This is a genomic window from Duganella sp. 1411, assembly GCF_017833525.1.
Taxonomy (GTDB): Bacteria; Pseudomonadota; Gammaproteobacteria; order Burkholderiales; family Burkholderiaceae_D; genus Rugamonas.
Genome location: NZ_JAFICD010000011.1, coordinates 1 through 57,671 on the forward strand (window position 1 = coordinate 1; position 57,671 = coordinate 57,671).

At 66.1% G+C, this 57,671-nt stretch carries 46 protein-coding genes and 1 rRNA gene (1 of these 47 running past the window's edge); 32 read left to right on the plus strand and 15 right to left on the minus strand.

What is annotated here, in order from left to right:
• Positions 1 to 193 precede the first annotated feature (193 nt).
• Positions 194 to 306: ribosomal RNA gene (gene rrf / locus JOD97_RS31515) — 5S ribosomal RNA — on the plus strand.
• A 266-nt stretch (positions 307 to 572) separates the two neighbouring features.
• On the opposite strand, the gene JOD97_RS31520 is transcribed toward rrf, so the two are convergent.
• Positions 573 to 1,118: an acyloxyacyl hydrolase gene (locus JOD97_RS31520; protein WP_209726767.1), complete on the minus strand. Its 546-nt coding sequence runs from the start codon at positions 1,116 to 1,118 to the stop codon at positions 573 to 575.
• A 127-nt stretch (positions 1,119 to 1,245) separates the two neighbouring features.
• Here JOD97_RS31520 and JOD97_RS31525 point away from each other — a divergent pair, with 127 nt between their 5' ends.
• A complete protein-coding gene (locus JOD97_RS31525) occupies positions 1,246 to 2,133 on the plus strand; it encodes an NAD(P)-dependent oxidoreductase (RefSeq protein ID WP_209726768.1) in 888 nt (295 codons plus the stop codon).
• 230 nt (positions 2,134 to 2,363) lie between these two features.
• On the opposite strand, the gene JOD97_RS31530 is transcribed toward JOD97_RS31525, so the two are convergent.
• Positions 2,364 to 3,557, minus strand: coding sequence for a M20 aminoacylase family protein (locus JOD97_RS31530; protein ID WP_209726769.1), 1,194 nt, complete (start codon positions 3,555 to 3,557; stop codon positions 2,364 to 2,366).
• A gap of 160 nt (positions 3,558 to 3,717) precedes the next feature.
• Between JOD97_RS31530 and JOD97_RS31535 the strand changes: the two genes are divergently transcribed.
• The 4 genes from JOD97_RS31535 (at position 3,718) to JOD97_RS31550 (ending at position 10,502) form a co-directional block, all read left to right on the plus strand.
• Complete coding sequence (locus JOD97_RS31535; RefSeq protein WP_209726770.1) at positions 3,718 to 5,796, plus strand: molybdopterin-dependent oxidoreductase; 2,079 nt, start codon at positions 3,718 to 3,720, stop codon at positions 5,794 to 5,796.
• Between the two features lie 9 nt (positions 5,797 to 5,805).
• Positions 5,806 to 6,942: an aminopeptidase gene (locus tag JOD97_RS31540; protein WP_209726771.1), complete on the plus strand. Its 1,137-nt coding sequence runs from the start codon at positions 5,806 to 5,808 to the stop codon at positions 6,940 to 6,942.
• Between the two features lie 189 nt (positions 6,943 to 7,131).
• Positions 7,132 to 8,823, plus strand: a complete 1,692-nt coding sequence (locus JOD97_RS31545; protein WP_209726772.1) for a long-chain-fatty-acid--CoA ligase — start codon at positions 7,132 to 7,134, stop codon at positions 8,821 to 8,823.
• Positions 8,824 to 8,825: 2 nt separating this feature from the next.
• On the plus strand, positions 8,826 to 10,502 hold the full coding sequence (locus tag JOD97_RS31550) for a long-chain fatty acid--CoA ligase (RefSeq protein WP_209726773.1): 1,677 nt from the start codon (positions 8,826 to 8,828) through the stop codon (positions 10,500 to 10,502).
• 101 nt (positions 10,503 to 10,603) lie between these two features.
• Here the strand turns inward: JOD97_RS31550 and JOD97_RS31555 are convergent, their stop codons facing one another.
• A complete protein-coding gene (locus tag JOD97_RS31555; protein WP_229264870.1) occupies positions 10,604 to 12,085 on the minus strand; it encodes an alkaline phosphatase in 1,482 nt (493 codons plus the stop codon).
• A 149-nt stretch (positions 12,086 to 12,234) separates the two neighbouring features.
• Positions 12,235 to 12,684: an acyl-CoA thioesterase gene (locus tag JOD97_RS31560; RefSeq protein WP_209726775.1), complete on the minus strand. Its 450-nt coding sequence runs from the start codon at positions 12,682 to 12,684 to the stop codon at positions 12,235 to 12,237.
• Positions 12,685 to 12,745: 61 nt separating this feature from the next.
• Between JOD97_RS31560 and JOD97_RS31565 the strand changes: the two genes are divergently transcribed.
• Both JOD97_RS31565 and JOD97_RS31570 read left to right on the plus strand, forming a co-directional pair.
• A complete protein-coding gene (locus JOD97_RS31565; RefSeq protein ID WP_209726776.1) occupies positions 12,746 to 14,608 on the plus strand; it encodes an ABC transporter ATP-binding protein/permease in 1,863 nt (620 codons plus the stop codon).
• A 38-nt stretch (positions 14,609 to 14,646) separates the two neighbouring features.
• Complete coding sequence (locus JOD97_RS31570; RefSeq protein ID WP_209726777.1) at positions 14,647 to 16,062, plus strand: M20/M25/M40 family metallo-hydrolase; 1,416 nt, start codon at positions 14,647 to 14,649, stop codon at positions 16,060 to 16,062.
• Between the two features lie 141 nt (positions 16,063 to 16,203).
• Here JOD97_RS31570 and JOD97_RS31575 read toward each other — a convergent pair whose 3' ends face one another.
• On the minus strand, positions 16,204 to 17,463 hold the full coding sequence (locus JOD97_RS31575) for a dicarboxylate/amino acid:cation symporter (protein ID WP_209726778.1): 1,260 nt from the start codon (positions 17,461 to 17,463) through the stop codon (positions 16,204 to 16,206).
• Between the two features lie 248 nt (positions 17,464 to 17,711).
• On the opposite strand from JOD97_RS31575, the gene JOD97_RS31580 reads away from it, so the two are divergent.
• The 4 genes from JOD97_RS31580 to JOD97_RS31595 all read left to right on the plus strand — a co-directional run bounded on the left by JOD97_RS31580 (position 17,712) and on the right by JOD97_RS31595 (position 20,922).
• Positions 17,712 to 18,437: an amino acid ABC transporter ATP-binding protein gene (locus tag JOD97_RS31580; RefSeq protein WP_209726779.1), complete on the plus strand. Its 726-nt coding sequence runs from the start codon at positions 17,712 to 17,714 to the stop codon at positions 18,435 to 18,437.
• A gap of 73 nt (positions 18,438 to 18,510) precedes the next feature.
• Positions 18,511 to 19,482, plus strand: a complete 972-nt coding sequence (locus JOD97_RS31585) for an amino acid ABC transporter substrate-binding protein (RefSeq protein ID WP_209726780.1) — start codon at positions 18,511 to 18,513, stop codon at positions 19,480 to 19,482.
• A gap of 16 nt (positions 19,483 to 19,498) precedes the next feature.
• A complete protein-coding gene (locus tag JOD97_RS31590) occupies positions 19,499 to 20,230 on the plus strand; it encodes an amino acid ABC transporter permease (RefSeq protein ID WP_209726781.1) in 732 nt (243 codons plus the stop codon).
• Positions 20,230 to 20,922, plus strand: coding sequence for an amino acid ABC transporter permease (locus tag JOD97_RS31595; RefSeq protein WP_209726782.1), 693 nt, complete (start codon positions 20,230 to 20,232; stop codon positions 20,920 to 20,922). The genes JOD97_RS31590 and JOD97_RS31595 overlap by 1 nt, the downstream gene beginning before the upstream one ends.
• Here JOD97_RS31595 and JOD97_RS31600 read toward each other — a convergent pair.
• Positions 20,893 to 21,810, minus strand: a complete 918-nt coding sequence (locus tag JOD97_RS31600; RefSeq protein WP_209726783.1) for a LysR family transcriptional regulator — start codon at positions 21,808 to 21,810, stop codon at positions 20,893 to 20,895. The two genes, JOD97_RS31595 and JOD97_RS31600, sit on opposite strands and share 30 nt — an antisense overlap.
• Positions 21,811 to 21,915: 105 nt before the next feature.
• Here JOD97_RS31600 and JOD97_RS33175 point away from each other — a divergent pair, with 105 nt between their 5' ends.
• The 5 genes from JOD97_RS33175 (at position 21,916) to JOD97_RS31625 (ending at position 28,310) form a co-directional block, all read left to right on the plus strand.
• On the plus strand, positions 21,916 to 23,901 hold the full coding sequence (locus JOD97_RS33175) for a zinc-binding dehydrogenase (RefSeq protein ID WP_209726784.1): 1,986 nt from the start codon (positions 21,916 to 21,918) through the stop codon (positions 23,899 to 23,901).
• Between the two features lie 206 nt (positions 23,902 to 24,107).
• Positions 24,108 to 25,160 (plus strand): dihydroorotase, encoded by a 1,053-nt coding sequence (gene pyrC, locus JOD97_RS31610; RefSeq protein ID WP_209726785.1) that lies wholly within the window; start codon positions 24,108 to 24,110, stop codon positions 25,158 to 25,160.
• Between the two features lie 3 nt (positions 25,161 to 25,163).
• A complete protein-coding gene (locus JOD97_RS31615) occupies positions 25,164 to 25,961 on the plus strand; it encodes a DUF3025 domain-containing protein (RefSeq protein WP_209726786.1) in 798 nt (265 codons plus the stop codon).
• Between the two features lie 54 nt (positions 25,962 to 26,015).
• Complete coding sequence (locus tag JOD97_RS31620; protein ID WP_209726787.1) at positions 26,016 to 27,011, plus strand: Gfo/Idh/MocA family protein; 996 nt, start codon at positions 26,016 to 26,018, stop codon at positions 27,009 to 27,011.
• Positions 27,012 to 27,092: 81 nt separating this feature from the next.
• Positions 27,093 to 28,310, plus strand: a complete 1,218-nt coding sequence (locus tag JOD97_RS31625) for an MFS transporter (protein ID WP_209726788.1) — start codon at positions 27,093 to 27,095, stop codon at positions 28,308 to 28,310.
• A gap of 280 nt (positions 28,311 to 28,590) precedes the next feature.
• Here the strand turns inward: JOD97_RS31625 and recG are convergent, their stop codons facing one another.
• Positions 28,591 to 30,669, minus strand: coding sequence for an ATP-dependent DNA helicase RecG (recG, locus tag JOD97_RS31630; RefSeq protein WP_209726789.1), 2,079 nt, complete (start codon positions 30,667 to 30,669; stop codon positions 28,591 to 28,593).
• A gap of 139 nt (positions 30,670 to 30,808) precedes the next feature.
• On the opposite strand from recG, the gene queA reads away from it, so the two are divergent.
• The 5 genes from queA (at position 30,809) to secF (ending at position 36,502) form a co-directional block, all read left to right on the plus strand.
• The gene (gene queA, locus JOD97_RS31635; protein ID WP_209726790.1) at positions 30,809 to 31,834 is read left to right on the plus strand and encodes a tRNA preQ1(34) S-adenosylmethionine ribosyltransferase-isomerase QueA; all 1,026 of its coding nucleotides are present in this window, start codon (positions 30,809 to 30,811) and stop codon (positions 31,832 to 31,834) included.
• Positions 31,835 to 31,847: 13 nt separating this feature from the next.
• Entirely contained in the window at positions 31,848 to 32,987 is a 1,140-nt protein-coding gene (gene tgt / locus JOD97_RS31640) for a tRNA guanosine(34) transglycosylase Tgt (protein WP_209726791.1), read from the plus strand.
• 192 nt (positions 32,988 to 33,179) lie between these two features.
• Positions 33,180 to 33,515: a preprotein translocase subunit YajC gene (gene yajC / locus JOD97_RS31645; RefSeq protein ID WP_209726792.1), complete on the plus strand. Its 336-nt coding sequence runs from the start codon at positions 33,180 to 33,182 to the stop codon at positions 33,513 to 33,515.
• Positions 33,516 to 33,600: 85 nt separating this feature from the next.
• Positions 33,601 to 35,466: a protein translocase subunit SecD gene (gene secD, locus JOD97_RS31650; RefSeq protein ID WP_209726793.1), complete on the plus strand. Its 1,866-nt coding sequence runs from the start codon at positions 33,601 to 33,603 to the stop codon at positions 35,464 to 35,466.
• Positions 35,467 to 35,479: 13 nt separating this feature from the next.
• On the plus strand, positions 35,480 to 36,502 hold the full coding sequence (gene secF, locus JOD97_RS31655) for a protein translocase subunit SecF (protein ID WP_209726794.1): 1,023 nt from the start codon (positions 35,480 to 35,482) through the stop codon (positions 36,500 to 36,502).
• A gap of 275 nt (positions 36,503 to 36,777) precedes the next feature.
• On the opposite strand, the gene JOD97_RS31660 is transcribed toward secF, so the two are convergent.
• Positions 36,778 to 37,665, minus strand: coding sequence for a LysR family transcriptional regulator (locus JOD97_RS31660; RefSeq protein WP_209726795.1), 888 nt, complete (start codon positions 37,663 to 37,665; stop codon positions 36,778 to 36,780).
• A 105-nt stretch (positions 37,666 to 37,770) separates the two neighbouring features.
• On the opposite strand from JOD97_RS31660, the gene JOD97_RS31665 reads away from it, so the two are divergent.
• Together JOD97_RS31665 and JOD97_RS31670 are read left to right on the plus strand one after the other, a co-directional pair.
• The gene (locus JOD97_RS31665; protein WP_229264871.1) at positions 37,771 to 38,370 is read left to right on the plus strand and encodes a chromate transporter; all 600 of its coding nucleotides are present in this window, start codon (positions 37,771 to 37,773) and stop codon (positions 38,368 to 38,370) included.
• Entirely contained in the window at positions 38,363 to 38,896 is a 534-nt protein-coding gene (locus JOD97_RS31670; RefSeq protein WP_209726796.1) for a chromate transporter, read from the plus strand. The genes JOD97_RS31665 and JOD97_RS31670 overlap by 8 nt, the downstream gene beginning before the upstream one ends.
• Before the next feature lie 115 nt (positions 38,897 to 39,011).
• Here the strand turns inward: JOD97_RS31670 and JOD97_RS31675 are convergent, their stop codons facing one another.
• Positions 39,012 to 39,989, minus strand: a complete 978-nt coding sequence (locus JOD97_RS31675) for a helix-turn-helix domain-containing protein (protein ID WP_209726797.1) — start codon at positions 39,987 to 39,989, stop codon at positions 39,012 to 39,014.
• Between the two features lie 177 nt (positions 39,990 to 40,166).
• Here JOD97_RS31675 and eat point away from each other — a divergent pair, with 177 nt between their 5' ends.
• The 6 genes from eat (at position 40,167) to JOD97_RS31705 (ending at position 46,292) form a co-directional block, all read left to right on the plus strand.
• Positions 40,167 to 41,546 (plus strand): ethanolamine permease, encoded by a 1,380-nt coding sequence (gene eat, locus JOD97_RS31680; RefSeq protein ID WP_209726798.1) that lies wholly within the window; start codon positions 40,167 to 40,169, stop codon positions 41,544 to 41,546.
• Between the two features lie 127 nt (positions 41,547 to 41,673).
• On the plus strand, positions 41,674 to 42,486 hold the full coding sequence (locus JOD97_RS31685) for a TorF family putative porin (protein WP_209726799.1): 813 nt from the start codon (positions 41,674 to 41,676) through the stop codon (positions 42,484 to 42,486).
• A 143-nt stretch (positions 42,487 to 42,629) separates the two neighbouring features.
• Entirely contained in the window at positions 42,630 to 44,021 is a 1,392-nt protein-coding gene (locus JOD97_RS31690; protein ID WP_209726800.1) for an ethanolamine ammonia-lyase subunit EutB, read from the plus strand.
• A gap of 34 nt (positions 44,022 to 44,055) precedes the next feature.
• Positions 44,056 to 44,913: an ethanolamine ammonia-lyase subunit EutC gene (gene eutC / locus JOD97_RS31695; RefSeq protein WP_209726801.1), complete on the plus strand. Its 858-nt coding sequence runs from the start codon at positions 44,056 to 44,058 to the stop codon at positions 44,911 to 44,913.
• Between the two features lie 6 nt (positions 44,914 to 44,919).
• Positions 44,920 to 45,615, plus strand: coding sequence for a YafY family protein (locus JOD97_RS31700; RefSeq protein ID WP_209726802.1), 696 nt, complete (start codon positions 44,920 to 44,922; stop codon positions 45,613 to 45,615).
• A gap of 59 nt (positions 45,616 to 45,674) precedes the next feature.
• Complete coding sequence (locus JOD97_RS31705; RefSeq protein ID WP_209726803.1) at positions 45,675 to 46,292, plus strand: glutathione S-transferase family protein; 618 nt, start codon at positions 45,675 to 45,677, stop codon at positions 46,290 to 46,292.
• Between the two features lie 400 nt (positions 46,293 to 46,692).
• On the opposite strand, the gene JOD97_RS31710 is transcribed toward JOD97_RS31705, so the two are convergent.
• From JOD97_RS31710 to JOD97_RS31720, 3 genes are all read right to left on the minus strand, one after another.
• Positions 46,693 to 47,529, minus strand: a complete 837-nt coding sequence (locus JOD97_RS31710) for an HDOD domain-containing protein (protein ID WP_209726804.1) — start codon at positions 47,527 to 47,529, stop codon at positions 46,693 to 46,695.
• Positions 47,530 to 47,619: 90 nt separating this feature from the next.
• The gene (locus tag JOD97_RS31715; RefSeq protein WP_209726805.1) at positions 47,620 to 47,901 is read right to left on the minus strand and encodes a hypothetical protein; all 282 of its coding nucleotides are present in this window, start codon (positions 47,899 to 47,901) and stop codon (positions 47,620 to 47,622) included.
• Entirely contained in the window at positions 47,898 to 48,371 is a 474-nt protein-coding gene (locus JOD97_RS31720; protein WP_209726806.1) for a MarR family winged helix-turn-helix transcriptional regulator, read from the minus strand. The genes JOD97_RS31715 and JOD97_RS31720 overlap by 4 nt, the downstream gene beginning before the upstream one ends.
• A 92-nt stretch (positions 48,372 to 48,463) precedes the next feature.
• Here JOD97_RS31720 and JOD97_RS31725 point away from each other — a divergent pair, with 92 nt between their 5' ends.
• Complete coding sequence (locus JOD97_RS31725) at positions 48,464 to 49,378, plus strand: DMT family transporter (protein ID WP_209726807.1); 915 nt, start codon at positions 48,464 to 48,466, stop codon at positions 49,376 to 49,378.
• 25 nt (positions 49,379 to 49,403) lie between these two features.
• Entirely contained in the window at positions 49,404 to 50,354 is a 951-nt protein-coding gene (locus tag JOD97_RS31730) for a GlxA family transcriptional regulator (protein ID WP_209726808.1), read from the plus strand.
• 12 nt (positions 50,355 to 50,366) lie between these two features.
• Here the strand turns inward: JOD97_RS31730 and JOD97_RS31735 are convergent, their stop codons facing one another.
• The 3 genes in view from JOD97_RS31735 to JOD97_RS31745 are tightly spaced (at most 54 nt apart) and all read right to left on the minus strand, a layout consistent with a single transcriptional unit that may run on beyond the window.
• A complete protein-coding gene (locus tag JOD97_RS31735; protein ID WP_209726809.1) occupies positions 50,367 to 51,059 on the minus strand; it encodes a DUF1349 domain-containing protein in 693 nt (230 codons plus the stop codon).
• 54 nt (positions 51,060 to 51,113) lie between these two features.
• The gene (locus JOD97_RS31740; RefSeq protein WP_209726810.1) at positions 51,114 to 52,193 is read right to left on the minus strand and encodes a glycosyltransferase family 2 protein; all 1,080 of its coding nucleotides are present in this window, start codon (positions 52,191 to 52,193) and stop codon (positions 51,114 to 51,116) included.
• An 11-nt stretch (positions 52,194 to 52,204) separates the two neighbouring features.
• Positions 52,205 to 57,671: the 3' portion of a non-ribosomal peptide synthetase gene (locus JOD97_RS31745; RefSeq protein ID WP_209726811.1), read on the minus strand. Its footprint extends 428 nt past the window's final position; 5,467 of the gene's 5,895 nt are visible here — the last part of the coding sequence; the start codon falls outside the window, past its right edge; it ends in the stop codon at positions 52,205 to 52,207.

The window sequence follows — 57,671 nt, forward strand, 5'->3', positions numbered from 1 at the left end:
AGGTGTGGAAGTGCAGTAATGCATTAAGCTAACTGATACTAATTGCCCGTACGGCTTGTCCCTATAACCTTAGCAGGTTGTGGTGAATGAGAAGTACGTTGTGCGAGCGTTGATACAACTTCATTACCCATATTACTTACCGATTCCAGATTCAGGACGGCGTTCAAGAGAACGACGTCCTTACAAGTCAATGCCTGATGACCATAGCAAGTTGGTCCCACCCCTTCCCATCCCGAACAGGACCGTGAAACAACTCTGCGCCGATGATAGTGCTGCAACCAGTGTGAAAGTAGGTTATCGTCAGGCTAGTTATAAGAAGAAGCCCACCAGGTAATCCTGGTGGGCTTTTTTGTGTTCAAGCCCCTTCCGTTCGACGCGAGGCATTGCCTCTCGCCTCACCTGGTCGGGGCTTTTTTGCGTCTGTGCGCGGCGGCGCGAGATACTTCTAAAACACGTAGGGCGGATTAGGCGGAACGCCGTAATCCGCCATTGCGTGAGCCGCCGACGGCTCACAGATGGCGGATTACGCTTCGCTAATCCGCCCTACGTGTTTCCGTGTGATGTCGCCAAGATCAGAAGTGGTACGCGGCCTTGAGCTCGACGAAGTTCACGCCCGAGTTCGGCTTCTTGATGCCGCCGTTCGAGAAGTGCTGCAGCTTGAGCCCGATTTCCCAGTTATTCTGGAGCACGTAGCCCATGCCGATGTGGTCGCCGAACTGGAAGGCGGTCGACAGGCGGTTGTCGTCGTTGTTGTACAGCTCGGAAAACAGGTGCACGCCGATGCCCGCCTCGTAGTACATGCCCTTCTTGTTATCGTTCTGGAAGCGGAACACCGGCGTGAAGCCGACGTCGAACAGGTTTTCCTTGTTGCCGGGGATGTTGCGATACTGTTTCTCTTTCCAGTAACCGGCGCTGGCCTCCCAGTAACCGCTCAAGTTGGTGCCGTTCGACTGGAACCATTTCACATCCCAATCCTTGGCCGCGTTCACGCGCACCATGCGGTTTTTCGACGACGAACCGTAGTCCACCGACACGGAATCGATCAATTTGTCTTGGGCCATTGCCGTCTGGCTGAGCGTCAGGGCGGCCACGGCTGCCATCATTGTTTTCGCGAACATAGTATCCTTTTGTATTAGTACTTGTTTGTGCTGTATGTCTGTTTATACGGCTGCCAAGATTGTACCGGGGTTCCGGAATTTCTTCCGACGCAGCGGTGTTTTGATAAGTTCAAGAGCGGAATTGTCTATGCGAATCGTATTTCTCGGTATTGGCTTGATGGGAGAGCCGATGGTGCGCCGCCTGCTGGCGGCTGGCCACGCGGTGACGGTCTGGAACCGGACCTACGCCAAGGCCGAAGCGCTGGCGCCGGCCGGCGCGCTGCCGGTGGCGCGACTGCACGAGGCCGTGCGCGACGCCGGCATCGTCATCTCGATGCTGGAGGCCGGCCCGATCGTCGAGCAGGTCATGCGCGACGCCCTGCCGGTGCTGGCGCCGAACGCGTTGTGGGTGGACATGAGCTCGACGCGGCAGTCGGAGGCGCAAGCGTTCCACGCGCTGCTGCGCTCGCAGGGACGGCGCTTTGTCGACGCCCCGGTGTCGGGCGGCGTGGCCGGCGCGGCGGCGGGCACGCTGGCGATCATGGCCGGCGGCGACGCGGCGGACTTCGCCGAGGTGGAGCCGGTCCTGGCGGCGATGGGGCGGGCGACGCTGGTCGGGCCGGCCGGCAGCGGCCAGGTGGCCAAGCTGTGCAACCAGTTGATCGTCGGCGCGACCATCAACATCGTGGCCGAGGCGATGTTGCTGGCGCAGGCGGCCGGCGCCGACCCGGCGGCGATGCGGGCGGCGATCCGTGGCGGTTTTGCCGAGAGCAAGATATTGGAGGTGCATGGGCAGCGCATGCTGGAGCGAAATTTCGTCGCCGGCGGCAAGGTGGCGACGCAGTTGAAGGACCAGCGCAATATTTTGGCGGCGGCCGAGGCGGCCGGCGTGACGTTGCCGGTGACGGAACTGGTGACGGAGCGCTATCGGGTGTTGGCGCAGACGCTGCCGCAGGCCGACCATTCGGCGGCGCTGGTGGGGTTGGAGCGGCTCAACCCGGGGCAGCGTGTGGGTGATGCCCCGGACCAGGTCTAACGCCGCCCGCAAGCCACGAAGACGTAGGGCGGATTAGCGGGCGAGGCCCGCCAATCCGCCCCGGGGGCCCATCGAACGAGCGTCCTCCTGCCGGAGGACTTGAGAGGCGGAACGCCGTAATCCGCCATCTAAGAGCCGCCGACGGCGCAAGCATGGCGGATTACGCTACGCTAATCCGCCCTACGTGTCTCCACGTTAAATTATGAGCCGCGTTAGAACAACGCGTCGCCTTAATTTAGCGGCAAACTCTTCTCCGCCAGCCGCACCCAGAAACTCGCCCCGACCGGCAGCAAATTGTCGTTGAAATCATAACTGCCGTTGTGCAGCACGCAAGGCCCCAAGCCATGACCGCCGTCGCGATGATCGCCCTCGCCATTGCCGATGAAGATATAGCACCCCGGCTTAGCCTGCAGGAAGAACGCGAAATCCTCCGCGCCCATGGTCGGCTCGACATTGTCATCGACCTTGTCGGCGCCCACCACCTCCTTCATCACCTCGACGGCAAAGCGCGTCTCGGCCGCATGATTGACCAGTGGCGGATAATTTCGTCGGAACTTGTAGTCGACCTCGGCGCCGAACGCCGCCGCCGTGTGTCGTGCGATCTCGCCCATGCGCGCCTCGATCATATCCAGCACCGGCGTGGTAAAGGTGCGCACCGTACCCACCATCTGCGCCTCGTCGGGAATGACATTGGTGGCGCTGCCGGCGTGGATCTGCGTGATCGACAACACCGCCGTGTCCAGCGGACTTTTCTGCCGCGAGATGATGGTCTGCCAGCTCTGCGCGATCTGCACCGCCACCATCACCGGGTCGATGCTGTTGTGCGGCTGGGCGGCGTGCGCGCCCTTGCCCTTGATGGTGAGGAAAAACTCGTTACTGGAGGCCATCATCGGCCCCTCGACCACGCTCAGATGGCCGGACGGAATGCCGGGCCAGTTGTGCATGCCGTAGATGGCGTCCATCGGGCATTGCTCGAACAGGCCGTCCTCGATCATGCGGCGGGCGCCGGCGCCGCCTTCCTCGGCCGGCTGGAACACCACGTACACGGTGCCGTCGAAGTTGCGGTGCTCGGCCAGGTGCTTGGCCGCGCCCAGCAGCATGGCGGTGTGGCCATCGTGGCCGCAGGCGTGCATCTTGCCCGGATGGCGGGACGCGTGCGCGAAGGTGTTGACCTCCTGCATGGGCAGCGCGTCCATGTCGGCGCGCAGGCCGATCGCGCGCGGCGAGCTGCCGTTCTTGATGATCCCGACCACGCCGGTGAGGCCGAGGCCGCGAATCACGGGGATGCCCCACTCCGTCAACTTGTCGGCCACCACGTCGGAGGTGCGCCGCTCTTCGTAGCAGAGCTCCGGATGGGCGTGCAGGTCGCGCCGGATGTGCTGCAATTCGGACTGAAAGGCAATGATGGGATCAACTAGTTTCATTTGCTTCTCCAATATGGGGTCGCGCACCTTGTGGGCGGCGAGAATAGCCATTGTAGCCCTTGTCGCGCGACTTGATCCAGAGCGGCCCCAAGCTTGGTAGCGACCGCGCCGGAATGGTTTACGATACTGCTTTCAGTGTACGCTTTTTGGATATTTGATAATGACAACCACACAAGTCCGCGCGGTCTGCCCGCACGACTGCCCCGACACCTGCGCGCTGCTGGTGACCGTCGAGGACGGCGTCGCCACCGCCGTCAAGGGCGACCCCGACCACCCGACCACGGCCGGCGTGCTGTGCACCAAGGTGGCGCGCTACACCGAGCGCACCTATCACGCCGAGCGCCTGCTGCACCCGCTGCGCCGCATCGGCAAGAAGGGCGAGGGCAAGTTCGAGCGCATCAGCTGGGACGAGGCGCTGGCCACCATCGCCGCCCGGCTCAAGCCGATCGCCGCGCGCGCGCCGGAAGCGATCCTGCCGTACAGCTATTGCGGCACGATGGGACTGCTGCAGGGCGAGTCGATGTCGTCGCGCTTCTTCAACAAGATCGGCGCCTCGCTGCTGGACCGCACCGTTTGCGCCACCGCCGGCGCGACCGGCTACAAGTACACGGTGGGGGCCTCGGTCGGCACCGACATGGAGCAGTTCCAGAACGCCAAGCTGATCATCATCTGGGGCGGCAATCCGATCGCCTCCAATCTGCACTTCTGGACGCGCGCGCAGGAAGCCAAGCGCAACGGCGCCAAGCTGATCGCCATTGACCCGTACCGCTCGCTGACGGCCGAGAAATGCCACCAGCACATCGCGCCGCTGCCGGGCACCGACGCCGCGCTGGCGCTGGGCCTGATGCACGTGCTGATCGCCGAGGATTTACTCGATCATGACTACATCGCGCAGCATACGCTCGGCTTCGAGCAGCTAAAAGAGCGCGTCGCCGAATGGACGCCACAGCGCGTCGCGCAGACCTGCGGCATCACCGTGGCCGAGGTGGTCGACCTGGCGCGCCTGTACGGCGGCACGGCCAAGGCCGGCGAGCCGGCGGCGATCCGCGTCAACTACGGCGTGCAGCGCGTGCGCGGCGGCGGCACGGCGGTGCGCAACATCGCCTGCCTGCCGGCGCTGGTGGGCGCCTGGCGCCACGCGGCCGGCGGCATCCAGCTGTCGTCGAGCGGCTCGTTCCCGTCCAACAAGACCGCGCTGCAGCGGCCCGACCTGCTCAAGTCGCTGCCGCGCACCATCAACATGACCACCATCGGCAACGACCTGCTGCGCCCGGCCTCGCCGGCGTTCGGCCCGGCGGTGGAGGCGCTCATCGTCTACAACTCCAACCCGGTGGCGATCGCGCCGGACTCGTCGAAGGTGGCGGCCGGCTTCGCGCGCGAGGATTTGTTCACCGTCGTGCTCGAGCATTTCCAGACCGACACCGTCGACTACGCCGACATCGTGCTGCCGGCCACCACGCAGCTCGAGCACGTCGACGCGCACACCTCGTTCGGCCACCTGTACATGATGGCCAACAACGCCGCCATCGCGCCGCTGGGCGAGGCCAAGCCCAACACCGAGATCTTCCGCCTGCTGGCGGCGGCCATGGGCTTCGACGACCCGTGCTTCCGCGACAGCGACGACCAGTTGGCCTCGATCGCCTTCAACACCAGCGACGCGCGCGCCGTGCACTTCGATTGGGAGTCGTTGAAAGCGAAGGGCTGGCAAAAGCTCAACATGCCGGAGGCCCCGTTCGCGCAGGGCGGCTTCATGACGCCGTCGGGCAAGTGCGAGTTCTATTCCGCCGCGATGGCCGCCGACGGACTCGACCCGTTGCCGACTTATCTACCTCCGTACGAATCTGTTGCTAGCAACCCTCAACTTGCAGAAAAATATCCGCTGGCGATGATTTCTCCGCCAGCGCGAAATTTTTTAAATTCGTCATTTGTAAACGTCAAGAGTTTGCGCTCGGCGGAGGGCGAACCGCACCTCGACATCCACCCCGACGACGCCGAAAAACGCGGCATTTCCGACGCCGACATGGTGCGCATCCACAATGACAGAGGCAGTTTTATCGCCAAGGCGCGCGTCACGGACAAGGCCCGCGCGGGGCTGGTTGTCGGTTTATCAGTATGGTGGAAGAAGCTAGCCACGGATGGCAAAAACGCCAACGAGGTCACCAGCCAGCAGTTGACGGATATGGGCCGCGCGCCGACTTTTTACGATACACTGGTTCAAGTCGAAAGAGTCGTTGCTTGAAGGTAGCATATGCGCAATTTTTTCCGCCGTGTCATGCGGGCCAAATACTGGCTGGCGACGGCATGCTCGGTACTTCTGCTGGCCGGTTGCGCCCAGTTGCGGTACTACGTGCAGGCCGCGCAAGGCCAGTACGCGCTGTGGTCGGACGCCCGTCCGATCGATGACTGGCTGGGGGATCCGGGCACCGATCCCCGCCTCAAGGCCCGCCTCGAAAAAGCCCTGCTGATCCGCCGCTTCGCGGTGCAGGAACTGGGCCTTCCCAACAACGCCAGCTACAAGAACTACGCCGCGCTGTCGCGTCCATTCGTGCTGTGGAACGTGGTGGCCACGCCGGAGCTGTCGCTGCGGCCGATCCAGTGGTGCTTCCCGATCGCCGGCTGCGTCAGCTACCGCGGCTACTACAGCAAGGCCGACGCCACCGCCTACGCCGACGAGCTGCGCGAGGAGGGCAACGACGTCCAGGTCGGCGGCGTGCCGGCCTACTCCACGCTCGGCTGGTTCAGCGATCCGCTGCTGTCGACCTTCATCAATTATTCCGACGCCGAACTGGCGCGCATGGTGTTCCACGAGCTGTCGCACCAGGTCGTCTATGTGCAGGGCGACACCCAGTTCAACGAGAGCTTCGCCACCGCCGTGGAAGAGGCCGGCGTGCAGCGCTGGCTGGAGCTGTACGGCACCGACGAGATGCGCCAGAGCTACGTGCGCAACAACGCGCGCCGCCAGGATTTCCTGGCGCTGCTGGTCGAGCACCGCAAGATGTTGGCCGATAACTACGCCAGCAAAACCAGCACCCGCCACCGCCGCGCCGAAAAGGCCCGCATCTTCGCCCACCTGAAATCGGACTACCAAAAGCTCAAGGAACGCTGGGGCGGCTACGCCGGCTACGACCGCTGGTTCGCCGAGCCGCTGACCAACGCGCACCTGAGTTCGGTGGGAACTTACCACGATTTCCTGCCCGCCTTTCGCGAGCTGATGAAGCAGGAGCGAACGTTCGTGCGATTTTATGCTGCAGCGCAAAAATTGGCTTTGCTTGATTTCGCTCAACGTCAACAGCAGCTCGACCACCTCACCCGCCTTGCGACGCTGGAGACGGAGCGCGCCGCCCACGCCGACCAGCAGGCTGCCGCCGCCCAACTCGCGCCCTGATGCTGCTGTGCAGCATAAAAAGCCGTTAGAAGCGATGTTCTAATTATGCTTAAATGCGCTTGCGTCCGGGCTGGCCGCCCGATAGCATCGCATCATAAGCAGGCTCGGGCAGTTCGCGCAGACGACACTCCCGCCTCAAACGGCACTGTGCGCCGGCGACGACAACGATAATGAGACGAGAGGCACAGGATGGAGAAAATCTGGTTGAAGTCCTATCCGCCCGGCATGCCGACGGAGGTCGACACGTCCCAATACCGTTCGCTGGTGCAAATGCTGGAGGAGTCCTTCCACAAGTTCGCGGACCGCAACGCCTACGTCTGCATGGACAAGTTCCTCACCTACGCCGAGCTTGACGCCTATTCCAAACGCCTGGGCGCCTGGCTGCAAAGCCGCGCCATGAAGCAGGGCGCGCGCGTCGGCATCATGCTGCCCAACGTGCTGCAATATCCGATCGCCATCGCCGCCATCCTGCGCGCCGGCTACACCGTGGTCAACATCAATCCGCTGTACACGCCGCGCGAGCTGGAGCACCAGCTCACCGATTCCGGCTGCGAAGCCATCATCGTCCTGGAGAACTTCGGCGCCACGCTCGAGCAGGTGCTGGGCCGCACCCAGGTGCGCCACATCCTGGTGGCCAGCATCGGCGAGATGCTGGGCGGACCGAAAGGCATGTTGGTCAACTTCGTGGTGCGCAACGTCAAGCGCATGGTGCCGCCGTTTTCGCTGCCCAACGCGGTGCGCTTCAAGGACGCGCTGTCGCACGGCATCGGCATGAAGCTGACCCCGGTCGAAGTGAACCAGGACGACCCCGCCTTCCTGCAGTACACGGGCGGCACCACCGGCGTGGCCAAGGGCGCCGTGCTGACGCACAAGAACCTGATCGCCAACGTGCTGCAGACCGAGGCGTGGGGCAAGCCGGCCATGGGCGCGCTCGACGAGCAGATCGTCATCGTCGCGGCGCTGCCGCTGTACCACGTGTTCGCGCTGAAGGCCTGCGCGATGTGGGGTGCGCGGGTGGGCGCGCTCAACATCCTGATCACCAATCCGCGCGACATCGGCGGCTTCGTCAAGGAGCTGGCCAAGTACCGCTTCCACATGCTGCCGGCAGTCAACACGCTGTACAACGCGCTGCTGAACCATCCTGATTTCGTCCACCTGGACTTCTCCGCGCTCAAGATGTGCAACGGCGGCGGCATGGCCGTGCAGCAATCCGTCAACGACCGCTGGCGCAAGGTGACGGGCGTGGCCATCATCGAAGGCTATGGCCTGTCCGAGACCTCGCCGGTGGCCACCTGCAACCGCACCGACAACACCGAGTTCACCGGCACCATCGGCTTGCCGCTGCCGTCGACCGAGATCGCCATCCTCGACGACGACGGCAACCCGGTGCCGCTGGGGCAGCCGGGGGAGATCGCCATCCGCGGCCCGCAGGTGATGGCCGGCTACTGGAACCGTCCGGACGAGACGGCCAAGGTGATGACCGCCGACGGCTATTTCAAATCCGGCGACGTCGGCGTGATGGACGACAACGGCTACGTGAAAATCGTCGACCGCAAGAAGGATATGATCCTGGTCTCGGGCTTCAACGTCTACCCGAACGAACTGGAGGGCGTGATCTCGGCCCATCCGGGCGTGCTCGAATGCGCGTGCATCGGCGTGCCGGACGAACACTCGGGCGAGGCCGTCAAACTGTTCGTGGTGCGCAAGGACCCCGGCCTGACCGCCGAGCAGCTGATGGCCTACTGCAAAGAACAACTGACCGGCTATAAAAAACCGAAATACATAGAGTTCCGCGAGGAACTGCCAAAAACCAATGTCGGTAAAATCCTGCGGCGCGTGCTGCGGGACGAACACACCAACGAAAAGAAAAAGGCTGCATAAAGATGGAAAAAATCTGGCTCAAGTCCTACCCCGAAAACATGCCGGCGGAGATAGATCCCACGCAGTACCGCTCGATCACGCACCTGCTGGAGGAATCGTTCAGCAAGTTCGCCGACCGCAACGCCTATGTGTGCATGGATAAATTCCTCACCTACGGCGAGCTCGACAAACTGTCGCGGCAGATGGCCGCCTGGCTGCAAAGCAAGGGCCTGAAGCCGGGCGCGCGCGTCGCGATCATGATGCCCAACGTGCTGCAATATCCGGTGGCGATGGCCGCCATCCTGCGCGCCGGCTACGTGGTGGTCAACGTCAATCCGCTGTACACGCCGCGCGAGCTGCAACACCAGCTGGTGGACTCGGGCTCGGAAGCGATCATCGTGCTGGAGAACTTCGCCACCACCGTCGAGCAGGTCATCGCGCACACCCAGGTCAAGCACGTGGTCGTCGCCAGCATGGGCGACATGCTGGGCACGCTGAAGGGCGCCATCGTCAACTTCGTCGTGCGCACGGTCAAGAAGCTGGTGCCGGCGTTCTCGCTGCCCGGTTCGGTCACGTACAAGAAGATGCTGTCCGAGGCAGCCGGCATGACCTTGCAGCCGGTCAAGCAGGGACACGACGACGTCGCCTTCCTGCAGTACACGGGCGGCACCACCGGCGTGTCCAAGGGCGCCGTGTTGCTGCACCGGAACATCATCGCCAACGTGCTGCAGAACGAGGCCTGGCTGCAGTTCAAGCAGCAGCCGGAGCAGATCGTCTTCGTGGCCGCCTTGCCGCTGTACCACATCTACTCGCTCACCATCAGCGCCTTCATGGGCATGCGCATGGGCGGGCTCAACCTGCTGATCCCGAATCCGCGCGACATCCCCGGCTTCGTCAAGGAGCTGGCCAAGTACCGGGTCGCGGTGTTCCCGGCGGTCAACACCTTGTACAACGCGCTGCTGAACAATCCGGAGTTCGCCAAGCTCGACTTCTCCAGCTACTCGGTGTGCAACGGCGGCGGCATGGCCGTGCAGAAGGCCGTGGCCGACAAGTGGCTCAAGGTGACCGGCACGCCGATCATCGAAGGCTACGGTTTGTCGGAAACGTCGCCGGTGGCCACCGCCAACCGCGTCGACATCAAGGAATTCACCGGCACCATCGGCCTGCCGATCCCGTCGACCGAGGTGGAGATCCTGGACGACGACGGCAACGTGCTGCCGCTGGGCCAGACCGGCGAGATCGCTATCCGCGGCCCGCAGGTGATGGCCGGCTACTGGAACCGTCCTGACGAAACCGCCAAGACGATGACCGCCGACGGCTTCTTCAAGACCGGCGACGTCGGCATCATGGACGAGCGCGGCTACACCCGCATCGTCGACCGCAAGAAGGACATGATCATCGTCTCGGGCTTCAACGTGTATCCGAACGAGGTCGAGGGCGTGGTGGCGGCGCATCCGGGCGTGCTGGAAGTGGCCTGCATCGGCGTGCCGGACCAGAACTCGGGCGAGGCGGTCAAGCTGTTCGTGGTGCGCAAGGACCCGAACCTGACGGCGGAGCAGATTCTGGAGTATTGCAAGCATGAGTTGACGGCGTACAAGAAGCCGAAGTTCATCGAGTTCCGCGACGAGCTGCCGAAGACCAATGTCGGCAAGATACTGCGGCGCCAGCTGCGCGACGAGAAGCCCAAGGCCGCCGCGTGATTTTCTAACCCGCACGGCCAACCGGGGTCGTACCCGTCCGGGTACGACCCCTAAGTGGTACCGCTCGCGTATCGCTCAACGCACGCGGGTTGGCTTTTGATCTACCTGTTCAATCCCGGCCGGCCGTTTTGCACCACGAACGTGGCGGCGGTGGCGATGCCGCTGGCCGCGTCCTGCACATCGTTCAAACCGACGAAATGCGTGGTGGCCGCCGCCGGCGTGATGTCGAGCAGCATAAAGCCGCGCTTGTCGCTGCGGCCGTACTTGATGCTGGGATTCATCGCCACATACTGCTCGGTGCGCGCCTGCGGCCTCGATGGCGACGTCACCGAGGTGCCGCAAAACTCGGTCGCCAGCACCGCGTTGGCGCCCGAACGGGGACGCGCCGGATCGCGGCTGATCTCGGCGGCGAAGAAGCTATGCACGTCGCCCGACAGGATCAGCGGATTGTCCGCCTTGCTGGCGGCCAGCCCGTCGAGCAAACGCCGGCGCGCCATCGGATAGCCATCCCAGCCATCGGTCCAGACGCGGGTGTCGGCTTCGCTCTTGAACGGCACTTGGCTGTTCTGCGCCATCAGCGTTTGCTGCGTCAGGATGTTCCAGCGCGCCCGGGAGGATGTCAGGCCGTCGTCCAGCCAGCGCTGCTGCGCCTCGCCCAGCATCGTGCGCCGCGGATCGCCGAGCGCCGCGCACTGGCGCCGCACCACCGACGACGAGCCGCCGCGCTCCGCCGGCGGGCAAGCCTGCCAGGCACGGTACTGGCGGTCGTCGAGCACGTGGAAGCGCGCCAGCCGCCCCCAATCGTAGCGCTGGTAGATGCGCATGTTGGCGAAGTCGCCCGGCGCCGGCAGCACCAGCCGTACCGGCATATGCTCGTAGAACGCCTGATACGCGGCCGCGCGCCGCTCCAGGAACCTCGGATTCAAACGCTCGTCGCGGTCGTTGGAGTAGTCATTGGCCACCTCGTGATCGTCCCAGGTGACGATCCACGGCGCGGCGTGATGCGCGGCCTGCAGATCGGGGTCGCTCTTGTACTGGGCGTAGCGGTTGCGGTAATCGGCCAGGGTGAAGCTCTCGTGGGACCGCACGGCGCTTTTCGGATGGCGTAGCTGGTACGGCCCCCACTCGTAGATGTAATCGCCCAGGAAGGCCACCAGATCGGGCGTGGCGGCGGCGATATGGCGGTGCGCGGCATAGGTGCCGAACTCCCAGTGCTGGCACGAGGCCACCGCCAGCTTGAGGCGGTCGGGCATGGCGTCGGCCGCCGGCGCGGTGCGGGTGCGGCCGACCGGGCTGACGGCGTCGCCCAGCATGAAGCGGTACCAGTACCAGCGCGCCGGCGCCAGGCCGGTGACGTCGACATGGACGCTGTGCGCAAGTTGCGGCGCGGCGCTGGCCGTGCCCTTGGCGACGATGCGGCGGAAGCGTTCATCCTCGGCCACCTCCCAGCGCACGGCGAAGGCCAGCGGCGGCATGGCCGCGCCGGCGAGCGGATCGTGCAGGATGCGGGTCCAGATGACGACCGCGTTGGACAAGGGGGAGCCGGAGGCGACGCCAAGGCTGAAGGGGTAGGCGTCACCCAACCCCAAGCCGGAGCCGGGGTCGTACCCCGTGCGGGGACTCGGCGTCCCCGTACGAGCCCCTGTCCTTGGCTGTGCGGGTTGAGCGCCTCCGCTCACCGAAGCGGCCAGCGCGGCGAGCAGTAGGCGGCGCTGCGCGTCCACGCGGGCGGTCAGGAATGCATCAGCGTTTCGATCGGCGGCACCTTGCGCGGCTTGCGGTTGGAGTCGGTGGCCACATAGGTCAGCACGGCCTCGGTGACCTTGACCGTATCGGCCTGCAGCCGGTTGCGCTCCGCGTAGACCTCGACGTTGACGGTAATGGACGTATTGCCAATCTTGACAATATCAGCATAAAACGACAGCAGGTCGCCCACGAACACGGGATTCTTGAACAGGAAGGAGTTCACGGCGATGGTCGCCACGCGGCCGTTGGCGCGGCGGGTGGCCGGCAGCGAGCCGGCGATATCGACCTGCGACATGATCCAGCCGCCGAATACATCGCCGTAGACGTTGGCGTCGGACGGCGACGGCATCATGCGCAGCTCGGGCATTTTGCCGGCGGGCAGGCCGCGGTTGACGGCGGTAACGGCGATGGGGTTGGGATTTTCGGGCGTGGTCATCGTGAATTCTCTTCAGGGGCTACAATTACCGGGATTGAACCATAAAAAGCCGACATCCGCCATGCGCCGTTACCCGAACTCCCCGCCAGACTCCGCCAGCCCCTCCGCCGCCCCCGCCGCGCCCACCCGCAGCGACGCCGCCACCCTGAAGACCCTGCTTCCTTACTTGTGGGTCTACAAATGGCGCGTGCTGCTGGCGCTGTGCTGCCTGGTCGGCGCCAAGCTGGCCAACGTCGGCGTGCCGGTGGTGATGAAAAAGCTGATCGACTCGCTGACGATCACGCCGTCGCACCCGCAGGCGATGCTGGTGCTGCCGGTCGCCGCGCTGGTGGCCTACGGCGTGCTGCGCGTGTCGACCACCTTGTTCACCGAGCTGCGCGAATTCCTGTTCGCGCGCGTCACGCAGCGCGCCGTGCGCACCATCGCGCTGCAGGTGTTCCGCCACCTGCACGCGCTGTCGCTGCGCTTCCACCTGAACCGCCAGACCGGCGGCATGACGCGCGACATCGAACGCGGCACGCGCGCCGTCGGCTCGCTGATCTCCTACACGCTGTTCAACATCCTGCCCACGCTGGTGGAGATCACGCTGGTGCTGGGCTACCTGGTGCTGCACTACGACATTTGGTTCTCCATCATCACGTTTATCGCGCTGGTGTCGTACATCACCTTCACCGTCGTCGTCACCAACTGGCGCACGCACTTCCGCCGCACGATGAACGAGTTGGACTCGAAAGCCAACACCAAGGCCATCGACTCGCTGATCAACTACGAGACCGTCAAATACTTCGGCAACGAGGACTACGAAGCCAAGCGCTATGACGAAGGCCTGCAGCGCTACGAATCGGCCGCCGTCAAATCGCAGACATCGCTGTCGCTGCTGAACACCGGGCAGTCGATGATCATCGCCGTCGCCGTCACCTTGATCCTGTGGCGCGCCACGGTGGGCGTCATCGACGGCACGATGACCTTGGGCGATCTGGTGCTGGTCAACTCGTTCATGATCCAGCTTTATATTCCGCTCAACTTCCTCGGCGTGATCTACCGCGAGATCAAGCAAAGCCTGGCCGACATGGAAAAGCTGTTCGCGCTGCTGGACCAGAACCGCGAGATCGCCGACACGCCCGACGCGCAGCCGCTGGTCACGCACGGCGCCCAGGTGCGCTTCAACCACGTCGACTTCAGCTACGAATCCAAGCGCCAGATCCTGTTCGACGTCGACTTCACCATCGCGCCGGGCACCACGACGGCGGTGGTGGGACACAGCGGCTCGGGCAAATCGACGTTGTCGCGATTGCTGTTCCGCTTCTACGAGGTCAACGCCGGCGGCATCACCATCGACGGCCAGGACCTGCGCTCGCTGACGCAGGACTCGGTACGCCACGCGATCGGCATCGTGCCGCAGGATACGGTGCTGTTCAACGACACCATCGAATACAACATCGCCTACGGCCAGCCCGGCGCCAGCAAGGAGCGCATCGTCGCGGCGGCGCGCGCGGCATCGATCCACGACTTCATCGAGAGCCTGCCGGACGGCTACGCCACCATGGTCGGCGAGCGCGGTCTGAAGCTGTCGGGCGGCGAGAAGCAGCGCGTGGCGATCGCGCGCACGCTGCTGAAAAATCCCGCCATCCTGATCTTCGACGAAGCCACGTCGGCGCTGGACTCCAAGGCCGAGCAGGCGATCCAGGCGCAGCTCAAGGAAATCGCCAAGAGCCGCACCACGATGGTCATCGCGCACCGCTTGTCGACGGTGGCGGACGCGCAGCAGATCCTGGTGCTCGACCACGGCCGCATCGTCGAACGCGGCACGCACCAATCGCTGCTGGCGGCCGACGGCCTGTACGCGCAGATGTGGCAGCGGCAGCAGGCCAAGGCCGACGAGGACCTGGCCTCCTCGCCCGAGGATGCGGTGCGCGTTGAATAGCATGTCCCATTTTTTTAACCGTTGATAAGGAACCGACCATGAAGTCTCGCTTTGCCCTGGGCGCTGCCACCGCGCTGGTGGCCTGCATGCAGAACGCGTACGCCGACCCCACAGAACAGCAATTCCGCGCCCTCTACAAAGAGCTGGTCGAAACCAACACCACCTTATCGTCGGGCAGCTGCACCTTGGCGGCCGAACGCATCGCCACGCGCCTGAAGGCGGCCGGCTTCCCGGACGCGGACCTGCATCCGTTCGCCGACCCTAAGTATCCCAAGGAGGGCGGCCTGGTCGCCATCCTGCCGGGCAGCGACCCCAAGGCCAAGGCCATCCTGCTGCTGGCGCACATCGACGTGGTCGAGGCCAAGCGCGAGGACTGGGTGCGCGACCCGTTCACGCTGATCGAGGAGGACGGCAAGTTCTACGCGCGCGGCGCGCTGGACGACAAGGCGCAGGCGGCCATCTGGGCCGACTCGCTGATCCGCTTTAAACAGGAAGGCTTTAAGCCGCGCCACACGCTGAAGATGGCGCTGACCTGCGGCGAGGAGACGGCCGGCGCCTTCAACGGCGCCGAGTGGCTGACCAAGAACAAGCGCGACTTGATCGACGCCGGCTACGCGATCAATGAAGGTGCCGGGGGCGAGCTCAATGCCGCCGGCAAGCGCGTCTCGATGACGGTGCAGGCGGGCGAGAAGGTCGCGCAGAACTACCGGCTGGAAGTGACCAACCGTGGCGGCCACAGTTCGCGTCCGCAAAAGGACAACGCCATCTACCGGCTGGCCGGCGCGCTGAAGAAGGTCGAAGGCTACGAGTTCCCGATCCAGCTGGCCGACGGCAGCCGCGGCTACCTGAAGGGCATGTCGAAGATCCAGGCGGCGGCAGGCCACCGGGACATCGCCGACGCCATGCTGGCGGTGGTCAAGAATCCCGGCGACGCCAAGGCGGTCGCGCTGGTGTCGTCGGCCGACTCCAGTTGGGGCGCGATGCTGCACACCACCTGCGTCGCCACCTTGCTCGACGCCGGCCACGCCACCAACGCCCTGCCGCAACGCGCGCGGGCCAACGTCAACTGCCGCATCTTCCCGGGCGTGACGCAGGAGGAAGTGCGCCAGGCGCTGGTCAAGGCGATCGACGACCCGGCGGTGAAGGTGGAGACGCTGGAGATCCGTGGCGAGAACTCGGCGCCGCCGGAGTTGACCAAAGCGATATTGGAGCCGGTGGAACGGATCACGGCCAAGATGTGGCCGGGCGTGCCGGTGATGCCGATATTACAGTCGGGCGCCACGGACGGGCAGTTCCTGAATGCCGCCGGCATCCCGACCTACGGCATCAGCGGCATCTTCCTGACGCCGGACCTGGGCAACATCCACGGGCTGAACGAATACATCGGCGTGCAATCGCTGATGGAAGGCCGCACCTTCCTGCACGAGCTGGTCAAAATCTACGCCAACCAATAACAACTCCGGGGTCAGGTCCACCATTTCTACACGGGCTGGACCTTGGAACGCGGCTAGGGTCGAGGTCGTGTAGAAATGGTGGACCTGACCCCGGATGTAAAAAGGCCACCTCGACGGTGGCCTTTGCTTGCGGGCTGCTGGTTATGCGGCCTCTTGTACCATTTCTTCCTGGCCCGGTTCGAGCAGCTCGCCTTCCCATTTGGCCACCACCGCCGTGGCCACGCCGTTGCCGATGACGTTGGTCGCGGAACGCGCCATGTCGAGGAAGTGGTCGATGCCCAGCAGTAGCAGCATGCCCGCCTCCGGGATGTTGAACTGGCCCAGCGTGGCGGCGATCACCACCAGCGAGGCGCGCGGCACGCCGGCCATGCCCTTGGAGGTGAGCATCAGCACCATCATCATCGTCATCTGCTGACCCAGCGACATCTCGATGCCGTACGCCTGGGCGATGAACACCGTGGCGAAGGTGCAGTACATCATCGAGCCGTCCAGGTTGAACGAGTAGCCGATCGGCAGCACGAACGCGGCGATCCGGTTCTTGACCCCGAAACGCTCCAGCCCTTCCAGCGTCTTCGGATAGGCCGCTTCGCTCGAGGCGGTCGAGAAGGCCAGCAGCGCCGGGCCGCGCAGCTCCTTCATCAGGCCGAACACGCGGCCCTTGAGGAACAGGAAGCCGGCGAAGATCAGCAAGGCCCACAGCAGGATGATGCCCAGGTAGAACTCGGCCATGAACACGCCGTACGTCGACAGCACGCCCAGGCCGCTCTTGGCGATCACGCCGGCCACCGCCGCGAACACGGCGATCGGCGCGAACTTCATCACGTAGCCGGTGACCTTGAGCATCACGTGGGCGACGCCGTCGAGCGCCTCGACCATGACGTCGGCCTTCTTGCCGACCGCCGCCGCCGCCGAGCCGAAGAACAGCGAGAAGATGACGATCTGCAAGATCTCGTTCTTGGCCATGCCGTCGACGATCGAGGCCGGCACCAGGTGGGTGACGAAGTCCTTCAAGGTCAGGCTGGACGTGGCCAGTTCGACCTTGCCGGCGGCCGTGGCGGCCATGTGGCCCAGCAGCGCGTCGCCCGGGCGGAACAGGTTGACCAGCACCAGGCCCAGGCTCAGCGACATGATCGAGGCGATGAAGAACCAGCCCAGCGTCTTGATGCCGATGCGGCCCACTTCGCTGGCGTCGCCCATCCGGGCGATGCCCACCACCAAGGTCGAGAACACCAGCGGCGCGATGATCATCTTGATCAGGCGCAGGAACAAGGTCGTTATCAGCGACATCGTGTCGGCAAAACTGAGCGGGTTCGCCATGTTGGCATGAACGATGTAGCCGGTAATGATACCGAGCGCCAGTGCGATCAGGATGTAAGTGGTCAAACGACTTTTTTTATTCATGTTCTCAGTTTCCCGTGGTAGTGTCTCTGTGGACGCTGGCTGTCGCGGGATTAGTCCGCTAAAGCACAATCTCGTACAAAATAATGTCATTTCCCCGCAGTGTGGAGGTATGATCCAGCCAATGCAGCTTTGTAAGCTGATGAAACATTGAGCAAGTTCCGCAGTATCCTTGGCGTCAAGGGTGCTGTCAAGCTCGCGTGGGCGGCGGTCCACAACACCTGTCGCGAGCGCTCTGGCGTGCTGAAAATATGATAGCGATAAATAATCTGAGCAAATGGTATGGCCAGTTCCAGGTATTGGCCGAATGCACCACCAGCGTGGCCAAAGGCGACGTCATGGTCATTTGCGGCCCGTCCGGCTCCGGCAAGTCGACCCTGATCAAGACCGTCAACGGCCTGGAACCGTTCCAGCAGGGCGAAATCATCGTCGACAACATCTCGGTCGGCGCCAAGGGCACCGATCTGCCCAGGCTGCGCGCGCGCATCGGCATGGTGTTCCAGAATTTCGAGCTGTTCCCGCATCTGTCGGTGCGCCAGAACCTGACCTTGGGCCAGGTCAAGGTGCTCGGCCGCGGCGAGGACGAGGCCAACGCCCGCGGCCTGCAGTACCTGGACCGGGTCGGGCTGCTGTCGCAGCAGGACAAATATCCGAACCAGCTGTCCGGCGGCCAGCAGCAGCGCGTGGCGATCGCCCGCGCGCTGTCGATGGACCCGATCGCGATGCTGTTCGACGAGCCCACCTCCGCGCTGGACCCGGAGATGATCAACGAGGTGCTCGACGTCATGGTCGGCCTGGCGCAGGAGGGCATGACGATGATGGTGGTCACGCACGAGATGGGATTTGCCAGGAAGGTGGCCAACCGGGTCGTCTTCATGGACAAGGGGCGGATCCTGGAGGATTGCGGCAAGGAGGAATTCTTCGGCGCGCCGCGTTCCGAACGCGCCCGCGACTTCCTGGCGCGTATCATCCACTAACAAACGCCGGCGGCATGCGCCGGCGCACCGCAGGTCGTTCTTGACGTTCATTGTATTTTTCTTAGGAGGAATCATGTCGTTACCGCGAGTGCTCAACCGTTTTGCCGCCGCCACCGCCGCCGTCGCGGTCTGCGCCGTCTTCACCGGCCCCGCCGCCGCCCAGGAGGCCGGCGGCACCCTGGCCAAGATCAAACGCACCGGCACCATCACGCTCGGTGTGCGCGACGGCTCCATCCCGTTTTCCTACCTCGACGACAAGCAGCAGTACCAGGGCTATTCGGTCGACCTGTGCCTGAAGGCCGTGGCGGCGATCGAGAAGCACCTGGGCTTGTCCGGCGTGAAGGTGGTGATGAATCCCGTCACCGCCGCCAACCGCATCCCGCTGATGGCCAACGGCACCATCGATCTCGAATGCGGCTCCACCACCAACAACGCCGAGCGGCAGAAGCAGGTGGCGTTCGCGCCGACCATGTTCGTCATCTCCAACCGGCTGCTGGCGAAGAAGGCGTCCAACATCCGCACGCTGGAGGACATGAAGGGCAAGACCCTGGTCGCCACCGCCGGCACCACCACCCTCAAGCAGATGACGATGCTCAACAACGAGCGCAAGCTGGGCATGAACATCGTCGTCGGCAAGGACCATCCCGAATCGTTCCTGATGCTGGAAACGGGCCGCGCCGCCGCCGAGGCCAATGACGATATCCTGCTCGCCAGCCAGGTCGCCACCGCGCGCAATCCGGGCGAGTACGCGATCACGCAGGAGCCGCTGTCGGTCGAGCCGTACGGGATCATGATGCGGCGCGGCGACCCGGCCTTCAAGGCGGTGGTCGACGCCGCGCTGACGCGGTTCTACCAGTCGCCGGACTTCGCCAAGACGTACAACAAGTGGTTCATGAGCGCGATCCCGCCGCGCGGCATCAACCTGAACTTCCCGATGCCGGAGACGCTCAAGGCGGTCATCGCCAAGCCCACCGATTCGGCCGACCCGGCGGCGTACGCCGTGCCGCCGGCGCCGCCCGCGCAGAAGACGGACGCCAAGAAGTAAGCGGCGGCGCGTCGCCATGAACTACCAATGGAACTGGAACATCTTCTGGGAGATGTCGCCGGACGGCGTGCAGACCTACTGGCACACGCTGCTCTCCGGCCTGGCCTGGACCATGGCGACGTCGCTGGCCGGCTGGGTGATCGCGCTGGCGCTGGGCTTCGCGGTGGGCGCCATGCGCACCCTGCCCCACCGCTGGCTGCGGATGCTGGGCACCGGCTACGTCGAGCTGTTTCGCAACGTGCCTTTGCTGGTGCAGATGTTCCTGTGGTTCTTCGTGATGCCGGAGCTGCTGCCGAAGGCCGGCGGCGACTGGCTCAAGTCGATGTCCAACGGCCCGTTCGTGACGGCGGTGCTGTGCCTGGGCTTTTTCACGTCGGCGCGGGTGGCGGTGCAGGTGACGGCCGGTATCGAGGCGCTGGCCGGCGGCCAGCGGCTGGCGGCGCTGGCGCTGGGGCTCGATCTGCGGCAAAGCTACCGTTACGTGCTGCTGCCGCTGGCGCTGCGCATCATCCTGCCGCCGCTGACCAGCGAATTCCTCAACATCATCAAGAACAGTTCCGTCGCGCTGACCATCGGCCTGATGGAGCTGACCGCCAGCGCCCGCGCGATCCAGGAGTTTTCCTTCCAGGTGTTCGAGGCCTTCACCGCCGCCACGGTCATTTATGTGGCGGTCAACCTGGTGGTGATCGCCGCCATGCGCTGGCTTGAGCACCGGCTGGCGCTGCCCGGCACATTGGGGGCGCGCTGATGTTCGCCCAATTCGACTTCGGCGTCATCGCCAACTCGTGGGTCTACCTGTTCCAGGTCGGCATGGCGTTCACGCTGCAGTTGACGGCGCTGTCGATGCTGGGCGGCGTCGCGCTGGGCACCTTGCTGGCGCTGGGGCGCATGTCCAGCTTCCCGCCGCTGGCGCTGGTGGCCGCCGCCTACGTCAACCTGATACGCGCGGTGCCGCTGGTGCTGGTGATCTTCTGGTTCTACTTCCTGGTGCCGTACATGGCGGCCTGGGTGATCGGCGCGCAGGAGCCGGTCAAGGTGGGCACGTTCTGGTCGGCGCTGATCACGTTCACCTTGTTCCAGGCCGCGTACTACTGCGAGATCATGCGCGGCGGCATACAGGCGATCCCGCGCGGGCAGGTGCTGGCGGCGCAGGCGCTGGGCCTGGGCTACTGGCAGACGATGGGCCGCATCGTGCTGCCGCAGGCCTTCCGCAACATGCTGCCGGTGCTGCTGACGCAGACCATCGTGCTGTTCCAGGACGTGTCGCTGGTGTATGTGCTGTCGGTGCCGGATTTCGTCGGCGCGGCCAGCAAGGTGGCGCAGCGCGACGGCCGGCTGGTGGAGATGTACACCTTTGTGGCGCTGGTCTACTTTGTGCTGTGCTGCCTGCTGTCGTGGCTCGCGCGGCAGCTACACAAGCGCGTGGCGATCGTGCGCTGAGTAGTCCTTCAAGCTGGCCTGCATGAAGTCGATGAACAGCCGCACGCGCGACGGTATCAGCCGCGACTCGATGATGGCGTAGACCGGCGCCGGCGAAACGTCCCACTCGGGCAGCACGCGCTCCAACGTTCCGCGCTGGGCGTCGTCGCGCATCTCGGGACCGGCCGAGATGGCGATGCCGATACCGAGCGTCGCCAGGGTGCGGCACATGCTGACGTTGTTGGCGCAGTAGCGGCCGGAGACGTCGACCGTGACGGTTTGCGTTCCCGACGTGAGCGCCCATCGCGCCTGCCGCCCGGACGCCGCCTGGATCACGCATTGGTGGTGCGCAAGGTCGGTGGGGTGGTTCAGCGCCGGCGCGTCGCGCAGGTACTCGGGCGCCGCGTACAGATAGCGCGGCAGCAGGCCGATTTGCCTGGAGATCAAGGTGGAAGGCGTCGGCGGCGGCGTGCCGATGCGCAGCGCGCAGTCGAAACCGTCCGTCACCAGGTCGACCCGGCGCGGGGTCAAATCCATCTCGAAATCGATTTGCGGATACAGTTCGCCGAAGCGCTTGATCGCCGGCGCCAGGTAGCTGATCGCCAGGTCGACCGGCATCGACACCCGCAGCATGCCGCTGGGGCGCTCGGCCAGTTCCATCAGCGATTCGTGGGCGATACGGGCCTCGGCGACGATGCCCTCGCAGCGGCGGAAGTACGCCTGGCCCGCTTCGGTCAATTCCACCTTGCGGGTCGAGCGGTGGAGCAGGCGCACGCCGATTTCCTTTTCCAGGTCGGAGATGCGGCGCGACAGCGTCGAATTGGGCATGTCCAGTTGTTCGGCCGCGCGCCGGAAGCCCTTGGCGTTGGCCACCGCCACAAACAATTCCATACTCGCCAGCAGCGTCATTGATTGCTCCATCAGTGGATCAGTGATTTCATTTTAAGCTATTTATCCATGGGAGGAAACAATGGATGATGGCTTCACTGTCATCCACTTCCCGAGGAAACCCAAATGAACCAGCTCTCCACCGCAGTCAAGATCGGCCCGTACCAGCTCCGCAACCGCATCTTCATGGCGCCGATGACGCGTTCGCGCGCCAACGACGCCGACGGCGTCCAGTCCGAACTGGCCGTCACCTACTATCGCCAGCGCGCCAGCGCCGGCCTGATCATCACGGAAGGCACCTTCCCGAGCGCGATGGGCAAAGGCTACGTGGCCACGCCCGGCATTTACAGCGACGCGCAAGTGGCGGCCTGGAAGCGCGTGACCGACGCGGTCCACGCCGAGGGCGGGCGCATCTTCCTGCAGCTGATGCATACCGGCCGCATCTCGCATCCATCGATGCTGCCGCAAGGCGCGCTGCCTGTGGCGCCGTCGGCGATCAAGCCGGCCGGCCAGTCGTACACGATGTCCGGCATGGCGGATTTCGTCACGCCGCGCGCGTTGGAGACGGCGGAAGTGGCGGGCGTGGTGGATGAATACCGCCTGGCCACGCGGCGCGCGCTGGAGGCGGGCTTCGACGGCGTCGAGCTGCACGCGGCGTCGGGTTATCTGCCGGAGCAGTTCCTGGCGTCGGGCACCAACCACCGCACCGACCAATACGGCGGCTCGGTACCAAACCGCGCGCGCTTCATCCTGGAAGTGCTGCAGGCGATGGTCGCCGAGGCGGGCGCCGATCGCGTCGGCATCAAGATCTCGCCGGAGATGGGTTTCAACGACATCGTCGACGAGAATCCGGTCGAGACCTACACTTATCTGGTGGGCCAGCTGGCGCCGTTGAAGCTGGCATATCTGCACGTGGCGCTGTTCAAGGCGAGCTTCGATTACCACGCCGCGCTGCGGCCTTTATTCGGCGGCGCCTACCTGCTGGGTGGTGGCCAGGACCGCGAGTCCGGCGAGCAGCGCATCGCGGACGGCCAGGCCGACGCCGTGGTGTACGGCAGCACCTTCCTGGCCAATCCGGATCTGCCGCGCCGCTTTGAATTGAACGCGCCGCTCAACGCGCCGAATCCCGCGCTGTTTTACGTGCCGGGGCCGGCCGGCTATATCGACTATCCGGCGCTCGACGACGAGCGCGCCAACCGCGCGCTGCGCATACACGCATATGGCGGCGCCGAGGTTGTGCATTGGGACGAGCTGCCGCTGCCGCTGCCCGGCGCAGGCGAGGTGCTGGTGCGCGTCGCCGCGGCCGGTGTCAACGGCCTCGATTGGAAGCTGCGCGACGGCCTGGTGCGGGACGCCTTTCCGCTGACGTTGCCGGCCACGCTGGGCATCGAGCTCGCTGGTGAAGTGGCCGCGGTCGGCGCGGGCGTCGAAGGCTACGCCGTCGGCGACCGGGTGCTCGGAGCACTTGGTGCGCTCGGGGCGTATGCCGGTCACGTGGTGATCGGCGCCGACAAGCTGGCGCGGATACCGGCGACTATCGACGACGTCACCGCCGCCGCCATCCCGGTCGCGTCGCTGACGGCCTGGCAGTTGCTGTTCGAAGCGGGTCAGCTTGGGCGCGGCGAGACGGTGCTGATTCACGGCGGCGCGGGGGCCATCGGCAGCTTTGCCGTGCAGTTCGCGAAGCAGGCCGGCGCCCGGGTGCTGGTCACCGCGCGTAGCCGGAACGCCGATCTGCTGCGCCGCCTTGGCGCCAACGAGGTGATCGACTATCAAAACGTCCGCTTCGAGGAAATCGCCAAGAACGTCGACCTGGTGCTCGATCTGGTCGGCGGGGAGACCTTGACCCGTTCCTGGCAGGTGCTGTCGCCGAAGGGCCGCATCTTCACCACGGCGGCGCCGGACATCGCCGCGCAATTGACCGAGGGACGGCGGGGCGGCTGGTTCAGGATGCGCTCGGACGGCGCCCGGCTGGCCGACATCGCCGGCCAAGTCGCCGCCGGCGATCTGACCGTGGTGATCGACGAAGTGGTGACGGCGGAGCAGGCCGGCGACGCCATCGAGCGCAACAAGCAAGGCCACGGCGCCGGCAAAACGGTGATCCGTTTCTGAGAACTTGGGGGTCAAGAACTTGGGGGTCAAGTCTAACATTCATACACGGCCTGATCACTAATGTAATGGCAAAATGTTATTTCTAGCCTGAGCCGTTACGGGCTGCGGATGGGGTCGTGTCTGAATGTTAGACTTGACCCCAACCTTTCGTACGCAGCAGGTAAAATGGCGCTATCCGCACTTTGATAGCCAGAAAGCCCGCAGCCATGTCCGACTTCGAAAACACCCCCGACAGCATCACCATCGCCCGTCCGGACGATTGGCACTTGCACCTGCGCGACGGCGCCACGCTGGCCAGCGTGCTGCCGCACAGCGCCCGCCAGTTCGCCCGCGCCATCGTGATGCCGAACCTGAAACCGCCGGTCACCACCACCGCCGCTGCCGTCGCCTACCGCGACCGCATCATGGCCGCGCTGCCGGCTGGCCTGCGGTTCGAGCCGCTGATGACGCTCTACCTGACCAATAACACGCCGCCCGACGAGATCCTGCGCGCCCAGGAGAGCGGCATCGTGCACGCCGTCAAACTGTATCCGGCCGGCGCCACCACCAACTCCGACGCCGGCGTCACCGACCTGTCGAACTGCTACAAGACGCTGGAGATGATGCAGGAAGTCGGCATGCCGTTCCTGGTCCACGGCGAAGTCACCGACCAGGATATCGACCTGTTCGACCGCGAGGCCGTCTTCATCGAGCGCGTCATGCGTCCGCTGCGCCGCGACTTCCCGGCGCTGAACATCGTCTTCGAACACATCACCACCAAGCACGCCGCCCAGTACGTGGCCGAAGCCGAGGGCCCGATCGCCGCGACCATCACCGCCCATCACCTGCTGTACAACCGTAACGACATCTTCAAGGGCGGCATCCGTCCGCACTACTACTGCCTGCCGGTGCTCAAGCGCGAGGAGCATCGCCTGGCGCTGGTCACCGCCGCCACCAGCGGCGACGAGCGCTTCTTCCTCGGGACCGACTCGGCGCCGCACGCGCAGGGCGCCAAGGAAGCCGCTTGCGGCTGCGCCGGTTGCTACACCGCGCTGCACGCGATGGAGCTGTACGCGGAGGCGTTCGAACGCGCCGGCGCATTGGATAAACTGGAAGCCTTCGCCAGCTTCAACGGCCCGGCCTTCTACAACCTGCCGCGCAACACCGACACCATCACCCTCAAGCGCGAGCAGTGGACGCTGCCCGAGACGCTGCCGCTGGCGGACCAGCAGGTGGTGCCGCTCAACGCCGGTGAAACCATCAACTGGAAAATGGTATAAGCAGTGCCACAATCGATAGACTGGTCGCGCCCCTGGTACGAATCGGTACGCGGCGCGGCCGCAAAGCTGACCGGCGACGTTCATTTCAGGGATGCGTTCAGCGCGCAGGCGGCGGCACTGGGCCTGCGCAATCATCAGGGCTTGCCGCTGTCCTTTGTGCCGCAGGAGGCGCTGCCCGACGGCATAGCGTACGAGGCCTTCATCGGCGCCACCGGCGGCGTGCCCACGCGCGACAACCTGCACGACTTCTTCAACGGCCTGGTATGGCTTAGCTTCCCGGCGATCAAGGTTCAACTGAACGCCCTGCAGGCGGCGCAGATCGCGCAGGACGGCGTCGGCAAGTCGCGCGGACCGGCGCGCGACGCCGCCACCATCTTCGACGAGAACGCCGCGCTGCTGGTGGTGCGCGACTGCGACGGCGGCCATCGGCTGACCGAGGCGCTGCGCGAGCATCGCTGGCACGACGCCTTCGTCGGCCAGCGCGCCAGCTTCGGTCCCGACGCGCAGGTCTGGCTATTCGGCCACGCGCTGATGGAGAAGTTGGTCGCACCCCGCAAGGCGATCACCGCGCACACCCGCGTGGTGGTGGCGGACGACGATTTCTTCGCGATGGAACACGATGCGCGCCGCGCGTGGCTGGACCGGAAAGTGGCGCGGGAGCTGGCCGGCCATGGCCTGAGCACCGCCGACTTCACGCCGATGCAGGCGCTGGGCGTGCCCGGATGGTGGCCCGGCCAGGACGACGCCTTCTACGCCGACGCAACGGTGTTCCGCCCCAAACGCCCGGTCGCGGTAAAATAACATTTCGATATCACGCAAACCACACGGCCGCCGACGCGGCAGAAAGATCACGCCATGACGCAGGTAATTCGCTGGGGCATACTCGGAACGGGCAAAATCGCCAAGGCCTTCGCCACCGCATTGCAGGACACGCCGGGCGCAAAACTGGCGGCCATCGGTTCGCGCTCTGTAGATAGCGCTACCAAATTCGGCGCGGAGTTCGGCGCCGAGCGATTCCACGGCAGCTACCAGGCGCTGGCCGACGATCCCGAGGTCGATGTCATCTACATCGGCACCCCGCACCCGATGCACCACGAGAACGCGCTGATGTGCCTCAACGGCGGCAAGGCGGTGCTGGTGGAGAAGTCGTTCACGATGAACCGCCGCCAGGCCGAGGACATCATCGCGCTGGCGCGCGAGAAAAAACTGTTCGTCATGGAGGCGATGTGGACCCGCTTCATGCCGGCCGTGGTCGAGGCCAAGCGCATCGTCGACAGCGGCGAGATCGGCAAGCCGGCGCACGTCACCGCCGATTTCGGCTTCACGTCCGACGCCGGGCCGGAACATCGCCTGTTCAACCCGGAGCTGGGCGGCGGCGCGCTGCTGGACCTGGGCATCTATCCGCTGTCGATGTCGTCGTTCTTCCTGGGCGCGGTCACCGGCGTGAAGGCGCAGGCCGAGATGGCGCCCACCGGCGTCGACATGCAGACCGCGTTCACGCTCACGCACGAAGGCGGCGGCGTTTCGGCCTGCGCGTGCAGCCTGCGCTCGCGCACCCCGACCGAGCTGACGATCTCCGGCACCAAGGGCTTCGTGCGCCTGAGCGACCGTTTCCACAACACGGAAACCATCACCATCACCTTGGTCGACGGCGCCGCGCGCAGCGAGCGCACGATGACGATCGCCCGCAGCGGCAACGGCTACACCCACGAGGCGCAGGAAGTGGGGCGCTGCATCCGCGCCGGTTTGATCGAGAGCCCGGTCATGCCGCACGCCGAAACGCTCAACATCATGGGCACGCTCGACGAGATCCGTTCGCAAATCGGCCTGCGCTACAGCGCCGACCAATAAACCGGTGATCGGATAAATTCGGCGCGGGTGGCCGGAACTGGGTAAAATCGATAGATGCCGTTTCGATAGCCAGGAAAAATCATGTTCGCTGCCACCCGCACGCCTTCACTCAAAACCGTGTTGCTAGCCACCGGCGTCGTCCTGACGCTGGCGATGGGCGTGCGCCACGGCTTCGGCTTCTGGATGCAGCCGATCTCCCAGGCCAACGGCTGGACGCGCGAGACCTATTCGTTGGCCCAGGCGTTGCAGAACCTGATGTGGGGCGCCTTCGGCCCGTTCGCCGGCATGGCGGCGGACCGTTTCGGCACGATGCGCGTGGTCTTGGTGGGCGCGCTCAGTTACGCGGCGGGCTTGATATGGATGGCGGTGGTGACCGATCCGACGCTGTTCGTCATCGGTACCGGGGTGCTGATCGGCCTTGGCCTGTCCTGCACCGCGTTTGGCGCTGTCAGCGGCATCATCGGCCGCGTCGCGCCGGCCGAGAAGCGCTCGTGGGCCTTCGGCATCTCCGGCGCCGCCAGCTCCTTCGGCCAGTTCCTGATGATGCCGGTCGAGCAGCAGCTGATCTCCGCGATCGGCTGGCAAAACGCCTTCTATGTGCTGGCCGCGCTGGTGCTGCTGTTGATGATACCGATGACCTTTTATCTGCGCGAGCCGGCGCTCGAACATGGCGACGGCCCGCAGCAAAGCATCCGCGAGGCGATGGGCGAGGCGATTCGCAACCGCTCCTTCCTGTTTTTGGTGGTCGGCTACTTCGTCTGCGGCTTCCAGGTGGTTTTCATCGGCGTGCACCTGCCGGCCTATTTGAAGGACAAGGGCATCGGCGATCCTAGCGTGGCGGTGATGGCGCTGGCGCTGATTGGCCTGTTCAATATCATCGGCTCCTACTACGCGGGCAAGCTGGGTGGACGGCTGCCGAAGCGCTACCTGCTGTCGTCGATTTACTTTACTCGCTCGATCGTGATCTCGCTGTTCCTGCTGGCGCCATTGACGCCGTTCTCGGTGTACGTGTTCGCCGCCGCGATGGGCTTGATCTGGCTGTCGACGGTGCCGCTGACGAACGGCATCATCGCCGGCATCTTCGGCGTCAAGCATATGTCGATGCTGGCCGGGGTGGTGTTCTTCTCGCACCAGGTGGGCAGCTTCCTTGGCGTGTGGATGGGCGGCTTCCTGTTCGCCAGGTTGGGCAGCTACGACATCGTCTGGGGCATTTCGATCGCGCTGGGCGTGATGGCGGGGCTGGTCAATCTGCCGATCAACGAACGGCCGCTGGTGCGCAGCGTGCTGAAGGCGGCGTAGCGATGAAAACGTGGGCGCTCCGAGCTGCGGCGGTGGCGGTGTTGGCGCTGGTGTTCACGGCCTACCTGAGGCCCGAGTTCGTGGTCGACCTCGCGAACCGCTTCTACATGTGCTTCTGAGTGATTTCCACGGATTTTGTGGCCCGCGCGCGTGATTCTCGTGGAGACACGTAGGGCGGATTAGGCGGAACGCCGTAATCCGCCATCGATGAGCCGCCGACAACGTCAAAGCGAACCGATAAAGCCGAGGCCGTGTAGAAATGGTGGACCTGACCCCGGAGTTAGACTTTGAGGAATTCCTCGCGCCCGCCCAGCCAGCGCGCCAGGTGGGCTTCGACCGTGGCGGCTTTTTCGGCGCTGTCGGCGTGCAGCAGGTCGTGCGCGACGTCGCGCGCCTGGTCCACCAGCCAGCCGTCCGTCTCCAGGTCCGCGAACCGTAGCATCGCCTGTCCCGATTGCCGCGCGCCGAGGAATTCGCCCGGCCCGCGGATCTCCAGGTCGCGCCGGGCGATTTCGAAACCGTCCGTGGTTTCGCGCATCGTCATCAGCCGCTGCTTGGCCACGCCGCCCAGCGGGCTTTGATATAGCAGCAAACACACGCTGGCCGCCGAGCCCCGCCCCACGCGTCCGCGCAGCTGGTGCAGCTGCGACAGCCCGAAACGCTCGGCGTGCTCGATCACCATCAGCGACGCGTTCGGCACGTCGACGCCCACCTCGATCACCGTCGTCGCCACCAGCACCTGCATCTCGTTGGCGATGAAGGCGTCCATCACCGCTTGCTTTTCCGCCGGCTTCAGGCGCCCGTGCACCAACCCCACGCTCAGGTCCGGCAGCGCCTCGGCCAGCAGCGCGTGCGTGTCGGTCGCCGTTTGCAGCTGCAACGCTTCCGATTCCTCGATCAGCGGGCAGACCCAGTAAACCTGCCGGCCCTCCAGCGCCGCCGCGTGCACCCGCTCGATCACTTCGTCGCGCCGGTTCTGGTCGACCACGCGCGTGACGATCGGGCTGCGCCCCGGCGGCAGTTCGTCGATGACCGACACTTCCAGGTCGGCGTAGTAGGTCATCGCCAAGGTGCGCGGGATCGGCGTGGCCGACATCATCAGCTGGTGCGGGATCGCGCCTTCGTTGCCCTTGTTGCGCAACGTCAGCCGCTGGCCGACGCCGAAGCGGTGCTGCTCGTCGACGATCACCAGCCCCAGATTGGCGAAGGTCACCGCTTCCTGGATCAGCGCGTGCGTGCCGATCACCAGCCGCGCCTCGCCCGATTCGATCAGTTCATACGCGGCCTGCTTGTCCTTCTTTTTCAGGCTGCCCGTCAGCCAGGCGACCTTGACGCCCAGCGGTTCCATCCACGCGGCGATCTTGCGGAAGTGCTGTTCGGCGAGGATCTCCGTCGGCGCCATCAGCGCGGCCTGGAAGCCGCTGTCGAGCGCCTGCGTGGCCGCCAGCGCCGACACCACCGTCTTGCCGCTGCCGACGTCGCCCTGCAGCAGCCGCTGCATCGGATACGGGTGGCGCAGGTCGGCGCGGATTTCGTCGAGCACGCGCTGCTGCGCGCCCGTCAGCTTGAACGGCAGCGCCGCCTGGAAGCGCGCCGACAGCGCGCCGACCACCTTGAGCGCGGCTGCGCCCTTGGAGCGGCGCGCCCGCTGCGCGCGTTTGAGCGACAGCTGCTGCGCCAGCAGTTCGTCGAATTTGACCCGCGTCCACGCCGGATGCGAGCGGTCGGCCAGCGCGTGCTCGTCCACTTCATGCGGCGGGTAGTGCAGCAGCTTGACCGCCGGTTCGAAATCCGACAGCCGCATCTCGGCGCGCAAGTCGGCCGGCAGCGTGTCGGTCCAGTCGACCCGCTTCATGGCGTCGCCGATGGCGCGCCGCAGGATCGGTTGCGACAGCCCCTCGCCCGACGGGTAGACGGGCGTCAGGGAGGTCGGCAGCGGCGCGCCCTCGTTGATGACTTTATACGCCGGGTGCACCATCTCGGCGCCGAAGAAGCCGTGTTTCAGTTCGCCGCGCGCGCGCACCCGCGTGCCTTCGGCCAGCTGCTTGACCTGGCTGCCGTAGAAGTTCATGAAGCGCAGTTGCAGGTCGCCCGTGTCGTCGGCGATGTGCACCAGCAACTGGCGCCGCGGCTTGTAGGTGATTTCGTTCTTGACCACCACGCCCTCAACCTGCGAGGTGTCGCCGCCATGCAGGCGCGCTTCCTCGATGGTGATGACCTGGGTTTCGTCCTCGTAGCGCATCGGCAGGTGCAGCACCAGGTCCATGTCCGTGTGCAGGCCGAGCTTGGCCAGCTTGGCTTCCGGGCTGACGGTCTTCCTGGCGGGCTTTGCGGCGGGTTTGGACGGGATCACAGGCATATTCGGGCGTTTTTCGGGCACTAGCGTAAAATAGAGGGTTGCCCGTGACAAATCAATGGCGGCGACGCCGGTATTGTAAGGCTACCCACGCAATTGTGGCGTGCCCGATTTTCTTCAACAGTTTCCAGAAGTGCGCAAAATGTACTCGCTTTCCGATTTCGATTTTAACCTGCCGCAAGAACGTATTGCGCAATTCCCGCTGCCGGACCGCAGCGCCTCCCGCCTGCTGCATCTGGACGGGGCGCGGATCGTCGACCGCCAGTTCGCCGACATCGTCGGCCTGCTGCAGGCGGGCGACCTGCTGGTGATGAACGATACCCGCGTGCTGAAGGCGCGTTTCTTCGGCGTCAAGGAAAGCGGCGGCAAGATCGAGGCGCTGGTCGAGCGCGTGCTCGACCACCGCACCGTGCTGGCCCAGGTGCGCGCCTCCAAGTCGCCCGGCCCCGGCGTCAAGATCCGCCTGGCCGATGCCTTCGACGTCACCGTCGGCGAGCGCGCCGGCGAGTTCTACACCTTGCATTTCGACGCCGACGTGTTCGAGTTGATCGAGGCCCACGGCCGTCTGCCGCTGCCGCCGTACATCGAGCACGATGCCGATTCCTTCGACGAGAACCGTTACCAGACCGTGTTCAACAAGGTGCCGGGCGCCGTCGCCGCGCCCACCGCCGGCCTGCATTTCGACGAGAAGCTGCTCGCCGAGCTCAAGGCCAAGGGCGTCAACTTCGCCTATGTGACCCTGCACGTGGGCGCCGGCACCTTCCAGCCGGTGCGCGCCGAGGTGCTGTCCGAGCACAAGATGCACACCGAGTGGTACACCATGCCGCAGGAGACCGTGGACGCGGTGCGCGCGGCGCGCGCGGCCGGCCGCGACGTGGTGGCCGTCGGCACCACCAGCCTGCGCGCGCTGGAGTCGGCCTCGCAGGGCGGCCAGCTGGAGGCCGGCAGCGCCGACACCGCGCTGTTCATCACGCCCGGCTACCAGTTCAAGACGGTCACGCGCCTGATCACCAATTTCCACCTGCCCAAGTCGACCTTGCTGATGCTGGTGTCGGCCTTCGCCGGCTACGACGAGATCCGCGCGGCCTACGCCCACGCGATCGCCAACGAATACCGCTTCTTCAGCTATGGCGACGCCATGCTGCTGACGACGCAAGCCCGAGCATAATAAGGAATCCCCCATGTTGGAATTTACGCTACACAAGACCGATAGCAGCGGCTTGACCAAGGCCCGCCGCGGCGAAGTCAAACTCAACCACGGCGTGGTGCAGACCCCGATCTTCATGCCGGTCGGCACCTACGGCTCGGTCAAGGCGATGTCGCCGCTGGAGTTGAAGGAGATCGACGCCCAGATCATCCTGGGCAACACCTTCCACCTGTGGCTGCGCCCGGGCAACGACGTCATCTCCAAATTCGGCGGCCTGCACGACTTCATGGCCTGGGACAAGCCGATCCTGACCGATTCCGGCGGTTTCCAGGTGTTTTCGCTGGGCGCGATGCGCAAGATCACGGAAGAGGGCGTGCATTTCAACTCGCCCATCAACGGCGACAAGCTGTTCCTGTCGCCGGAGGTGTCGATGCAGATCCAGCGCGTGCTCAATTCCGACATCGTCATGCAGTTCGACGAGTGCACGCCGTATGAAATCGACAACCGTCCGGCCACCCTTGACGAGGCGGCAAAGTCGATGCGCATGTCCTTGCGCTGGGCGCAACGATCCAATGACGAGTTCCATCGCGGCGAGAACCCGAACGCCTTGTTCGGCATCGTCCAGGGCGGCATGTTCGAGAACCTGCGCGACGAGTCGCTGGCCGGCCTGGAGCAGATCGATTTCCCCGGCCTGGCCATCGGCGGCCTGTCGGTCGGCGAGCCGAAGGAGGACATGATGCGCATCCTGGCGCACGTCGGCCCGCGCCTGCCGGCCAACAAGCCGCACTACCTGATGGGCGTGGGCACGCCGGAGGACCTGGTGGCCGGCGTGTCGAACGGGGTCGACATGTTCGATTGCGTGATGCCCACCCGTAACGCCCGCAACGGCTGGCTGTTCACCCGCTTCGGCGACATCAAGATCAAGAACGCGCGTTATAAGGATGACAAGGAACCGCTGGACAGCACGTGCTCGTGCTACGCCTGCCGCAACTTCTCGCGCGCCTACCTGCACCACCTGAACCGCACCCAGGAGATCCTCGGCGCGCGCCTGAACACCATCCACAACCTGCACTACTATCTGGACATCATGCGCCAGATGCGCGAGGCGCTGGACGAGGACCGCTTCCACGCGTGGACCCTGCAATTCCACGCGGAACGGGCGCGCGGCGTTTGAGGTTGAACCCGCACCCCGCGCGCTCCGGGGTCGGACCCCGCCGGGTCCGACCCCTGCTTCCCGGGTTGAAACCGTCCGATGTTGCAAGTCTTGTAAAAAGAATTCAACCACCCATATACCCGGAAGTCCTTTCGGCTTCCGGCCAGTGCTAGAATACAGCGCTGTTTTTTCAAACTATTATCGGAGTCACCTGTGTTTATATCCAACGCGTATGCCCAATCCAATCCCCTCGACGCACTCGGCGCGACCGGCGGCTTCCTGGGCCAGTATGGTTTTCTGATTCTGATGTTCGTGGCGATGTACTTCCTGATGATCCGTCCCCAGCAGAAGCGCGCCAAGGAACAAAAGGCCATGATGGAAGCGCTGGCCAAGGGTGACGAGGTGGTGACCGCCGGCGGCGTGCTGGGCCGCATCTCGAAGATTTCCGACCTGTACATCACGCTGGAAATCGCCAGCGGCGGCGAGCTGGTCGTGCAAAAGAATTCCGTGACCATGGTCCTGCCCAAGGGCACGCTCAAGGCGCTGTAACCGTCCACGGCCCACGGCCTTGGCCCCGGCCCGCCCCCCGGCGGGCCGTATTGCATCCGACGCCTAACATTGAACGTTGAACAATATGAATCGCTATCCAGTCTGGAAATACATAGTCATCGTCGTCGCCATCGTGCTGGCCGCGCTGTACGCCGCGCCCAACTATTTCGGCGAGTCGCCGGCGGTGCAGGTGACGAGCGGCAAATCGACCGTCAAGATGAGCCCGGCCATGACGGCCAAGGTCGAGGAGGTGCTCAAGAAGGAGGGCATCGCCTACGACGGCGTGGCCTATGATGGCACCGGCGCCTACACCTCGGTGCGGGTGCGCTTCGCCACGCCCGACATCCAGTTCCGCGCCAAGGGCGTGCTGGAAAAAAGCCTGAACGCCGATCCGGCCGACCCGACCTACCTGGTCGCGCTGAACCTGCAGCCGGACACGCCGAAATGGATGCAGGCGCTGCACGCGGTGCCGATGTACCTCGGTCTGGACTTGCGCGGCGGCGTGCACTTCCTGATGCAGGTCGACACCAAGGCGGTGCTGGCCAAGCGCGTGCAGGGCATGCAGTCGGCCGCGCGCAGCGTGCTGCGCGACAAGAACGTGCGCCACGCCGGCATCGAGCGTGTCGGCGACGCCATCGAAATCAACTTCCGCGACGACGCCACCCGCCAGAAGGCCAAGGACGTGCTGAGCGGCCAGCTGGCCGACGTCGTCTACGCCGACTCGGGCGAAGGCAGCGATTTGAAGACGCGCGTCAGCCTCAAGCCGACCGCGCTCAAGCAAACCATCGACGAGGGCGTCAAGCAGAACATCTCGACCCTGTCCAAGCGCGTCAACGAGCTGGGCGTGGCCGAGCCGATCATCCAGCAGCAGGGCCCGGACCGCATCGTGGTCCAGCTGCCGGGCGTGCAGGACGTCGCCCGCGCCCGTTCCGTCATCGGCCGCGCCGCCACCTTGGAAGTGCGCATGGTCGACGAATCGATCACGCCTGGCACCGAGCTGTCGTCGGCGATTCCCCTCAACTCGGAACTGTTCACCGTCGGTAAAAGCGTGCCGGTCGTGCTGACCAAGGACGTGGTGCTGACCGGCGACTACATCTCCAGCGCCACCGCCAGCTTCGACCAGAACCACCAGCCGGCCGTCGGCATCGACCTCAACGGCGACGGCGGCCGCCGCATGCGCGACGCCACCCGCGACCGCGTGGGCAAGAAGATGGCCATCGTGCTGCTTGAAAAAGGCAAGTACGAGGTGTTGTCGGTGGCCACCATCCAGAGCGAACTGGGTAGCCGCTTCCAGATCACCGGCATGGGCAACGCCGAAAATGCGGCCGAGCTGGCGCTGCTGCTGCGCTCGGGCGCGCTGTCGGCGCCGATGGAAGTGATCGAGGAACGCACCATCGGGCCGCAGCTGGGCGCCGAGAACATCAGCAAGGGCTTCCACTCGACGGTGTACGGCTTCGCCGCCATCGCCGTCTTCATGATCATCTACTACATGATGTTCGGTTTCTTCAGCGTCATCGCGCTGGCCTGCAACCTGTTGCTGCTGATCGCCCTGCTGTCGCGCATGGAAGTGACGATGACCTTGCCGGGTATCGCCGCGATCGCGCTGGCGCTGGGTATGGCGATCGACTCGAACGTGCTGATCAACGAGCGTATCCGCGAGGAGCTGCGCTCCGGCGCCTCGCCGCAGTCGGCCATCGCCGCCGGCTTCGACCGCGCCTGGGCCACCATCATCGACTCCAACGTCACCACCCTGATCGTCGGCGTGGCGTTGTGGGTGTTCGGTTCCGGTCCGATCCGCGGCTTCGCCGTGGTGCACACGCTGGGTATCCTGACGTCGATGTTCTCCGCCGTGTTCATCTCGCGCGGCGTGGTCAACCTCTGGTACGGACGCAAGAAAAAGCTGCAATCGATCGCTATCGGCACCGTCTGGGTGCCCGGCGTGACGAAATAACTCAGGGGCCGACATGGAATTTTTCCGCATCAAAAAAGACATACCGTTCATGCGCCACGCGCTGGTGTTCAACGTGATTTCCGCGTTGACCTTCGTCGCGGCCGTGTTCTTCCTGTGGCATCGTCCACTGCACCTGTCGGTGGAATTCACCGGCGGCACCGTGATGGAGTTGAAGTACCAGCAGGCGACCGACCTGGAGAAGATCCGCGCGTCGCTCAAGGGCATCGGCTACGAGGCGCCGGAAGTGACCAGCTTTGGCACCGCGCACGACGTCATGCTGCGCCTGCCGGTGGTCAAGGGCCTGAGCTCCAAGGACGCCTCGCAGCAAGTGTACGAAACGCTGTGCAAGGCCGAAAAGGGTGAGCTCAAGCAGATCGACACCGTCAGCGCCAAGGGCGAGCACGTGATGAAGCGCGCCTGCGCCGACGCCGCCGGCGCCGAAGCGGTCGCGCTGCAAAAGGTCGAATACGTCGGCCCGCAGGTCGGCGACGAACTGACGCAAAACGGCATGAACGCGCTGGCGATGGTGATCGTCGGCGTGGTGATCTACCTGGCCATCCGCTTCGAATGGAAATTCGCCGTCGCGGCCATCATCGCCAACCTGCACGACGTGGTCATCATCCTGGGCTTCTTCGCCTTCTTCCAGTGGGAGTTCTCGCTGACGGTGCTGGCGGCGATCCTGGCGGTGCTGGGTTACTCGGTCAACGAATCGGTGGTTATTTTCGACCGGATCCGCGAGAACTTCCGCAAGCAGCGCAAGGCCAGCGTGCATGAAGTGATCGACAACGCGATCACCTCGACCATCTCGCGCACCATCATCACCCACGGCTGCACGCAGATGATGGTGCTGTCGATGCTGCTGCTGGGCGGCCCGACCTTGCACTACTTCGCCGTCGCGCTGACCATCGGTATCTGCTTCGGTATTTACTCGTCGGTGTTCGTCGCCGCCGCCGTCGCCATGTGGCTGGGCGTCAAGCGCGAAGACCTGATCAAGCCGATCAAGGAAAAAGACGAAACGGACGGCGCGGTCGTGTAAGCGCCGCCGGCTTCATGAAAACCCTCCCCGCGTTCGCGCCGGGAGGGTTTTTTTATGGTAGCGCCTCATGCCCCCAGGTTAAGCGGCCGTTGAATCACGTGGAATCACGTAGGGCGGATTAGCGCAGCGTAATCCGCCAAGCGCCGTCGGCGGCTCATGGCGGATTACAGCGTTCCGCCTCTCAAGGCCTACCGGCAGGTAGGCCGTGCCATCGATGTGCCCCCGGGGCGGATTGGCGGGCATTGCCCGCTAATCCGCCCTACGATATCCGGGGTTTATTGTGGCTTGATCATGTCATACAAGGCCCGCGCGGCCGGCGACAGGTGGCCGGCCTTGCGCGTGATCAGCGCCAACTGGCGCGAGATGGTCGGTTCCTTGAGCTTGATGATGCGCAGGCGCGGGTAAGTGCCCTTCTGGATCGCCAGATTGGGCACGATGGCCGCCGCCACGCCGGCCGCCGCCAGCCCGATGGCGGTGGAGCTGCGCTGCACCTCGTACTGGAACTGCAGGCTCAGATTCATGCTCTTGTCGCCGAGGTAGCTGTCGAGCAGCGCGCGGTTGCCGTTGACGTCTCCCGAGAAGATCAGCGGGTAGGGCTGGATCTGCGCCCACGTCAGCGCGCGGCGTTTGGCCAGCGCGTGGTCGTCGCGGCACAGCAGCACGAATTCGTCCTGCACCACCGGCACCGACACCAGCTCCGGATGCGTGCTGCCGGACAGGTTGATGCCGAATTCCGCCTCGCGGCTCAACACCGCCTCGGCCACCCGCGCGGACGCGTGGTCCAGTATCTTGACGCGGTTGCCGGGAAAGCGCGCCGAATAGTCGCGAATAATCTCGGGCAGGAACTGGATCCCCGCCGTCGGCACGCTGGCGATCGAGATGTCGCCGCGCTGCGCCTTGCCGGTCTCGCGGATTTCGGTCAGCGTCGACGACAGCTCCCGCAGCAGCCGGCGCGCCTGCGGCAGGAAGTCCTTGCCGATGCTGGTCAGCGCGATGGTGCGCGTGGTGCGCTCGACCAGCACCACGCCCAGGAACGCCTCGAGGTTGCGCAACCGCTGCGTGACGGCGGTCTGGGTTACGTGCAGCGTGTGCGCCGCCTTCTGAAAACCGCCGAAGTCCGCGATCGCGACAAACGCCTGCACGCCAAGGATATCGATTTTCATGCCCGGGCTTTCATCAATTTATTGAATGAATGGTCCAAATGAATTCATTGTACTTATATTTCGCGAAGGAGGAAAATTCCGCCATCGAGTCCAGGAGCACACATCATGCACAGCCAGGCGGGCGCGCTGACGCAGCGCACAGACCAATTGTCACCGGCGACGATTTTCTTCGTCTTCTCCAGGCTGGCGTTGATGGGCTTTGGCGGCGTGATGCCGTTCGCCTACCGCGCGCTGGTCGAACAGCACAAGTGGCTCACGGCCGAGGAATTCGCCAAATGCATGGCGCTGAGCCAGATGCTGCCCGGGCCGACCGTGTGCAACGTCGGCCTGATGGTCGGCAACCGCTATGCCGGCATCGCCGGCGCGCTGGCCGCCGTCGGCGGCTTGATCATCGGCCCCTTTTTCATCGTCATCGGCCTGGGTGTGCTCTACCAGCAGTTCGGCGATCTGGCGGTCATGCGGCGCGCGATCGGCGGCATGGCGGCCGTCGCGGCGGGGCTGATCCTGGCGACGGCGGCCAAGATGGCGATGGCGATGTTCGCCAAGGCCCGCTGGCGCCGCCAGCACGACCAGTTCAAGCTGCTGCTGATGGTGCTGGCCTTTATCGCGCTGGGGCTGTTGAAGTGGCCGCTGGCGCTGGTGTTCTGCGTGCTGGCGCCGTTGGGCACCGCCGCTTTCTATCTGCTGGGAGAACGACATGAATGAGCCATCCCCCGTCGCCGAACTGTCGCTGCATATCGCGCTGATGTCGCTGATGGCCGTCGGCGGCGGCGTGGTGCTGCTGGCGCCGCAGGTCGGGCAGTACGTGGTCGAAGGCCGGCACTGGCTGAGCAACGAGCAGTTCTCCGCCGCCTACGCCATCGCCCAGGCGGCGCCCGGTCCCAACCTGCTGTTCATCTCGTTGGTGGGATGGCTGATCGGCGGCTGGTCCGGCGCCATCATGACGACCGTCGCCGTGATCGTGCCGTCGACCTTGTTGACGCTCAGCGCCATCCGCTGGCACGCGGGCCGCGCCGGCGGCCGCTTGTCGCGCGCGCTGGGCGAGGCCTTCGGCCCGATGTCGATCGGCTTGATGGCGGCCACCGCCTGGCTGTTCACCGGCATCTCCAACACCGACTGGCGCGCCGATGTCGTGACCTTGTTGTCGGCGCTGATCCTGCTGCGCACCAAAGTCAATCCGGTGCTGCTGATCGCCGCCGGCGCCGCCGCCGGCGCGCTGCAAGTGATCTGATTCAGGACAACCCCCTCCAGCGACTCGCGATACGCGAGCGTTACCACTTAGGGGTCGTACCCCGCGGGGTACGACCCCGCTCGGCCGTGCGGGTTTGCCGCCCCAACAAAATGGGCTACTGCGCGCGAGCCTTGAGGGTCGCCGACGGGCACAGGCCGAACAGCTTGCGGTAGTCGCTGGAGAACTGGCTGAAGTTACTCAAGCCCCAGGCGTCGGCGACGTCGCCGATCGCCACCCGGCCCGGCGCGCCCTGGTTCAATTGGCGGCGCACGCCGTTCAGGCGCATCAGGCGCAGGTACAGCATCGGGCTCATGCCCAGCACATCCTCGAAACAGTATTGCAAGGTGCGCCGGCTCACGTGCACCCGCTCGCACAGCTCCGGCACCGTGACCGCCTCGCCGCGGTGGGCGTCGAGGTATTCGCGCGCCAGCGCCACCACGCGCCGGCGCCGCTGCAGGCTGGCGGCCAGCGCCGGTTCGACGCAGCGGTGGTCCAGCATGTCGAGCAGCGCCAGCAGCACGGCCTGGCGCCACGCCGGGTCGGGATCGCCCGCGCCCGCGTCCGCCGTCGCGTCCTCCGGCAGCAGCCGCGCCAAGGTGCGCACGAAGGCCGCGCGCTCGGTGGCGTCGACCCGCAGCAGGTCGGCCGACTGCACGCGCCGCCAGTCGATTTCGCAGCCGTGCGCCAGCGCCGTCTCGGCCAGCAGCTGGCGGCTGGCGACCACGCCGTAGATGCGGTAATCGCTGGGCGTGACCAGCTCGAACTCGACATTGCCCGGCTGGACCATGATGGCGTCGGCCCCGGTCTGGCGGCCGTTGATGCGCGTGGCCGACACGTGCTCGGGCAGGCCGAACCAGATCGCGTCCGGCCACACGCGGCACGACTGCCGCACCGACTGGCTCAGCGTCTCGCGGAACACTTGTAGCTGCGGTAACTGACGTTCCGTCAGGGCACCGCGAAACAGCCCCGGGCTGATTTGGTCGTAGCGCTGCTGCCAGTTGGTCAGCTCGCCGGCCAACTGGTCGGCGTCGTGCGCCAGCACCGTGCGCACCCCGCGCGCATGGTGCAACAACTGTGTTGCAGTCTGGTGCATATCGATTTCCCTCCCGCTGTGGTTTTTCCCGACGTCGCCCTTAGAGCGGGCTCAACTTTGCCGATTTCCGATAACGCCGGCCCGCGCCCCGCTTCTATACTGAAATCCGCAGCAACTTCCATACCCGCCCGGACCGCACGTCCCGCCGGGCCACGCGGCTACATTAGGGGAAAAAATATGAACGCAAAACAGGCGGCCGGCCAGCCCGCGCTGCAGCAGACGCTGAGCACCTTCCAGCTGTGGGGCATCGCCGTCGGGCTGGTCATCTCCGGCGAATACTTCGGCTGGAGCTATGGCTGGGCCTCGGCCGGCACCCTCGGCTTCACCATCACCGCGCTGTTCGTCGCGGCCATGTACACCACCTTCATCTTCAGCTTCACCGAGCTGACCACGTCGATCCCGCACGCCGGCGGCCCGTTCGCCTACAGCAAGCGCGCCTTCGGCCCGGCCGGCGGCTACCTGGCCGGTGCCGCCACCCTGATCGAGTTCGTGTTCGCGCCGCCGGCCATCGCGCTGGCCATCGGTGCCTACCTCAACGTGCAGTTCCCGCAGGTCGATCCCAAGCTGGCGGCGGTCGGCGCCTACGCCGTGTTCATGACGCTCAACATCGTCGGCGTGCAGGTCGCCGCCACCTTCGAGCTGTTGATGGCGCTGCTGGCCATCTTCGAGCTGCTGGTGTTCATGGGCGTGGTCGCGCCGGGCTTCTCGATGGCCCACTTCGTCAAGGGCGGCTGGTCGGGCGCCGACAGCTTCAGCCTCGCTTCGATCCCCGGCATGTTCGCCGCGATCCCGTTCGCGATCTGGTTCTTCCTGGCGATCGAGGGCGTGGCGATGGCGGCCGAGGAGGCCAAGGACCCGCAACGCTCGATCCCGATCGCCTACATCACCGGCATCATCACCTTGGTGCTGCTGGCCATCGGCGTGATGGTGTTCGCCGGCGGCGCCGGCGACTGGACCAAGCTGGCCAACATCAACGACCCGCTGCCGCAGGCGATGAAACTGATCGTCGGCGAACACAGCGGCTGGCTGCACATGCTGGTGTGGCTCGGGCTGTTCGGCCTGATCGCCTCCTTCCACGGCATCATCCTCGGCTATTCGCGGCAGATCTACGCGCTGGCGCGCGAAGCCTACCTGCCGCATTATTTTGCCAGGATCCACCCGCGCTTCAAGACGCCGCACCGCGCCATCCTGGCCGGCGGCGCGGTCGGCATCGCCGCCATCTACAGCGACGAGCTGATCAAGATCGGCGGCCTGACCCTGACCGCCAACATCGTCACGATGTCGGTGTTCGGCGCCATCACGATGTACATCATCAGCATGCTCAGCCTGTTCAAGCTGCGCCGCGCCGAACCGCACATGGCACGGCCGTTCCGGGCGCCGTTCTACCCGCTGTTCCCGGCCATCGCGCTGGCCGGCGCCGTGGTCTGCATGGCGACGATGATCTATTACAACCCGCTGATCTTCGGCCTGTTCGTCGCCTTCCTTGCCGCCGGTTACGTGTTCTTCCTGCTCACCAAGGATAGCCGGCGCCAGCACGCCGCGCTGGACGCCGTCTGACAGTACAACCCGCAATGCGGCCGCATGGGGTCGGACCCCGTGGGGTCCGACCCCGGTTTCCGGGGTGCGGGGTGGCCGCCGCAAGCAACCCAAAAAAGACCATCACCCACAACAGGAGTATCACGACATGTCCCCGAAAATCCTCAGACTCGCCGCCACCTGTTTCGCCCTGGCTTCCGGCGCCGCGCTGGCGGCCGATGCCGCACCGGCCGCCGCCCCCGACTGGACCGAGAGCGGCAACGTCACCGCCGTCTCCGACTACCTGTTCCGCGGCATTTCGCAGACGCAAGCCAAGCCCACGGCGCAGGGCAACCTCGACTTCACGCACGCCAGCGGCTTCTACGTCGGCCTGTTCGGCTCGGGCGTCTCGCACGCGGCCTACAACAACGGCGCCGGCTCGGAGATCGACGTCTACGGCGGCTACCGCCACAACCTGAACGCCGACACCGTGCTCGACGCCGGCCTGGTCACCTACTGGTTCCCCGGCGCGCATTACACGGCGGGCGGCAAGGACATCAAGTACCATACGCAGGAGGCCAAGCTGGGCGTCAACATCGGCAGCTTCAACGCCTACGGCTGGGTATCGCTGAGCCGGTACTGGTTCGGCTTCGCGTTGCAGCCGAACACGGGCGAGCTGGTCGACACGCGCGGCACCCTGTATGGCGAGCTGAACTGGAATCCGGAACTGGCGCCGGGGCTGAACTTGAACCTCCACGCCGGCAAGCAGAACGTGCGCCATATGAGCGCGTTCAATTTCTACGACGTCAAGGCGGGGGTGACCAAGACGATGGACAAATGGTCGTTCGCGGCGGCGGCGGTGTACAACAGTGGCGACGCCAGCAAGAACGGCACGCCGTTGTGGACCTTCTTCAACGCCGACGGCAGCGGCAAGAACGTGGTGCAAAAGCGGCTGCTGGTCACGGCCACGCGCACCTTTTAATACCTATGGAACACGTAGGGCGGATTAGCGCAGCGTAATCGGCCATGGTTGGGCCGCCGACGGCGCATCGATGGCCGATTACGGCGTTCCGCCTAATCCGCCCTACGTGTTAACGAGGCATAGGCGATAGCATCGGAGACAACATGAGCAGCTTCTCGCACACGGTGGGCAGCAAGACCTACCAGTTCCGCGACCTCAAGGACCTGATGGCGAAGGCCACGCCGGCGCGCTCGGGCGACCACCTGGCCGGGCTGGCCGCCGCCAGCGCCGAGGAACGCGTGGCCGCGCAGATGGCGCTGGCCGAGCTGCCGCTGACGCTGTTCCTGAACGAACTGGTGATCCCCTACGAGCACGACGAGGTGACCCGCCTGATCATCGACGACCACGACCAGGCCGCCTTCGCCCGCATCGCCCACCTGACCGTGGGCGACTTCCGCAACTGGCTGCTGGGCGACACGGCCGACGAAGCGGCGCTGGCCGCCGTCGCGCCCGGCGTCACGCCCGAGATGGCGGCGGCCGTCAGCAAGATCATGCGCATCCAGGACCTGATCCTGGTGGCGAAAAAATGCCGCGTCGTCACGCGCTTCCGCAACACCATCGGCCTGGAAGGCCGCATGGCCACCCGGCTGCAACCGAACCACCCGACCGACGACGCCACCGGCATCGCCGCCAGCGTGCTCGACGGCCTGCTGTACGGCAGCGGCGACGCCGTCATCGGCATCAACCCGGCCACCGACAACGTGCCGCAGGTGATCAAGATCGTCACCATGCTCGACGAGATCATCGCCCGCTACGGCATCCCCACGCAATCGTGCGTGCTGACCCACGTCACCAACACCATCGCCGCCATTGAGCGCGGCGCGCCGGTCGACCTGGTGTTCCAGTCGATCGCCGGCACCGAGGCGGCCAACGCCAGCTTCGGCATCCACCTCGCGCTGCTCGACGAGGCGCGCCAGGCGGCGCTGTCGCTGGGGCGCGGCACCGTCGGCGACAACGTCATGTATTTCGAGACGGGGCAGGGCAGCGCGCTGTCGGCCAACGCCCACCACGGCGTCGACCAGCAAACCTGCGAAACGCGCGCCTACGCGGTGGCGCGCAAGTTCCAGCCGCTGCTGGTGAACTCGGTGGTCGGCTTCATCGGCCCGGAATACCTGTACGACGGCAAGCAGATCATCCGCGCCGGGCTGGAGGACCACTTCTGCGCCAAACTGCTGGGCCTGCCGATGGGCTGCGACGTCTGCTACACCAACCACGCCGAGGCCGACCAGGACGACATGGACATGCTGCTGACCCTGCTGGGCGCGGCCGGCTGCACCTTCGTCATGGGCATCCCCGGCTCGGACGACATCATGCTCAACTATCAAACCACCTCGTTCCACGACGCGCTGTACGCGCGCCGCGTGCTGGGGCTGGGGACGGCGCCGGAATTCGACGCCTGGCTCAAGGCGATGCGCATCTTCACCGCCGACCAACGCGCCACCCTGGGCGACGCCATGCCGGCGGCGTTCCAGCGCGCGCTGGCCGGTTTGACCTAAGTTGACCTAAGTTGACCTGAGGCACGGGATATCTATGGATGAAGCCGAAAACAACATCGTGGTCGGCCAGCCGGTGCCGGCAAGCGCCGACGGCGTGGTCACCGCCAACCCCTGGCAAGCGCTGCGGCGCTTCACGGCCGCGCGCATCGCGCTGGGGCGCAGCGGCGTCAGCCAGCCGACGGCGCCGCAGCTGGCGTTCCAGCTGGCGCACGCGCGCGCCCGCGACGCCGTCCACCTGGCGCTGGACCAGGCCGCGCTGGGCGAGGCGCTGCTGGCCGGCTGCGGCCTGCGCGGCGTGGCGCTGCACAGTGCCGCGGCCAGCCGCGACATCTATCTGCAACGGCCCGACCTGGGCCGCCGGCTCGACGACGCCTCGCGCCAGGCGCTGCTGGCGCGGCGCGCGGCCGAACCGGGCGGCCACGACCTGGCGATCGTCGTCGCAGACGGCCTGTCGGCGCTGGCGATCGAGCAAAACGCCGTCCCCTTCCTCAAGATCCTGACGGCGCGCCTGGCGGCTGACGGCTGGACCCTGGCGCCGCCGGCCATCGTCGCCCAGGGCCGGGTGGCGGTCGGCGACGAGATCGGCGAGCTGCTGGGCGCGCGCGCCGTGGTGGTGCTGATCGGCGAGCGCCCGGGCCTGAGCTCGCCGGACAGCATGGGCCTGTACCTGACGTGGGCGCCGAAGGTCGGCCTGACCGACGCCGCGCGCAATTGCATCTCGAATGTGCGCCCGGCGGGCTTGACCTACGACGACGCAGCGTTCAAGCTTCACTATTTGCTGTCCGAGGCGCGCAAACGGCAGTTGTCCGGCGTCGCGCTCAAGGATGAAACGGCCACCGACAACCCCGCACTGGACGCGCCCCGGCGCAACTTCCTGCTCGACCACGACTAAACCACCATGAGCCGATCCGGCCGACTTTTTTTGCTGATGGACGCGATGCGCGGCTACCGCCGTCCCGTCACCGCCGCCCGCCTGGCCGAACAGCTGGGCGTATCCGAACGCACGATCTACCGCGACATCCAGACCCTGTCGAGCCTGGGCGCGCCGCTGGCGGGCGAGGCCGGCGTCGGTTACATGCTGAAAGCCGGCAGCTTCCTGCCGCCGCTGATGTTCAACGCCGACGAACTGGAGGCGCTGGTGCTGGGCGCGCGCTGGGTGCGCCGGCAGGGCGACGACGGCCTGGCCGCCGCCGCCACCAGCGCGCTGGCCAAGATCGCCACGGCCACGCCCCGGGACCTGCGCGACGACATGGCCGAAACCAGCCTGTGGGTGCCGCTGGGGAGCAAGCGTGGCGAAGCGGGCGACGTCCACGTGCGGCCGGTGCGCGAAGCGATCCGCTACCAGCACCGGCTGCGGCTGGACTACCGCGACGAGAAGGGCGCCGCCTCCGAGCGCATGGTGTGGCCGTTCGCGCTGGCGTTCTTCGAGGGCAGCCGGCTGCTGGCGGCGTGGTGCGAACTGCGCATGGCGTTCCGCCACTTCCGCATCGACCGCATCGCCGCGGCCGAGACGACGGGGCAGCGCTACCCGGCGCGCCGCCACGACCTGCTGCGCACGTGGCGGCAGGAACACGCGATCCCGGAAGACTCCTGACAAAAACTGTCGCGGGGTGGCCGTACGATGAAGTCCTCACAACTCATCGGAGCAATGCCATGCGACTCTACCACCACTCGATTTCGTCCAACTCGCGCCGCGTGATGCTGGCCGCCGAATACATGGGCACGCCGCTGGACCTGACCGACGTCAACCTGATGAATCCGGAGGACCGGCGCCGCCTGGCCGAGATCAATCCCAACTGCAAGCTGCCGGTGCTGCAGGACGGCGAGTTCACGCTGTGGGAATCGTGCGCCATCATGCAATACCTGGCCGACCGCACGCACGGGCAGACGCTGTATCCCGACAACATCCTGACGCGGGCCGACATCAACCGCTGGATGATGTGGGCGTGCCAGCACTGGTCGCCGGCGATCGGCACGTTCACGTTCGAGCACATCTGGAAGGGCCTGATCGGCCAGGGCGGGCCGGACGCGGACGTCGTGGCCCGGGCCGGGGTCCAGCTGGCGCAGTTCGCCACAGTGCTGGATGGCCACCTGGCGGAGCGGCAATGGCTGGTCGGCGACAAGCTCAGCCTGGCCGATTTCGCGCTGGCGCCGCCGCTGATGTACGCCGACCAAGCCAAGCTGCCGATCGCGCAATACCGGCACATCATGGCGTGGTACCAGCGGGTGCGCGAGCTCGACGTCTGGAAGAACACCGAGCCGGTGTGGTGATGAAATGTGCCTGCTATGTGAAATGGCGCACAGAGCCGGCGGCATAGGGCGGGGTATTCTTGACCTGTCTCCTCTGGAGGAGATCCCTAGTTTTGGACTTTGCCCGCTACCAAGCGGGCTTTTTTTTGCTCCAACTCCGTGGGGTCAAGTCTAACATTACTACATGGGCTCGGCTTTAAGGGGTGTTGGTGGCGGCTCGGCGATGGCGGATTACGCCGTGCCGGCTAATCCGCCCTACGTGTCTCCGTGGCGGAGCGTCGGTCCCGCCTCGGGGTCAGGTCTACGCCGTGGCGGATACGCGGGCGGCGGCCGGGGACGTGCGGGGCATTCGGAATCACGTAGGGCGGATTAGCGTAGCGTAATCCGCCAGGCACCGTCGGGGGCGCGGTTTTCCACCGTGTTACAGCATCAACACCGCGTACAGCGATCGCACCTCGTGCGCCGATTCGGTCATGATGGCGTGCAAGGTGCCTTCGCCGACGACGAAATCGATGGTGCGCGCGCCTTGCAAGGTGGTAGCGCCGGGCCGTTGGTACAGCGGCGAATGCACCGGCGATAAATCATTGGCCAACAGCAGCGTGTCGCCCAGGGTTTCCGGCGGCAGCGCGCGCAGCCCCACCCACATCGCCTCGATCGATTTGTACACGCCCTCCGGCACGCCCAGCTTGGTCAGCACGCCGCGGCCGATCTCGACCTCGCCATGCTCGACCCAATCCTCGGGCTCGCCGCTCATGACGTCCGGATACTCGGCCGCGCACGACAGCATGTAGAACCCGGCCACCTCGTGCACGATGCCGGCGAACAGCGCCGTGTCGGGATCGACATGCGTGACGCGGCGCGCGATCACCTGCGACAGCGCGGCCACGTGCGCCGTGTGTTCCCATAATTGATTGACTTTGTCCTTGAGGACGGGCTCGGTGATCTGGCTGCCGATCTGGCGCACGATCAGCGCCGCGACCAGCGATTGCAGGGTGCGCACGCCAAGCCGCTGGACGGCCGCGCGCACGCTGGAGATTTCAGTGCCGGAACGGTTGTAGGCGACCGAGTTGGCGATGGCGACGCTGCGCGCGGCCAGCAACGGGTCGGCCTGGATCAGCTTGGCGGCCGCCTCGACATGGCAGTCCGGATCGCTCAGCGCCTGCTGCAGCCGCAGCGAGGCGTTGACGTTGGCGGGGAACGTCAGCTCCCCCCGGCTCGCCTGAGCGGCCACGGCTTTGAAGGCGTCGAGTCTGTCCATCCCAAAAATTATACCCCTGAATATTGCCGCAGGGCACTTTTTGGGAAAATACTTTTCAGCGCAGCCACACCCGCCGCCGCGCGGGCCGGATTACTGCTCGCTGAAGATGGCGTCGCAGCCTTCGCGGATCTCGTCGCTGTCCTGCAGCTCGTCAGTCAGGCCGAGGTCGAACAGCTCCTCGATCGCGTTCATGAAGCTGTTGTGCTTGGTGGCGCCGATCAGGCGATAGATCTCGCCGTCATCGTTGCGCACGCCGATCAGCAGCTTTTCCTGGCGCACCTCGTCCGGCGTGGCGACGTCGAGCAACAGGTTGCCGATGATGTGTTTGTCGAATTTGGGTGGCTTCTTGCCTTCGAGCAGAGTCGTTTTCAAATGTTTTCCTTGGTTGAGTCGGGGGTGGACGGGCATCCGGCGCCGCTGGCCATGATCACAGTTTTGAGCTTGGACAGGTTTTTTTCAAGGGCCGCGAGATCTTCCTCGCGGTAGTCCGCAAACAGCTGCCTGCCCATCGCCATCACCTTGGGGAAGGCGGCATGGAAGGTCGCCTCGCCGTCGGCCGTCAGGCGGACGAAGAAAGAACGCTTGTCGCAGTCGTTGCGCTGACGTTCGACCAGCCCTTTCTGCTCCAACCGTTCGATCACGCCGGTCAGCGTGCCCTTGGTGATGAGCGTCTTCTCGCCCAGTTCCTTGTACGACATGCCGGGCGTGTTGCCCAGCGTGGCGATGATGTCGAACTGGGGATGCGTCAAGCCGCTCTGGCGCGCCTGTTCGCTCGAGAGCCGTTCAAAGCCCTGCATGCACTCGGCCAGCAACCGGATACTTTTCAGATATCGTTCACCCATAGCATGTGATTATAGCCGGTTCGCAATTTGCGGCCCGGACGGGTACACTATGCGCCTCTGGAATTGACAACTACATCGATAACAAAAAAACCATGCCTCAACACATGCGCGGTGTCGCCGCCTTGCTGGTCGTGACCCTGGTCTGGGGCACGACGTTTCCGGCGATGAAGGACATGACGGGCACCTTGTCGGCCAGCTGGATCGTGCTGAGCCGCTTCACCATCGCTAGCCTGTTGCTGCTGCCCTTCCTGTGGCGCGCCCGCTGGAACGATGCGCGCTGGGGCGTGCTGGCCGGCGTGGTGTTGTTTCTGTGCTACGTGTTCCAGATCGAGGGGCTGGCGCTGACCACCTCCAACCGCAACGCCTTCGTCACCGGCCTGAACGTGCTGGTGCCGCCGCTGGTCGGCGTGTTGATGGGGAAAATATTGGAGCGGCGCATCGTCGTCGCGCTGGTGCTGGCGCTGGCCGGCCTGTTCGCGCTGTGCTGGGAGGGCGGCTTCGTCTGGGGCCGCGGCGACACCCTGGCGCTGCTGTGCGCGCTGTGCTTCGGCCTGTACGTGGTGCTGATGGCGTCGACCACGCGCAAGGTCGACAAGCTGATGGTGCTGACGGCGTCGCAGATCGTCACGGTGGCCGCGTGCTCGGCGCTGTGGCTGCTGCTGCGCGAGGTGCCGCTGGGCGCGGCCGAGCGGGCCGAGGACCTGCCCAACTACCTCGGCTACATCGGCGCCGGGCTGACGACGTACGCGCCCAACATCGTCTACCTGGGCGTGGTGGCGACGGCGGCCATCATCTCGCTGCAAACCTGGGGCCAGAGCCACAGCAGCGCCAACGAGGCGGCCGTGATCTACGCCTTCGAGCCGGGCTGCGCGGCGATCTTCGCCTATTTCTGGCTGGGCGAGACCTTGGCGTGGAACGGCCTGCTCGGCGCCATGCTGTTGATCTCCGGTATGATAGTCAGCCAGTGGAGCACCGAGCGTCCGGCCGCCGCGCTGGCGCCCGAGTAGCCCCCAAACCCGACCACGATGCCCGATGTCCTTCGCTAATCTATCCCGGCTCGCCCAGCAGCGGCCGCTGCGCGTGCTGCTGGTGAACGCGGGCGAGGCCGACGCCATCACCTGGGCCGGCCTGGCGCAGCCGCTGCGGCTGGCCGCGACCATCCTCGGCAAGGACGCCTTGCACCTTGAAACGATGACCCCGGCGCAACTGCTGCTGGCGCCGCCGGCGCACCACCATCTGGCGCTGCTGGTGGCCGACGAGAACCAGGCGGCGATGGCGGCCGCGCAGGGCCGCGCCGTCATCGAGCGCTGCCGCGCGGCCGATTACTGGGGCGGGGTCGGCGCCGGCGTGCTGTGGCTGGCCGAGGCCGGCCTGATGGCGGGCGTGCGCATCGCGCTGCCGTGGGCGCTGTACGCCGACACCGAACACATCAACGAGCGCGCGATCCTGACCCCGCACCTGTTCGAGCTCGATGGGCGCCACCTGAGCTGCTGCGGCGGCGCCGCCAGCATCGACTTCGCGCTGACCCTGATCGAGTGCCTGTTCGGCGCGACGGTTCAGGCCGCCATCAAGGAGGGCTTGTGCGTCGAGCGCGTGCGCGGCCACGAGGAGCGCCAGCGGGTGGCGCTGCAGGCCCGCTTCGGCGCCCTGCAGCCGCGTCTGTCGGAGGCGGTCACCTTGATGGAAACCAATATCGAGGAACCGCTGTCGACCGACGACATCGCCAACCTGGTCGGCCTGTCGCGGCGCCAGCTCGAGCGCCTGTTCAAGCAATACCTGAGCAGCCTGCCGTCGCGCTACTACCTGGAGCTCAGGCTGCAACGCGCGCGCCAGCTGCTGCTCGAGACCAACCACTCGATCGTCCAGGTCGGACTGATGTGCGGCTTCTCGTCCGGCTCGCATTTTTCGACCGCGTTCGGCGCGCTGTTCGGCAACACGCCGCGCGAGGAGCGCCAGCGCAAGCTGGCCAACCGGCCGGGCTAGCCGGGCCGCCGCTTACTCCCCTTGCCAGAAATCCTTGAACGTGGCGCTCCTGAACTTGATGTCGGAGAACTGCGCGCTGAAGCCGTCGCCGTCCGGCGATTGCGACGAGAAGCCGACCTTGACGCTGGCCGCCCCGGGCAGGCCGAAGCTGCGCACCATGCTCCAGGCATTGCCGTCCGGCGAGGTGTAGAACACGAACATGTCCTTGCGCCGCACCACCTTCAGGTAGACCGCGTCGCCCGGCCGCACGCCGTGGTGGGCGTCGTCGCCGACGCCCTTGGCCACGGTGCTCGAGATGCCGGCCGCGCCGGTCTTGGCGAACTCGAACAGCAGCTTGGCCCAGTTGGTCCGGTCGCCGTAGACGATCAGCGCGGCGCCGTTGAACGGATGGTTGACGCCGGCCTTGACCTTGGCCGAGAAGATGAAGTCGCCCGTCGGCTGGAACAGCACGCGCGGCGTCTTGTCAGCCACCTCGGTGCCGTCGGTGTTGGCGTACAGGTCGGTGCCCTTCTTGGCCTGCAACACCAGCGCCTTGTCCTTGACGCTGGCCGCACCCAGGTCGAGCTGCGTTTCGAGCGCGAACGGCAGCGTGTCGATCGCCAGCTTGCCGTCCTTGAGCGTGGCCTCGCTGGCGTGCGCCTGCGCCGCCATCAGTGCCGCCGCCATGGCAAAGGCGCCCAGGGTGATTTTTTTGTTTTGAAACATACGATGTCTTCCTTGGTGGGTGGCGTTCGCACGCCGGGTTGTAATAAGTTAAGGTCAATGGGTGAACAACATCACGCGCTTGCCTTCCGGATGCAGCTGCACGTGGCAAATCAGGTCCAGCCGGTGCTTCGGCACCAGCGCCACCAGCTCCACGCCGGGATCGTCGGCCAGCTGTTGGCGCAGCGCCTCCAGGCCGATGTCCTTGACGAAGCGGCGCGCGCCCGCATGCGTGGCGGGCACGCCGGCGATGGCGCGCAGCGCGTGCTCGAAGCGCCGGTAGCAGCTCAGCCACGGACGCTTGTCGCCCGCCAGCAGGCGTCGCTGGCGCCGCTGGGGATCGAAAAAGTCGCGGAAGATCCCTTGCGCATGGACCGCCGGCTCGGGATGCAGCGCGGCGAACGCCTCCAGGTTGCGGTTCCACGACAGATAGCCCTCGTCGCTGTTCCACGACACGGGATGGGTCAGGTGGTAGGCCAGCACGTTGGGATTGTAGGCCAGCTTGACGCCGTGTTGCGCCAGCCGGTAGACGAACTCGCAGTCCTCCAGGCCCCAGCCGCGGAAGGCGGCGTCGTTGAAGCCGCCGCAGCCGTCGAGATCGCGCCGGCGGATCGAGAAATTGTGCGAGAACCCCAGGTGCCAGGCGCCCTGCAGCGTCTGCAGGTTTTCCGAGTACCACTCGAACACGGCGAAGCGCGGATCGGCGTAGCTGACGTTGGCGGCGGGGTCGGCGATGGCCGCCGGCGTCGGCGCGATGTCGTTGCGCAAGCCGATTTGCAGCACCGCCTGGTCCTCGGGCACGTGCGCGAAGAAGCGCACGTGCTGTTCCAGGAAGTCGGGCGCGAACACCTGGTCGCTGTCGAGGAACAGCACGATCTCGCCGCGCGCCCGCGCCAGGCCGGCGTTGCGCGCGTGGCCGGCGCCGCGGTTGTGCGGATACCATAAGTAGCGCAGTTCGTAGCCGAAGTCGCGCCCGTCCAGCAGCGCGCCGAGCTGGGCGTCGGACGAGCCGTCGTCGACCACCAGAACCTCGAAGCGCTCGCGCGCCAGCGATTGCCGCCCCAGCGATTCGAGCGTGTGCAGCAGCGGCTCGCGGTTTTCATAGTAGGGCAGGATGACCGAACATTGCAGTGTCATGGGGTCCGCTTTCATTGCGTGGAAGAGGGAAGCGCCGAATGGTCCAGGCCGAAGCCGAAGCCGAAGCCGAGGCGGGCGGCGATGGCGCGCGCGTTGGCCGCGCCCATCTGGGTGTAGTGGTCGCCGTCGACGCGCTGGACCTGGAGCCGCGCGACCGCCGCCTCCCAGCCCAGCCCGTGGACGGCCGCGCGGCCGGCGGGTGGTTGCCCGGCCTGCAGCAACAGCGCCTCGCCGTCGTAGTGGCCGACCGTGTGCGCCAGCATGGCGTGCAGGTTGTCGCGGTAGACCGCGAACAGCGTCGCGAAGCGTTCGGCCGTCAATTCCGCCGGGATCAGGCCGCGCCCGCTCAGCAAGGCATGCCAGGCCTGCACGCCGGCCGCCGCGTCCACCCCTTCCGGCGCCGGCCGCGAGCGCTCGTGGCCGCCCGACGCCAGCAGGTCGCCGACGAAGTCCGCCAGCGGGTCGGCGCTGGCCGGGATCAGCGACGGGTGCCAGCTGTCGATCAGCACCAGCGAGCGCACCGGCTCGCCGCGCCGGCGCAGCTGGCACGCCATCTCGTGGGCGATCTGGCCGCCCATGGACCAGCCGGCCAGGCAGTAAGGCCCGTGTGGCGCGATCTCGGCGATCGCCGCCAGATACGCGGCGGCCATGGCGGGCACGCCGCCGGCCGGCGCGCGGGCGCCGTCCAGCCCGGCCGATTGCAGCCCGTACACCGCGCGTTGCCCCTGCAGCGCCGCCGCCAGGTGGGCATAGCAAAACACGCCGCCGCCGATCGGATGGATGACGAACAGGGGCGGGCCGTCCTCGCCGCCCTTCGGCGCCGTCAGCCGCACCACGCCCGAGCCGCCGCGCGCGCCGTCCTCGATGTGCCGCGCCAGCCGCGCCACGCTGGCGTGGCGCGAGAAGCCGGCCATCGAGACCTCGACCGCCAGTTCCTGGCGCATCCGCGCCAGCAGCCGCACCACCTGCAGCGAGTGGCCGCCCAGCTCGAAGAACGATTGCTCGACATCGGTGACCGGCGCGTCCAGCACCGACGCCCAGATCGCGCACAGGCGCTGTTGCAGCGGCGTCAGGCCGGCGTCCACTTTCCCGGCCGGCATCGCTTCGCTGCATTCGCCGAGGCGGTCCTGGTCGATCTTGCCGTTGCCGGTCAGCGGCCAGTGCCGCACCAGCCGCAGCTGGTTCGGTACGAACTGCGCCGGCAAGCGTTCGCGCAGGTAGCGGCGCAGGGCCGGCGCCTCTAGCGGCGCCGACAGCTGGACGTAGGCGGCCAGCCGGGCGTCGCCGTCGTGCGGCTCGACGCGGACCAGCGCCTGCCGCACGCCCGGGTGCGCCAGCAGCGCTTGCCGCACCTCGTCCAGCTCGATGCGCACCCCGCGTAGCTTGACCTGGTGGTCCATGCGGCCGAGGTAATGCAATGCGCCTTGTTCGTCGAGTTCGACCCAGTCGCCGGTGCGGTACCGGCGCTCGCCGCCGGCCGGCGTGGGGAAATCAACAAAGCGCTCGGCGCTGAGGGCGTCGTCGTGCAGGTAGCCCAGCGCCAGGCCGGCGCCGCTGATCCACAATTCCCCCGCGCGGCCCGCGCCCAGCGGCCGTTGTTCGGCGTCGAGGATGTGCAGGCGGGTGTTGCTGATCGGCCGGCCGAGCGGAATGCGCGCCTGGTCCGGCGCCAATGGCGGCACCGGATACCAGGTCGAAATCACCGTGGTCTCGGTCGGCCCGTAGGAATTGACCACGCCGACGCCGGGCCAGCGCCGCTGCCACTGCGCCACGTGTTTGGGCGAGATCGCCTCGCCGCCGACGATCACGTGGCGCAGGCTGGCCGCGTCGGCCGGATCGAAGTGGCCGTCGGCCAGCGTGTCGACCCAGTGATTCCAGTACGAGGTGGGCAGGTCGAGGATGGCAATGCGCTCGCGCGCGATGGTCTGCTGCAGATGCTCGAAGCGGTCGAGCAGGTCCGGCGCGCGCAGCACCACGCGCGCGCCGGTGATCAGCGCGGGGAAGATTTCCTCGTTGAGCGCGTCGAATCCCAGCGCGGCGAACTGCAGCACGCTGTCGTCCGCCGTCAGCGTCAGTTGCTCTTGCAGGAACAGCGCGTGGTTGACCAGGCCGCCTTGCGCCAGCATCACGCCCTTCGGCTGGCCCGTGGTGCCGGAGGTGAACAGCACCTGCGCCAGGTCGCCGGGTCCGCAAGGCAAGGCCGGATTGTCGGCCGGGGCGTCCTGGATCGCGTGCCAGCAGCGGTCCAGGTTCAGCACGTTGGCGCGTTCGCCCAACAAGGACAGTTGGGCGTCGCGGCTGATGACCACGGCCGGGGCGGCCACGTCGAGGATGCGCCGGATCCGCGCCGCCGGATAGCTGTGGTCGATCGGCACGTAGGCGGCGCCGGCCTTGAGCACCGCCAGCAGGCTGACGATGAACTCCGGCGAGCGGTCCAGCAAGATGGCGACGCGCGCGCCCGGGCCCACGCCGGCGGACGCCAGATGGTGCGCCATTTTGTTGGCGTGCGCGTTCAGCGAGCGGTAGCTCAGCGTGGCGGCGGTCAGGCGGCGGCCGGCCGGGGCGGGTTGGCTGGCGGGGTCGCACGGCGGGCACAGATGCACGGCGACGCGGTCGGGTTCGGCCGCCGCCTGTTGCTCGAACAGCTGGTGGATGCCGAGCGCGGGCCGGTCTACCGTCGCGCCCCGCAGCGCCGGCGCGTCTTCGTCCTCGCCGGCGAATGGATTCATCGCGGCGACCGCCCCCAGCGGATGGGCCACGGCCTGGCGCAGCAGCGTGTCGAGCTGGCGCGCCAGGCGCGCGACCGTCGCCGGCGCGTAGCGGTTCTGGTCGAACAGGAATTCGACCGTGATGCCGTCGCGCGGCAGCACCGTCACCGTCAACGGGTAGTGGGTGCGGTCGCGCACGCGGCCGGCGCCTACCGTCCAGCCGGTGGCGGCCGCGTCGCCGTCGCCGAGGTCGGGGAAGTTCTCGAACACCAGCAAATGGTCCAGCAGGCCACCGCGCAACGGCGAGGCCGACTGGATTTCGGCCAGCGACACGTGCTGGTGCTTCTGGGCCGCCAAGGTGCCCGCCTGGACCGCGCGCAGCAGCCGCACCAGGTCGTCGTCGGGAGCGCTGCGCACGCGCACCGGCAGCGTGTTGATGAACAGGCCGAGCATGGCGTTGGCGTGCTCCAGGTGCGGTGGACGGCCGGCCGCCACTTCGCCGAACACCACGTCGGCGCTGCCCGTGTGGCGTTGCAGCAGGATCGCCCACAGCCCCTTGAACACGCTGTTGAGGGTCAGCTGATAACGTTTGCACAGCGCGCCGAGTTCGAGCGCGAGCGCGGGGTCCACGCGCCACGGCAAGGTGTGGAAAGCGCCCGGCGCCTGGCCGGCGGGCAGCTTCGCGGCCAGGCTGGCGGGGGCGGCGTATGCGGCCAGCGTTTGTTGCCAATACGCCAGCGCGGCGCCCTGGTCCTGCCGGCCCAGCCAAGCGATGTAGCGTCCGTAGCCGGGCGCGGCCGGGGCGGGGGCGTCGCCGGCGGCGCGGGCCCGGTAGGCCGCGCGCAGTTCATCCCAGATCACGCCGATGCACCAGCCATCCATGATGATGTGGTGGAAGCAAATGTAGACCCGGAACCGTTGCGGCGCCAGTTTGAACAGGCGGAAGCGTACCGCGTTGTGCCGCTCCAGGCGCAGGCCGTGCAGTGCGTCGAGCGCCATCCAGCCGTCCAGCCAGCCGTCCTGGTCCGGCTGGTCCGACAGGTCGCGGTAGGCGTAGTCGGGCTGCAGGCCGGCCACGATCACTTGCAGCGGCTGCTCCAGCCCACGGTGCGTGAACACGGCGCGCAAGATCTCGTGGCGCGCCACCAGGTCGCCCACGGCGGCCTCGAACAGCGCCGGCTCCAGGTCGCCGTCGGCATGGAACTCGCCCTGCACGAAGTAGGCGGCCGGGTCCGGTCCGAAGTGGTCGACGTACATGCCGTACTGCAGTGGCGACAGCGGGTAGGCCGCCTCGACCGCCAAATCGGGCGCCGTCCCGAAGCGCGCGGCCACCTCCGCCAGCAACTGGCTTTCCTGTTCCGCCGTCAGCGCCGGCGTGTCCGGGGATGCCGCCGCGTCCGTTATCGGCGCGCGTGCCGATACCAGCGGCGCCAGCGCGGCGACGGTCGGGAACTGGAAGATGTCGGCCACGTCCACCAGCTGGCCCCGGGCGAACAGCCGCGAGACGATCTGGATGGCGCGCACCGAATCGCCGCCCAGGTGGAAGAAATTGTCGTGGATGCCCAACTGCTCGGCGTCCAGGCCGAGCACCTCGCGCCAGACGGCGGCCAGCGCGGCCTCGCCGGGCGTGCGCGGCGCTTGCCAGGCCACCCGGTTCAGGCTGGCGGCGCGCGGGTCGGGCAGGGCCTGCTTGTCGAGCTTGCCGTTGAGGTTGATGGGGACGGCGTCGATCTGCACCAGGAAGGCCGGACGCATGTACTCGGGCAGGCGCTCGGCGACGAAGGCGCGCACCGGGTCGAGCCGCTCGAGCGTGGGGGCGACGCAGTAGGCGCACAGGCGCGCTTCGCCGTTGATGTCGCGCACCACCACCACGGCGTCCTCGACCGCCTCGTGCTGCAACAGCTGCGCGGCGATCTCGTCGGGCTCGATGCGGTGGCCGTTGATCTTGACCTGGTCGTCGATGCGGCCCAGCACTTCCACATTGCCGTCCGCGTGCCAGCGCGCCAGGTCGCCGGTGCGGTACATGCGCTCGCCCGGTTCGAACGGGTTGGCGACGAATTTCTGTTCCGTCAGATCCGGCCGCCGGTGGTAGCCACGGCCCACGCACACGCCCGACACGCACAGTTCGCCCGGCTGCATCGGCGCGGCCAGCCGGCCCTGCTCATCGAGGATGTAGAAGCGGGTGTTGTTGTTGGGGATGCCGATCGGCACGGCGGCGCCGGCGCGCGCGGCCACGCTGGCGTTGAAGGTGCTCACGCCGACGCTGGTTTCCGAGGTGCCGTAGGCGTTGTAGTAGGTCAGGTGCGGGCGCCACTTCTCCACCGTGTGCCACTGCGCGGGCGAGCCGGCGGTGATAACCACGCGCAGCGTGTTGCGGCGCGGATCGAGGTCGACGATGTAGTGCGGCGGCAGCGTGGCGATGCTGATCCGGTGCTCCAGCAGGTAGTCCTCGAACTGGCGCGGGTTCAGGATCACCGGCTTGGGCACCAGGTACAGCGTGGCCCCGGTCAGTAGCGCCATGAAGATCTCGGACACCGACGCCGCGAACGAGATGCTGGCGAACTGGACGATACGGTCGCGCGGCGTGATGCCGAATTTGTCGCGGTAGAAGCCGATGAAGTTGACGATGCCCCGGTGCTCGACCATCGCGCCCTTGGGCCGTCCGGTCGAGCCGGAGGTGTAGATCACATAGGCCAGGTCGCGCGGGCCGCCCTCGTCCGCCGCGGCCGGCGCGGCCGGTGCGGGGGCGGCGACCAGCGCGCCGATGCGC

Bases quoted from the DNA above. Each gene is read 5' to 3' on its own strand.
- JOD97_RS31520 (WP_209726767.1), bottom strand. From the start codon at position 1,118: ATGTTCGCGAAAACAATGATGGCAGCCGTGGCCGCCCTGACGCTCAGC.
- JOD97_RS31525 (WP_209726768.1), top strand. From the start codon at position 1,246: ATGCGAATCGTATTTCTCGGTATTGGCTTGATGGGAGAGCCGATGGTG.
- JOD97_RS31530 (WP_209726769.1), bottom strand. From the start codon at position 3,557: ATGAAACTAGTTGATCCCATCATTGCCTTTCAGTCCGAATTGCAGCAC.
- JOD97_RS31535 (WP_209726770.1), top strand. From the start codon at position 3,718: ATGACAACCACACAAGTCCGCGCGGTCTGCCCGCACGACTGCCCCGAC.
- JOD97_RS31540 (WP_209726771.1), top strand. From the start codon at position 5,806: ATGCGCAATTTTTTCCGCCGTGTCATGCGGGCCAAATACTGGCTGGCG.
- JOD97_RS31545 (WP_209726772.1), top strand. From the start codon at position 7,132: ATGGAGAAAATCTGGTTGAAGTCCTATCCGCCCGGCATGCCGACGGAG.
- JOD97_RS31550 (WP_209726773.1), top strand. From the start codon at position 8,826: ATGGAAAAAATCTGGCTCAAGTCCTACCCCGAAAACATGCCGGCGGAG.
- JOD97_RS31560 (WP_209726775.1), bottom strand. From the start codon at position 12,684: ATGACCACGCCCGAAAATCCCAACCCCATCGCCGTTACCGCCGTCAAC.
- JOD97_RS31565 (WP_209726776.1), top strand. From the start codon at position 12,746: ATGCGCCGTTACCCGAACTCCCCGCCAGACTCCGCCAGCCCCTCCGCC.
- JOD97_RS31570 (WP_209726777.1), top strand. From the start codon at position 14,647: ATGAAGTCTCGCTTTGCCCTGGGCGCTGCCACCGCGCTGGTGGCCTGC.
- JOD97_RS31575 (WP_209726778.1), bottom strand. From the start codon at position 17,463: ATGAATAAAAAAAGTCGTTTGACCACTTACATCCTGATCGCACTGGCG.
- JOD97_RS31580 (WP_209726779.1), top strand. From the start codon at position 17,712: ATGATAGCGATAAATAATCTGAGCAAATGGTATGGCCAGTTCCAGGTA.
- JOD97_RS31585 (WP_209726780.1), top strand. From the start codon at position 18,511: ATGTCGTTACCGCGAGTGCTCAACCGTTTTGCCGCCGCCACCGCCGCC.
- JOD97_RS31590 (WP_209726781.1), top strand. From the start codon at position 19,499: ATGAACTACCAATGGAACTGGAACATCTTCTGGGAGATGTCGCCGGAC.
- JOD97_RS31595 (WP_209726782.1), top strand. From the start codon at position 20,230: ATGTTCGCCCAATTCGACTTCGGCGTCATCGCCAACTCGTGGGTCTAC.
- JOD97_RS31600 (WP_209726783.1), bottom strand. From the start codon at position 21,810: ATGACGCTGCTGGCGAGTATGGAATTGTTTGTGGCGGTGGCCAACGCC.
- JOD97_RS33175 (WP_209726784.1), top strand. From the start codon at position 21,916: ATGAACCAGCTCTCCACCGCAGTCAAGATCGGCCCGTACCAGCTCCGC.
- pyrC (WP_209726785.1), top strand. From the start codon at position 24,108: ATGTCCGACTTCGAAAACACCCCCGACAGCATCACCATCGCCCGTCCG.
- JOD97_RS31620 (WP_209726787.1), top strand. From the start codon at position 26,016: ATGACGCAGGTAATTCGCTGGGGCATACTCGGAACGGGCAAAATCGCC.
- JOD97_RS31625 (WP_209726788.1), top strand. From the start codon at position 27,093: ATGTTCGCTGCCACCCGCACGCCTTCACTCAAAACCGTGTTGCTAGCC.
- recG (WP_209726789.1), bottom strand. From the start codon at position 30,669: ATGCCTGTGATCCCGTCCAAACCCGCCGCAAAGCCCGCCAGGAAGACC.
- queA (WP_209726790.1), top strand. From the start codon at position 30,809: ATGTACTCGCTTTCCGATTTCGATTTTAACCTGCCGCAAGAACGTATT.
- tgt (WP_209726791.1), top strand. From the start codon at position 31,848: ATGTTGGAATTTACGCTACACAAGACCGATAGCAGCGGCTTGACCAAG.
- secD (WP_209726793.1), top strand. From the start codon at position 33,601: ATGAATCGCTATCCAGTCTGGAAATACATAGTCATCGTCGTCGCCATC.
- secF (WP_209726794.1), top strand. From the start codon at position 35,480: ATGGAATTTTTCCGCATCAAAAAAGACATACCGTTCATGCGCCACGCG.
- JOD97_RS31660 (WP_209726795.1), bottom strand. From the start codon at position 37,665: ATGAAAATCGATATCCTTGGCGTGCAGGCGTTTGTCGCGATCGCGGAC.
- JOD97_RS31665 (WP_229264871.1), top strand. From the start codon at position 37,771: ATGCACAGCCAGGCGGGCGCGCTGACGCAGCGCACAGACCAATTGTCA.
- JOD97_RS31670 (WP_209726796.1), top strand. From the start codon at position 38,363: ATGAATGAGCCATCCCCCGTCGCCGAACTGTCGCTGCATATCGCGCTG.
- JOD97_RS31675 (WP_209726797.1), bottom strand. From the start codon at position 39,989: ATGCACCAGACTGCAACACAGTTGTTGCACCATGCGCGCGGGGTGCGC.
- eat (WP_209726798.1), top strand. From the start codon at position 40,167: ATGAACGCAAAACAGGCGGCCGGCCAGCCCGCGCTGCAGCAGACGCTG.
- JOD97_RS31685 (WP_209726799.1), top strand. From the start codon at position 41,674: ATGTCCCCGAAAATCCTCAGACTCGCCGCCACCTGTTTCGCCCTGGCT.
- JOD97_RS31690 (WP_209726800.1), top strand. From the start codon at position 42,630: ATGAGCAGCTTCTCGCACACGGTGGGCAGCAAGACCTACCAGTTCCGC.
- eutC (WP_209726801.1), top strand. From the start codon at position 44,056: ATGGATGAAGCCGAAAACAACATCGTGGTCGGCCAGCCGGTGCCGGCA.
- JOD97_RS31700 (WP_209726802.1), top strand. From the start codon at position 44,920: ATGAGCCGATCCGGCCGACTTTTTTTGCTGATGGACGCGATGCGCGGC.
- JOD97_RS31705 (WP_209726803.1), top strand. From the start codon at position 45,675: ATGCGACTCTACCACCACTCGATTTCGTCCAACTCGCGCCGCGTGATG.
- JOD97_RS31710 (WP_209726804.1), bottom strand. From the start codon at position 47,529: ATGGACAGACTCGACGCCTTCAAAGCCGTGGCCGCTCAGGCGAGCCGG.
- JOD97_RS31720 (WP_209726806.1), bottom strand. From the start codon at position 48,371: ATGGGTGAACGATATCTGAAAAGTATCCGGTTGCTGGCCGAGTGCATG.
- JOD97_RS31725 (WP_209726807.1), top strand. From the start codon at position 48,464: ATGCCTCAACACATGCGCGGTGTCGCCGCCTTGCTGGTCGTGACCCTG.
- JOD97_RS31730 (WP_209726808.1), top strand. From the start codon at position 49,404: ATGTCCTTCGCTAATCTATCCCGGCTCGCCCAGCAGCGGCCGCTGCGC.
- JOD97_RS31735 (WP_209726809.1), bottom strand. From the start codon at position 51,059: ATGTTTCAAAACAAAAAAATCACCCTGGGCGCCTTTGCCATGGCGGCG.
- JOD97_RS31740 (WP_209726810.1), bottom strand. From the start codon at position 52,193: ATGACACTGCAATGTTCGGTCATCCTGCCCTACTATGAAAACCGCGAG.